Here is a 57,671-nt window from a genome sequence, read left to right on the forward strand (position 1 = left end):
TGGAGTTGAGCTGAAGATTGGTGGTGGGACTGTTCATCTCGCGGAGTTGAGCTGAACATTTGCGGTGACTTTGTTCATCTTGTTGGGTTGAGCTGGAGTTGTTTGACTGGTAACTCCATCTCGGGTCGGTTGAGCTGGAGTTGTTTGACTGGGAACTCCATCTGAGGGTTGCTGAGTTGGAGTTGTTTGACTGGGAACTCCATCTGAGTGGAGTTGAGCTGGAGTTGTTGCATGTAGAACTCCAGCTGCGGGTGGTTGAGTTGGAGTTGTTGGGCGCAGAACTCCATCTCGGGTCTGTTGAGTCGGAGTTGTTGTGTGAGCAACTCCATCTCGGGTTGGTTGAGTCGAAGTTGTTGTGTGCGGAACTCCATCTGAGGATGGTTGAGTTGGAGTTGTTTGACTGGGAACTCCATCTCGGATTGGTTGAGTCGGGGTTGTTGTGTGCAGAACTCCATCTCGGCGAGGCTGAACTGGAGTTGTTGGCCGCCGAACTCCGTCTCATGGCATTGAGCAGGAGTTGCTTGCTCCATAACTACGCCTACGGGTGCCAAGCTGGGGTTATCGTTACCATAACGTCACTTTCGTCGCCTGCACACGCATCCCAACCACAAAAAAAGCCGCACCACGAGTGCCACCCTCTTTTCCGTCTAGTCCGGGAATGAGGGGCACCGCAATGCAGCACTAAACTCATTTAACTTTATTCAGTATAATCGGGGTTGGTCCAGCCCCAGACATTGTCGACCGGTACGGAGAACATCAGTCCGACGCCCGGCTTGCTGAGGTCGCCAAGCTGGGTGTCGACCACGCCCACGGCCGCTTCCAGCACAGCCTCGTCTTCAATTACCGTGAAAATCACTTTGTTGTAAGGACGGTTGTTATCATGCATCACGCGCATCAGACCGCCGAAAATCGGTACGTCGCCCATGGTGAGAGCGGCGCCCATCCCTTGCGAGTCGATGATTGTCGCGCCGCGCACACCCACTTTGACAAAATCTTCCAAAATGGCATTCAGTTCTTCAGTTTCATTTAAAATTACAAATAGAGCTTTCATAAGTGTTAGCTTTTCACTCCTTTATATTTGTTCATGCCGTTAACTTCACCGGCTTGCGTAATTGAAATCTTTGCTAAAATCGGTCCCATCACTTCGAAAATTAATACCGAGAACAGGATGACCGTAATAATTTCAGCACTAAATTGCGGCAATTCGCGCGCAACAATCATTGTCAAACCAATGGAAATTCCACCTTGTGGCAAGAGTGCCAGTCCGAGCCATTTGACAATCGCTTCGGGAGCTTTGACCATTTTGGCCCCAACCGTTGCGCCTAAAATTTTGCCGCCGGCACGTGAGAAGACGTAGCACAACCCTAATACTCCGATGGAGGATAGGACGGACAAGTTCAGACTCGCTCCAGCAAAAGTGAAGAACATTAAATTGATCGGTGGGGCGAAATCATTGATTACATCGACCACGCGTTTCGAGCTCGAGTGGAAGTTCACTAAGACGGCACCGATCATCATATTGCACAGTAACGCCGATAAGCCTAAACGATTAGCCAGGCCAATCGATCCCATAATTGTCAGTAAAATCATACATAGAACCGTCTCTTTGTGCTTCACTCGTTTAACCCAATAGGTGAAAATAAAGCCGAGCACCAAACCAAAGGCAAGCGATGCGATAATTTCTAAGAGTGGGTCGAGAAACATCCACAATAAGTTCACCTGCTCAGAGCCAATCGATAATTTAGCTAAACTCATGGCAATGCCAAAGGTCATAATGCCAAATGCATCGTCTAACGCAGCCACTTGTAAAATCGTCCGAGTGAGTGGCCCGTCCGCACGATACTGGCGGATCACCATCACCGTTCCAGCAGGTGCTGTCGCTGCGGACATTGAGGCAATAATAATTGAGAAGACAAAGGATTGGTCAAGCAGGAAATACATCACACTAAAGACGACCGCTAAGACCCCAATCACTTCCATCAACGTAATAATAAAGATATTCTTTCCTAACTTTTTCAGTTCCGGCAAGTAGAATTCGCCCCCGATGGCCAGCGCAATAATTCCGAGCGCCATTTCGTTGACGAAGTTGATCACCGGCGTATGTGTCTCATTGACAACATGAAATAACGACGGACCTAACAAGATCCCAGCCAGTAAGTAGCCCGTCACGTTCGGTAAGTTCAATTTACGGGCGATAGCCGCCCCGAAAATACCGAACAACACAACTAATGCTAATTCAAGATAGATATTCAATAAATCAACTCCCCTCCATAAGTAATTCCCAACACTTGTCGAACAGGCGATGACTGTCGTCCAAACTTCACGTCCCGGACCATCTCACATAAAAATCACCCGCCAAAAATGACGGATGATTAACGACTCAGTAATTCAGTCCACTATTACAACTCAACTTCGACTTCGTATTCGCGAACTTTTTTCTTAAATAAATACTCACCGCCACGAATTGACGCTAAGCACTCCACGCGGTTACGTTGTGCTTCAAAAATAGACGGTGCATCGAGTACGATAAAGTTAGCAGGCTTGCCTTCATCCAGACCGTATTCGTCTTCGAGTTTCATTAATTTCGCACCGTTATATGTTACGAGGTCAAAGTTACGGGCAAAATCTTCCTCGCGCATTAATTGGCTAGAGTGAATGCCATTGTCCAAAATATTCATCATATTTCCGTTACCGGCTGGATACCATAAATCAACAATCGAATCTTGTCCAAAAGCAACGTTAATATCGTTATCGACAAATTCCTTCACACGCGTTAATCCACGACGTTTTGGATAAGTATCTTGACGCGCTTGGAGGAAGAGGTTCTCCGTCGGGCATGACACAAAGTTCAATCCTGATTGACGGAATAGACCGATCATACGGAACGCATAGGCATCGTTAGCCGAGCCGAACGAGCAAGTGTGTGAAGCTGTTGTAAGGTCTCCACGACCGACGCGCATGGCTTCCGCGTTCAATTGCTCTACGAAACGCGCTTGAGTATCATCCGTCTCATCACAGTGAACATCGATTAACTTATCGTATTTCACCGCAAGACGTACAATTTCTTTGACGGCTTTCTCGCCATCTTCACGGCACCATTCGTTGTGCGGGATACCGCCAACACAGTCTGCTCCTAGTTGTAAAGCCTCTTCAACTAAATCACGACCGGTTTTACCTTCTTCACAGAAAGAGTACATTCCATTTTGTGGGAAGGCTACGACTTGAATGGTCACTTTATCTTTTAACTCGTCACGCACTTCAAGCGCTGCACGAATACCTGTTAGCGCTGGGTCGGTACAGTCAGTTTGGGCCCGAATGTATTGAGTTCCGTAACCGACGACATCACGAATGGCAGCGTACATACGCTCTTTCATCTCTTCTTTCGTCGTGCCTTTCTTGAAGTCGTTCCAAATATCGATTGCTTCAAAAAGCGTTCCGGTCTCATTTTTCGCTTTATCGGTTTGACCGGTCATATAGTAGTCTAAGTGTAAGTGCGAATCGACATACGGCGGGATCACCACACGGCCACCGAGATCGATGACTTCATCTGCATCGCCTAAGTTTGTTCCGATGGCTTTAATCTTCCCATCTTCGACTAGAATTTCACTCGCTCCGTCGTGCTTATAAATGACTGCATTAATAAATTTTTTCATTCAATCTTCCCCCTAGCTAATTTCTGTTAAATCACCATCTCGGCGATTCATAATATAAATTGACAAGATAATTAAGAAAATACCTGCAACACCCACGATATTGATAGCTTCACTGAATAATATCACGCCCATTAAAGTAGCCACAATCACTTCGACCGAGCCAACGACGGGCGCTTTTGACGCATCAATATCCATCGATAACCCATTTAGAAAAAGTAGGTTGGCGAACGCTCCCGTGACGAATGCTTTCATCACTGCCCAAAATAAAAATGATGACTGGGTGAATAATGCACGATTTGCCGCTGTCCATGGCTGTGCAGTAAAACTTTGAATTAATGCGGAGAAAAATAACGTGTAAAATGCCATCGTCAACGCATTATCCGCACCTCCGGCAATTTTCGCCATCACAGTATTGGAAGCATATAAGAAAGCAGCGGTTAGGCCGAGTGCAATACCGATCGGTTGGAGATTTAAGTTGTTGAAATCCCCCAAAGTGACCATTAAGACGACCCCGATAATATTTAACGCCAGCGCAACATAATGTCTCGTGTGCAAATATTCTTTAAAAATAAAGCGTGACATCACTGCAACGAAGACAGGTGCTGTATACAAGAGCACCGCCCCGGTTGACATCCCAACCGTCGCAATCGTATTGTCGTACGCCATTTTAAAGCAACCTTTAGTTATCATCCCCATGATAACGGAATAAATGAGTCCTCGCTTAGAAATGCGAAAGCCTGCTGCCCCTTGCGAAAATAGAATTGCGAGTCCTAGCATCGGTACCGCAAAGAAGTGCTCTACAAATCCGGTCATAAAGGACGAAGCACCGAGGTTCGTTAAGTGGGTCACATAGACACCACCCGTCCCCCAACTGGCCGCCGCGAGAAACACACACAAGTAGCCCAAAAAGTGACGTTGTTGAAGATTTTTGCTCAATTCATTCCTCCTTTCAAATAAGAGTTATTTCGATTCTATTATAGCAGACAAAAGTCTGAATATCAAAAAAACTCTGAAGAAATAAGGCGGGTTCTCAGAAATTTCGTATAGAATACGAGAATGTATCGTTGGTTCTCGTACATTTTGGGAAAGGTTGCGAGAATGAAGTGAGTTATCTCGTATCTTTGCGCTGAAGTTGCGAGAACACGCATCACTATCTCGTAAAGTCTCGTCTCCAACATAACTTCCTGGCAAATATGCTATAATACTAGACGACATTAATGATTGTGAAAGGGGAAAAGGATGGATAAATTAGCTTTATTAGAATGGTTGGATCAAGAGGGGATTAGCTACGAGCTTGTGGAGCACCCGGTGGTGGAGACGATGGAAGCACTCAACCAAGTGGAACAACGTTACCCGGGGTATCAAGCGAAGAATTTATTTGTTCGAGATGATAAGAAGCAGCGCTACCTTTTGATTACTGTGATGGAAGACCAGACGGTTGATATGAAGAAATTGCGTCGTGAACTCGAGACGCGTCGACTTAGTTTTGCTTCAGCGGACGACCTCGCGCAGATATTGAAGTTAACGCCAGGCTCTGTGACGCCTTTTGGCCTGTTGAATGATCAGGAGCACCGCGTTGAATTTGTGCTCGACCAAGATTATCTGGCTGGGGAGCAGGTGCTTGGAATCCATCCAAACCACAATGATGCAACGGTCTGGATTAATACGAATGACTTGCTAACCTTGCTAGACCAACATGGGACCACCATCCATGTGTTAGATTTCGACGCAGTGAATTCGGCAGAATAATCACCTTACAAAATCTGAGTGAACCTGCCCGAATCGTCAAAAAAACAGCCCAGTTCAAACCCAGGCTGCTGAATAAAATTATTTTGCTTCAATCATCTTCGCAAACTGTTGCCACGGTGCTGCATTGATCGGGGGTTGCGAGGTGACTGAGATTGCTTCTTTAGTAGTAGGGTGAATGAGTGAGAGGCGTTGCGCCCAGAGCGCAATTTGCTGGCCGACTTGATTGACATCCGCGCCATATTTTTGGTCTCCGTAAAGCGGATGGCCTTGATGCGCCAGTTGAACCCGAATTTGGTGACTACGGCCGGTCGCTAACTCAACTTGTAAGAGCGCATAATCCGCATTTTGTTGCAATACATGATAAGATAACTTGGCCAATTTAGCTTGAGGATGGTCTGATGGGACAACATAAGACTGGTTTTTTGTACGGTCCTTGTATAAATAGTCCGTTAAAGTAGCATTGGCATGCATCACTTGTCCGTGAACCACCGCTAAATATTGGCGTTTAATTTGATGGCGGCGCAACTGGTCAGCCAAACGGCTGGCAGCTTTAGACGTTCGGGCAAAGACAATTGCTCCCCCAACCGGCCGGTCCAAGCGATGGACTAGACCTAAGTAGACATTACCTGGTTTTTGATATTTTTCTTTAATATAATTTTTAGCAGCCGTCAATAAGTCCAAGTCGCCCGAGCTGTCCGATTGGACGGGCATATTGACCGGCTTTTCAACAATTAGTAGATGATTATCTTCATAAAGTACATGCATAAGCTCACTCCTTGGGTCAATTATAGCATAGCAAATCGAGATAATCTCACAGAGGATGAAGGTGAGGTAGACAAGATGGAACAATATCCAACAGAACAACTAGAAGTAACGATTGACCATATTAATTATAAAGGCCAAGGCTATGCGCGCTATATCCATGCACCAGACCGTGGGAGTCAAGGGCGGCACCTACATTTGAACATTCCATTTACTGTTCCGGGTGATGTCGTTCAAGTGACTGTCGAGAATGCGAAAGGGCGTCACAAAGCCACCGTCCATTATGACAAAATTATTCACCCGAGCCCAATGCGTGACACGACCATTCCAATGGATGAAGCGATTTGTGCCGGTACGCCGCTCGTATATATGAAATACGCTGACCAACTTGAATATAAATTAAACATGGTCCAAAATGCACTCGCTGAAAATGATTTTGATCCTGCTTTGGTGAAGCCAGTCCTCGGCATGGACAACCCGAATCGTTACCGTAATAAAATGGAATTGACCTTCGGCTCGGAAGGCGAACTCGGTATGCATCAACAAGGCAATTACCGCCGAGTGATCGATATGAAAGATTCGTATATTGCGACCGAAGCGATGGTTGAAATTAAGCACATTGTCGGCCAGTGGCGTCAGGACTTTGACTTGCCTGGTTACGTCAAAGACACCCATACGGGATTATTGCGAAATCTATTGATGCGTCAGTCATTTACTACTGGTGAAATGATGGTGGTATTGTACGCTACGGAAGGTCCAGACGCCTACGCTGAAGCTGCGGACGAATTGACCCGCCGCTTGCTTGAAGCTCAACCTAAAATTCATAGCTTGCAATGGGTTGTCCACCAAGATATTGCAGACCGAATCCAGTCCGATGAAGTCCATATTTTGCACGGACGTGACTTTATTTATGATGAGTTGTCCGGCTTCAAGTACCGAATTTGGCCGAATACATTCTTCCAAGCCAATCCGGTCCAAGCAGAACAAATGGTAAAAATTGCGCTTGAGATGGCACAAGTAGATTCAAATTTGCGGGTTCTCGACTTGTATTGTGGCGTCGGCACCTTCAGCTTGCCACTCGCTCGAGCGGCTAAAGACCTCTGTGGTATCGAGATTGTGGATACGTCGATCCATTCCGCTCGTCGCAATGCGCAAGACAATGGGCTTACCAACACCCACTTTATCACGAGCGACGCGCGCAGTGCGTTGAAAACACTGAAGGACACATGGGGACAACCGGATCTGTGTTTGTTGAATCCACCAAGAAGTGGCGCTGGCGGTAAAGTGATGCGCAGTATCGGACGTTTTGGGACGGACAAAATTATCTATGTCTCTTGCAACCCGAATACCTTAGCAGAAGATATGCGCTGGTTGCGCGATTTCGGCTATCAACTCCAAGAAGTCCAGCCCGTAGACCAATTCCCACATACGCATCACGTGGAAGCTATAGCGTTGATACAAAAGATATAAATTTAGAAATCCTGCATTTTAAGCAGTTTTATAAGCATTTTGTCTTCGATAAAGATGAAGAAGGATATGTTAAAAAGACTCAAAAAAACTACATGAACGTAAGAGTAGTTTTGCAACTGGTATGAGGAAACACAAAAAATATAATTAACTCATTTTGTACTTTCTACAAGAGTAGCTTAAAAGGCTGCTCTTTTTTTATTAAAGGGAGTAAGAATTCGTTACATTCTTTTCAAAATATAAAGCATTCACAAGCCAACTTTACATATTCGCTTTTATAATATATAATAAAAGCATAAATGAGAGGAGGCGGACTATGAATACACTTAAAGAATATATACAAGAAAATTTAATAATCACCAACAAAGAAGCAGAAGAACTTGGATACACCAGGCATAATTTATCAGAATTAACAAAGTGCGGACAATTAGAAAGATTAAGACCGGGACTATATCAATTAAAAGGAAAAGTAATAGACGATTTTGTTTTAATATCATCAAATAGTAATCGAATTATATTTTCCTATCAAACAGCTCTATACCTCCATGACCTATCCGATAGGACCCCAAATGTATTTCATATATCTGTACCCCAAGGCTATAATGCGAGCCACATCAAAAAGAGATATGAGGATCTACAAGTTCACTATGTAAAAAAAGATTTATACGAAATAGGAAAGACAGAAATAAAATCACCGCAAGGCAATCCCATACCAGTTTATGATATTGAAAGAACGGTTTGCGATATCATAATTGACAGAGAAAAAATAGACAAGCAAATTTTCACAGAAGCAATAAAAAGATACTTTAAATCACAAAATAAAAACCTAAGACGATTAATAAAATACGGTAGATTATTTAAAATAGAAGATGAAATTAGAAAATATATGGAGGTATTATCGTGATTAATATCGAGAGTATAAAGGGCAAGATAAGAAGTTTAGCAGAGAAGGAAAATTTAAAATCGCAAGAAGTTCTGCAAATATATTTTTTTGAAAGATTTTTAGAAAGGCTATCTAAATCAAAGTACAAAAATAATTTTGTAATAAAGGGAGGATTCTTAATATCTTCTTTAATTGGAATTGAAAATAGAACAACCATGGATATGGACACAACCGTAAAAGGCATAGCCCTAAAAGAAGAAAAAATAAAAGAAATTGTAGAAAAAATTATTAATATCAGTGTTGACGATGGAATAAAATTTGAAATAAAGGACATTAGCTATATTAGAGAAGAGGATGAGTACGAGAACTTTAGAATTTCATTAATAGCAAATGTTGGAAAAACCAAAACCCCTATGAAACTAGACCTAACAACAGGAGATGCAATAACACCAAAAGAAATAGAATATACCTATCCCTGTATCTTTAGCAAAGAAGATATAAAAATAATGGCATATCCATTAGAAACAATTCTAGCAGAAAAATATGAAACCATAATCAGAAGAAATATAACAACAACACGAATGAGAGACTTTTACGACCTATACACCCTCTACAAATTAAAAAAAGATGAGATAGATTATAAAATTTTAAAAGAAGCAATAGAAAGAACTTCCGACAAAAGAGGAAGTCAGGAGATAATGAAAGACTATGAGGAAATAATCGAGGACATAAAAGAAGATTCATACCTAAGATCCTTGTGGGAAGTATATCTCAGTGAAAATAAATACATTGGAGATTTGACCTTTGATAAAGTGGTTGATGTAGTGACAACTTTATCAAATAGAATTAATGAGATGTAATTTAACGGACGCTGTATGGCAAATTGTAGACAAGAAAATATTTAGAATACTTAAAACAAGGAAATGCTGTAAAATCTTCGAAAAAGTAAAACAAGAAATGAGAAAGATAACAAACATATGGGAATGTTCGTATATTGTATTCTAAGTTATTAAAATTAAAAGAACAAGTAAAGAAAAGAGTCAAGATAAAGATGAAAAGACCATATTAGGATAAATAAAAACTTTAGAACAGATGAAAAAAACTAAGTAAAGTAAGAAATATTACAGCGAATGTACGAGAGATAAAATTCGGCAGTCTTTGGAAGTCAAGTCCACAATCCTGTGTAAAATACTATACAATGTTTTACCGGTCACTCATTGATCAAACTTAATATATTTTCTTGTAGAACTGAGCCATTCATCATGAAGGTCCATAAGGACAGCTCCAATTAATCGATTGGCGGACGCTCGGTTGGGAAAGATACGAATAATCTTTTCTCTTCTGCGGACTTCCTGGTTCAGTCGTTCAAGAAGGTTAGTGCTTTTTAGCCGATTGTGGCCATTTCCGATGACCGTGTATTGAAAGGCATCTTCGAAGCCATTATCCAATGTTTCGCATGCTTTTGTATATTTGGACTGGTCAATATATTCACCGACTAAGGCATTCTTAGCTGTTCGAGCGAGTTCAATATCCGTAAACTTAAAGATCGCTTTTACTGCTTCTCTAAACGGTTTTGAATTCTTTTTTGGAATGGAACTGAAGATATTTCTTAAAAAATGGACCTGACATCTCTGCCAACTTGCGTTGGTAAAGGACTTACGAATCGCAGACACTAGGCCTTTATGGGCATCAGAAATGATGAGTTCTGTCCCCTGTAGACCGCGTTCTTTTAAGTAGTCAAAGAAGATGGACCATGTGTCATCACTTTCTTCATTTTGGATCATGAAGCCAATGATTTCACGATCACCCCCTTCTGTTATCCCGATCGCAATATGGCAGCTTTTAGAAAGCACTCGATGGTCCTCACGGACTTTTATGTAGAGAACATCAGTCATCAGATAAGGATAATTCGTACCTGAGAGCGAACGGTTCTGCCATTCGTTGACCATCGGGTCTAACTGTTCAGTCAGGCTAGAAACAAAAGATTTCGATACCGATTTTCCACAGAGCTTTTCAACAATCTTTGAAACTTTACGTGTCGAAACGCCTGAAACATACATCTCAAGCATTGAAGCGAGCAGTGCCTTTTCATTTCGCTGATAACGCTCAAACACCGTCGGTGAAAATTCACCATCACGTGTTCTAGGCACTTTTAATTCGAGTGTGCCCACACGAGTCGTAAAGTCTCGCTCATAATAGCCATTTCTTTGACTCTGACGACTTTCTGAACGTTCATAGTCATCGGCTTGAATATATTCTGTTCGTTGATTTTCCATCAATTGGTTGAAAACAGTGGTCAAAATATTTTTAGACACATCATCTTTAACGGAATGTTCAATAATACTTTGAACCTCTTCGTTGTTCAGTGTAAAATGTACTTGGGTCATGTAACGTCCTCCTGGGTATGTTTTTAGTGGTTAAAAACATTGTACCGTAAAAGGGCTGTTACATGGCCTTTTAACTTTTACACAATTATATGGACTTTATCTCTTTGGACTACCTTTATTTTTTTGTTCATTTAAAGTGATATATCAAATGTTGAAAATAACCTATAGTTAATGTTATAATTAATCAGTATGCAATAACAAACATAAGTATATTTTAAATGTATATATGTACGAGATTAGCAATCAGAAAAATAATCTTGGAGGTTATATGGAATTAAGTTATAAAAGGTTATTTAAAAAACTTATCGATTTAGATATGCAACATAATGAGCTTATGGAGAAAGCCAATGTAAGTAGGAGTACATTTTATAAACTAAAGAATGGTGAGAATGTAACTACTGATGTTTTGCTCAGAATTTGTGATGCATTGGATTGCGACATATCAGACATTATGGAGTGTATTAAAAATGATTGAAATAATAAACGGAGATTGAAAATTGATAAAAAAAGTTAGGATTAAAAATTTTAAATGTTTTAAAGATTGGTTTGAATTAGATTTAAATGGTGGCATAAATATTTTGGTAGGAAATAATGAAGAGGGTAAATCAACTATACTTGAAGCTATACATTTAGCATTAACTGGTTTTTATAGAGGTAATTATATTAATCGTGAATTATCTCAATATTTATTCAATAGAGAAGTTGTAGATGAATATTTAACAAATATAAATTCCAACAGTCCTTGTGCATTGCCAGAAATTATAATAGAAATATATTTCTATGATTTAGACGATGCAAATTTGGAGGGTAGTGGTAACGACTTAGGATTAAAAGAGGAAATAGGTTTTACATTTAAAGTATTATTTGATAATTCGTATGAAGATGAATATAAACTATTTATGGAAAAAGGAGAATTAAGCAGTTTACCGATAGAATATTATAAAAGTGAATGGCTAGGCTTTAATAGAGAAAATATTACTACTAGAAGTATTCCTTCAAAATCATTTTTGATAGATAACTCTTCTTATAAATATAAGGATGGTTCAGATCAATATATTTCTAATATGATAAGAGGGACATTAGATAATGAAGATTTAATTTCCATATCAAAAGCTTTTAGAGAAACTAAAGATGATTTTAGTAAGAATGAAAGTGTTAAAAATATTAACGAAAAATTAAGTAGCTCCAAATCAAATTTGGGGAAAAAAGTTAGTTTGGGTGTTAATTTAGGAAGTAATTTCAACTGGGAATCAAGTATGATAACTGAATTTGATAGTATTCCATATTCAAATGCTGGTAGAGGACTACAATGCTTATTAAAAACTGAGCTTGCATTAAATAATATTAATACAAATAAAGATAAAATAATTTTAATTGAAGAACCAGAAAACCATTTATCATATTCTAACATGAACAATTTAATTGATATACTACAAGAAAATAGTAATAAGGAATCTAGCCAAATAATTATTTCAACTCATAGTAGTTTTGTTTTGAACAAATTAGGATTAGAAAATTTAATACTTTTATCAAACAAAAAAAGCTCCAAAATTACAAATTTAAGTAGTGATACAGAAAAATATTTTAAAGCTATTTCAGGATACGACACATTACGAGTATTATTATGTGATAAAGCTATATTAGTTGAAGGTCCTTCAGACGAACTAATTATACAAAGAGCATATAAAGATAAATATGGCAAATTACCAATTTTTAATGGTATTGATATAATTTCTGTCGGAACATCTTTTTTAAGATTTTTAGAATTGGGTGACAAATTAGACTTAAATCTCTATGTAGTTACAGATAATGACGGAGATGTAGAAGCTTTAATGAGAAAATACAAAGATTATGAATCTAATGAAAAGATAAAAATATACTATGACGAAAAGACTTATAGTGGAGATATGGATAAATTTAATTACAATACTTTAGAGCCATGCATTTTAAGAGCAAATGATTTAGATACTCTCAACAGTATATTTAAAACTAATAAAAAAGATACTGATTCCTTATTAAAATATATGAAGAAAAACAAAACTAATTGTGCAATCAGTATTTTTGAATCAGAATTTAAAATTAAATATCCAGATTATATTAATAGAGTAATTGAAGATGTTGAATAAATTATTCATAGCTGCTGCTGGAGCAGGGAAAACAACATTAATTGTGAATGACGCTTTAAAAAATAAAGATAAAAAGATTTTGATAACAACATATACAAATGCAAATTGTGATTCTATAAAAAAGAAAATAATTAAAATAAATGGAACCATTCCTAAAAATATTGAAATTTTAACATGGTTTTCATTTTTACTGAAACATGGATTAAGACCATATCAAGATATAATGTTTAGTCAGAGAATTAATGGAATAGTACCCGTAAACGGTAAGAGTTCTAAATATATAAAAAGAAATGATTCTAAATATTTTATTAATAAAGAAAATTTAATTTACACAGATAAAATATCTGATGCGATTATATTCATGGAAGAAAAAAATCCAGGTTATATTTTTACTAGGATTTCAAAAATATATAATTTAATATACATTGATGAAGTCCAAGATTTAGCAGGGTATGATTTAGATGTTTTAAAATATTTAATTGAGGTTGGTATAAATTTGATTATGGTAGGAGACTATAGACAAGCAACTTATAGTACTCATAATACATCAAAATATAAAAAATATAATAGTGGGAAAATAGTGAACTTTTTTAAGAATGAAAACTCACATTTAAATGTTGAAATTGACGACTCAACTTTAAATTGTTCGCATAGATCTAATCAGAAAATATGTGATTTTGCTTCAAAAATAGCTGATGATAATCTAATAATAAAATCAGCAAGTAAATTCAAAGATAACCATGAAGGTATATTTTTTATATCCAAAGAAGAAGTAGACTTATACCTTGAAATATATAAGCCTGTTCAACTTAGACACGATAAAAGAACAAAGGTTAATGAAAACTATAGGGTATATAATTTTGGTGACTCTAAAGGTTTACAATTTGAAAGGGTATTAATTTACCCTACAAGCCCCATATTAAAGTGGATAGAAAATCCCGAAAGTAAATTGGTTGATTTAAGCAGAGCGGGGTTTTATGTTGCAGTTACAAGAGCTAAACACAGTGTAGCTATTGTGTGTGATAAAAAATTTCTTAATAGAGATAGAATTAAATCCTACTTATTACCAGAAGATTTTTTTATAAGCTTTCGTAATAGTATCATATTACTTCTCGGCTTCCTTTCCATAATAATTTTCATAGTTTTTTCTATATTGAACAAGGTCAGAAAATTGTTCTTTATTCAAAGAATGATGTGAACCCCAAAAGTTGGAGTTTTATTTAAGCGGCTAATTGAGCGGTATGTTTTCGGTATTCAACTGGAGACATACCGTTCAATTTTTCTTTTATTCGCTGGTTATTATAATAGTTAATATATTTATTTATCTTTTGTTTTAATTGTTCATAAGTCATTAAAGGTTCACCATAATACATTTCTTGTTTTAAAATTCCAAAAAAGTTTTCCATCGGTGAGTTATCCAGACAATTTCCCTTTCGAGACATACTTTGAAAAATTTTGTTTTCCTTCAAAGTGTTAACCCACTGTCTGTGTTGATACTGCCAACCTTGATCGCTATGAATGGTGGTTCGATATACAGCGTCTCTTTCAATTATACGTATCGTTTCCTTTAAAGGTTTTATCACAAAATCTAAGGTCGGGTGAGCGCTGATATTCCAAGTAATGATCTCTGAATTAAACAAATCCATCATCGGGCTTAAATAAAGTTTCTTCCCATCGATTGTATTAAATTCTGTCACATCAGTAACAATTTTTTGAAGCGGATATTTCGCATTAAAACGACGTTTTAAACGATTTGGTGCGGTCTTACCAATCTTTCCTTTATAAGAATTATACCTACGTGATTTTCTCCAGAACTTCGTGCATTTTAAGCCTAATTTTTTCATTAATCGTTGAACTTTCTTATGATTAATTTTTTCATCCAATCGCTTCTTTAATTCAACAGTTATTCGTCGATAACCGTAAGTTTCCTGTGAATCGTTAAAAATAGTTAGAATTTCTTTTTCTAACACTTCATCCGGATTCGGCTGCTCTAAACGATTTTTGTGATAATGATAGCTACTTTCTGGTAACTCCAGAACAGTTAAGATGTCCTTTAGCTGAAATCCCTTTTCAAAAATTTCTATAGCGAATTGGGTTTGTTGGGATCTCGATGGTCTCTCAGACCCAATTCCTTTAGCTTTTTTAGGTATAAGTTTTCTATTTTTAAATAGTTTACTTCCTGACGTAAATGTTCAAGTTCCTCTTTTTCGCTAAGATTCATTTTTTGTGATTTTTTACTTAGTTTTGGCTTCTTATGCATGTTGGAAGGCCTCCCGATTGGATTATTTAACTGATTAGCCCCTCCTTCAAGATAAGCCCGCCGCCAGTTGGCGATAAGAGATGGATTGTTTAAACCAAATTTTTTGGCGGTTTCTCTGTAGGAAGCCCCAGTTTCTTGCTTATAGTGTAATACATTAAGTTTAAAATCTAAAGGATACTTTGTTTTTCCTTTGCGAGGTTTCAGGCTATTCTTCCCATAATTCTTATAGTTATTAACCCATTGTTTTGCCAGACTTTTATCAGAAATTTGATATTTATTCGCTAATGCTCTATAACCTAGTTTTCCTTCAAAATATTCTTCAACAACACGCATTTTAAATTCGTAACTATATTTTTTAGACATAAAATGACCCCCATAAAGTTAGTTTTTAACTCTAACTTTCGGGGGTCACCTCAGAATACTCTTGCATAAGGGTGTTTTTTTTCTTGCAATTTATCGAGTTTGGTTAATATTTCTTTTGTATTTGGTAGTTTTTTATAGTTTTCTAAGATCTCTTTAGCGGCTATTTTATAGACGGAAAGTTCACTATAATATTCTTCTGCAAATTGCTTATCTTCAGGATTTTTCTTATGATTTTTATAGATTTTACGATACTTATTTATAGTATTTATATTTTCCATATCTTGAGATAAACTCTTCATTTCAGTTTCAATTTTCTTTATTTTATCTAACAAGTCTTGTCTATCATCAGCAGATTTTTTGATCAGGTCATCGAGTTGAGTAATTGAATTAATTCCTTGTTCTCTAAGCTTAATTATCGAGTCAGCCATTGTTTTGATATTATGTTTTCTTGCCCAAACTTCATAGCCTTTAGAGGATTGAGCTTTTTCATTAGTAGATATATCAATAACATTTCCTACTCTTTTTTTAGTAGGATTCTCTTTATTTTTGATAGCTAAATCTATTCTTTCTTGGATTTTCTCATCAGTTTTTTCACTCTTAGTTATATAGTCTATTGCCAAATTTAGAGTTGATTTTATAGGATGTATCTTTGTAATTGCCATACTAATCAACAGAACCTTCCTTTGATTTATTTAGAAGTAGGGAATGGATCTGCCATATTTCTTTTGATAATTTTTCTATCTGTTTATTCATTGATTCAATTTCATTTTTGTAAATAATACCAGTTGTATTAGTTGCTTTTGCAATCTGGTTTATATTATTCGTAGCATTTGAAAGCAGCCATTGTATATTTCTAAATGGTTCTAAGTCTACAACATATATCTCTTTTTCTAATACACATTTCCTAAGAAAGTGGGACATAGTTTTGCAATTTGCAAGTTTCATTTTCTTTTCAAAAACTTCTTTTTCTTCATCTGTTAAATATATTTTTAGTTGATTATTTCTTTTTCTATTATCCATAGTATATCTCCTCGTATAATAAATGTAGTCTTAAATGAATGATTTTTAAGACTTTAAACTTGTTACCCCTTTCGGGGTATAATTGTTTGTAAAGATTGAGGTTGCCCAATTCCTCCTTGAAAATTATTTTTCCCTTTTAAGACTGGCACCTCATCTCTATAGACAGTATATGAATCAGCTGGATAGAACATTGTTTCTGTATCTCTTACGAGGCTATATCGTCCATAGAGTATGGGGAAAACCTCTTTCTAATTAAAGAAAGGTTGATGAATATGCAATACCTAGGTATAGACATCGGTAAGCGTGCTCATGAAGCAGCTTTACTTGATCAGGATGGAAATCATCTCGGAAAAACTGTGCGTTTTTCAAATAGTCATAAAGGTGCTGAAAAACTACTCGATTTAATGAATGAGCATGAGTGTTTACCTGATAATACTTTGATAGGTATGGAAGCCACAGGGCATTATTGGCTGTCTATACATACTTTTTTAAAAAAATTAGGTTTTGATATCATTGTATTTAATCCAATCCAATCGGATTCATTTAGAAACTTCTACATCAGAAAAACTAAAACTGACAAAGTAGATGCTGTTCTAATCGCTCAAGTCATCAGGATGGATGTGCCTAACACAAGTTATATTGCCTCGGAAGACACGATTAAATTAAAACAACTAACTCGATTTAGAGTATCCATGGTTGACCAAACTTCAGACATAAAGAGACAAATAATTTCTTGTCTTGATCAAGTATTCCCAGAATACGAAAGATTATTCTCAGATATGTTTGGTAAGACTTCTAGAAAACTATTGTTAGAATCACCGTTACCTGAAGACCTGTTGAACATTGAATCAACTCATCTTACTAAACTTCTAAAGGAAGCTAGTAAGGGGCGTTTCACCGAAGAGAAATCAATGCTTAAGGTTGATGAAATCAAAAATTTGGCATCTGATTCCTTTGGGATCCAAATAGCTTCTGATGTCTTTAAAATGCAGATTCAACTGTTAATCCAACAAATTGAGTTACTCGAATCTCAAATAAAAGATGTTGAAAGTAAAATCAATGAACTCTTAGAAAAAGATGATCATCACTTAACTACCATTTCAGGTATTGGCTCTATTACCGCTGCCACAATAATTGGTGAGATAGGCGACATTAAACGTTTCGAAAGACCAAATCAGTTGTTAGCTTTTGCGGGATTAGACGCATCTATACATCAGTCAGGTGATTTTACAGGTACTAATAATCGTATATCTAAACGTGGAAGTCCATATTTAAGACGAGCCATTTGGCAAGCTGCATTTGTCGCCTCAAACAAAGATCCTGCTTTATCTGAGTATTATCAATCTCTAAGAGCTAGAGGTAAGCATCATGGAACTGCGATAGGCGCAGTTTGTCGAAAACTTGTTAATATAATCTTTGCAGTTTGGACTAATGATAAACCTTACGAAGTAAGGCATCACTCAAATAAAGAACAAGAATAAGTCTAATTTAAAAATTTAAAAAATTAGGCTTATTTGTCATGCATAAATTTATTAGTATCACCACTTTCAAAGGTCGAAGCTCAACATAAAATATACTCTAAATTATGTTGACATTTTTATAGCTGGCTTATAATAAATTATTGGGGTCTTAGGGTTCTCCCTAACAAGGTAAAATTGATAAAAAAAGAAGCAGTCCATAAAGGTTCTGCTTCATCAATTTTTCGTAAGCGGGTACTCACTTACTGTGCTTGCTATTAAAGTTATAAGCGTTAAGCTTGTTATTTAATTACTACCATTATACCATAAAATTGAAATGTTTGTATCTAATAGAAAAGCTTAAAATATAGATGTACGGTTAATATGCTATAGTGTATTTTTAGTATAAAAACTAATTTTTGGGTATAATTTAATTGATTATTATGATGCATTAGGAGGTAGAGTTTTGGAATTAAATCATGAAGATATTATAGAAAATGTCCTTGAAGGATATATGTTTTCTGAAAAAAAGGTTACTGATGAATGTAAAATTTATACAATTGAAAATTCTACTGGCTGTGGCGAAATGCGTTGCTACAATTTATTTGAAGGTGTTCAATTATCTTATAATAACCTAAATATGGAGACAGCATATCAAAAAATAAATCCTAAAAGCGGGGTTTTAAAAATAGATCATTGTTTAGAGGGATGTTATGAGTTTAAACTTGAAAATAATGAACGTGCTCTGATAGGTAAAGGTGATCTAAGTGTAATAGAGATAGGTAAAGTTCCTTTTGAAGATTCATGCATACCAACAAAAAAATATGTCGGACTTTCAATATTTATTGATATTGAAAAGGCACAAAATTCTATTGATAAATACTTTCCGTATGCAAAAATTGATTTGTTAGAAATAAAAGATCGTTTGTGTAAAAATGGTGCAGCTTTAATTATTCATTCACGTCATGAGATAGACCATGTTATTAGTGAACTTTATAGAGTAGATTCTAGAATAAGACTTTCTTATTCAATTATAAAAACAATAGAGTTGTTATTATTTTTAAATTTAGTTGAAAGTTCAGATAATTTTAAGTTAACATCTTTTTCAGAACCAGTATATAAAGCAACTGTAGAATCATATAAGACGATTTTAAATAATCCTTTTGAAAGATATTCTATTTCTGATTTATCAAAAAAATATGCTATTTCAGAATCCAGTTTGAAGAGATGTTTTATATATATAACTGGAAGCTCAATAGGTAATTTTATTAGGGAAAATTGTTTAGAAGCCGCTGCTAAATTATTAATTCATAAACCCTTAATGTCAATAGGAGAAATTTCTGATTTGTCAGGATATTTGAATCCTAGTAAATTTTCTGAGTCATTCAAAAAACATTTTGGGCAAACTCCTCAAGAATATAGAAAAAAATCCATCTGACCTTTTTAGAGCAAATAAAGAGCTGTCAGGTTATAAAGAAAATATCCATCTTACTTTATAATGAAGTTGAGATGGATATTTTTTTTACAAATATTCTCTATACACATTCTATGTACATTTTATTAATTAACGGAGGTGTTTTATGAACAATAAAAAATGACTACAAAAGATGTAGTAACAGTAGCTATTATGATTGCTTTATTTTATGCAATATCTATTGTTATTGGAATGAGTATGGTTGCTGTTCCGGTTGTATATATTTATGGTACTGCTGGAATTGAAATGTTTATAGGAGCTATTTTCTACTTAGTAGCAGCTAACAGACTTAATAAACACGGGCTATTATTTATATGGATATTAATTTATGGTCTTATCACAGCAGCTATGGGTTATGTGTTTATGCTTCCATATTTTATTGGACTTGCTATTTTGTGTGAAATAGTAATGATAGGCAAAGACACTTATATAAATCCAATAAGAAATATGATTGGCTGGAGTGTTTATGGTGCTGGTATGTTCATGGGAATAGGAGTTCCATGTTGGATAGCTTGGGAATCTTATCAAAAGCAAGCTTTAGAGAGTGGCTTTGCAGATAAGGCATTAACATTGCAATATAATTTGGTATCTTCACCAAAACTACTATTATTAGGTGTAACAATAACCGTTATATTATCTGCTTTAGGTGTTTTGTTTGCACAAAAAATTCTTAAAAAGCACTTTAAAAAGGCGGGTATTTTAGAGTAAATGGAGATATATGGGAAATGAAAATAGAAAAAATAAGTGGAATAACTTGTCTTTTTTTAACTATAATTTCCTGCATGGTGTCAATATTTACAAAAAGTTACTATATGCATGCTCTGTTTGTAGGATGGCTTTGTATGCTTTTAGCATATTTTGGTTTTATCAAGCAGAGCATTATTTATTTTATGATATATAGTTTTACTACATTTTGGTTATTAAAAATGATACCTAGTGGTGTAGTTATAATTTCTCCAATGCTTTTGGGAATGTTGTATAAATTCATAGTTCCAATCATGGCAGGATTTTTAACTTTTAAGATACCATCAGGAAAATTAATTTCAATATTTCACAAATTAATGTTGCCACGAAATTTTGTACTTATATTAACGGTAATTATTCGATTTGTACCAACAATTGCTGGGGAATTTAGAACAATAAAAGAAGCTATGAAAGTAAGGGGATTTACAGGTAACTTTTTTCATGTTTTATCAAATCCTTTGAGGACTCTTGAATATGCTATAGTTCCTTTAATTTTTCGTTCTATAAAAGTAGGAGATGAATTATCAGCAGCAGCGATTGTTAGAGGAATTGAAAACCCAATAAAAAGGGATTCATATTATAGTAACAAGTTGTGTAAATTAGACATAATTATAATAACTGCAAGCTTTGTTTTATTTATATTATGTCTTATATGAGAGGTGCATCATTGAATAATAAACTGGAAATTAGGAAATTATCTTTTTCATATAATAGCAATAAAGATGAACAGTTGAAAGATATAAATTTAGACATTAAAGATGGTGAATGTTGTGTAATTATAGGGGAGTCGGGATGTGGCAAGTCTACTTTGACAAGGGCTATAAATGGATTAATTCCAAATTTTTACGAAGGAAATTTAGATGGAGAAGTATATATTGATAGCAAATCTATCAAAAATTTAAAATCATGGGAGATAGCAAAGTTAGTCGGTAATGTATTTCAAGATCCTAGAAGCCAATTTTTTGCCAATGAAGTTAATGGAGAAATTGCATTTGGACCGGAAAATTTGGGATATAAGCGTGATGAAATAATAAGAAGAGTGAATGAATCAAGTGAGAAAATGAATATTGATAAATTGTTAAATAATAGGATATACAATTTATCCTATGGAATTAGGCAAAAAGTAGCAATTTGTTCAGCGAGAGCTATCGAACCATCTATATATGTATTTGATGAACCATCTGCAAATCTTGATTTACAATCAATATATAAATTTTCAAAACTTGTAATGGACTTAAAAAATGAAGGAAAAACTATAGTAATTGTTGAGCATAGGTTATTTTATTTAAAAGGAATAGCTGATAGGTATTTATTGATACAAAATGGATCTTTAATAAATAGTTATAAAGCAGAAGAATTTGAAAAAATCAGTTCAAAAGACTTAAATGCATTGGGCTTACGCTCAATAAATCTTAATGATATTGTTGTAGATGACCACAAAGTTAAAGAAAAAGAAATTAGTAGTGACAATTCTTTTGATTTTGAGGTGAAAAATATTAGTAAAAAATATAAAAATAATTTCGTACTAAAAGATGTGTCACTTAAATTTGATAGCAATGAGACTATTGCTTTAGTAGGAATAAATGGAACAGGTAAAAGTACACTCGGTAAAATTTATTCTGGGATTCAAAATCAGACTGATGGAGAAATAAAGATAAATGGACTCAAAGCTAATAAAAAGATGAGGTTAAGCAAAGTGTGGTATATTCCTCAAGATTTAGACTCTCAATTATTTGGGGAAGATTTGATGGATGAATTATTAACTGGGTTAAAAAATAGAGAAGATTATATCACGAAAGCAGAGGAACTTTTAAAAAAAGTTGGATTATTTGATATAAGAGATAAGCATCCAGCAACTTTATCAGGTGGTCAAAAACAGAGATTGGTTCTATGCGTAGCTATGTTGAGAGAAACACCTTTTATTATATTGGATGAGCCGACATCAGGGCTTGATTTCAGGAGTATGGATAAGGTGGGGAGATTAATCAAAGAGGAACAAAAAAAAGGAACAAAATTTTTGATAATTTCTCATGATATTGAATTTATAGCAAAGACGTGTGATAGACTTGTAAAACTAGAGAATGGGATAATAACAGAAGATTTTTATATTGATAATATAGGACAGCTGTTAAGAGCTATGGAGGCTAAATAATTTAGGAGGTGCGTAATGGAAGTTTTAAAAAAGCATATAGGACAAATTTTATCATCAGTTATTATTGCAGTAGTTGGTGTTTTTTGTAGTGTTGTACCATATTTTGCTTTAGCTAAGATTACTCAAAATATAGCAATTAGTAATACAGATTTAGAATTCTATATAAGACCAATTTTGCTTATTTTAGGTGGGTTAATAGGAAGTGTTATTTTTCATGAGATTTCAACTTTAATTTCTCACAATTTAGCATTTCGCATAATAGAGGATGAGAGGAAGAAACTTGTAAGAAAAATTAATAGATTATCAATGGGAGAGATTGAAAAACGATCTAGTGGAGAATGGACTCAGTTTATGGTAGAAACTTTGAATAAAATTGAGCAACCGATAGCTCATGTTATTCCTGAAGTAATAGCTAATCTTATCATTCCAATCGCTTTAGTAGTTATTATTTTTATAATGGATTGGAGGATTGGAATTGCAAATCTTATTACATTACCACTAGGGGTGTTATTTTCAATTCTAATGATGGGTGGATATGAAGAAAAATCACGAAATTATCAAGAAGCCGCAAAAAACATGAATACAACAGCTGTTGAATATATTAGAGGTATTCAAGTTATAAAGGCATTCAATAAATCTGCATCATCATATGGAAAATTTGTAGATGCTGTAAATAGTAATAGAGACAGTATGCTAAATTGGTATTTAAGTGTTTGTTTCTATATGACAGCAGCAATGGAAGTTTTACCATCAACTTTATTATTTGTTTTACCAACTTCTTTATACTTGTATATGAATGGAAGTATTGAAGTAGGCAATCTAATAATGTGTGTTTTATTATCTTATGCCTGCTACAAACCTTTGATTAAAGCTATGAGTCATATAGATACTATGGCGAATGTAAGAGTTGTAATAGATGAAATAAAAAATGTTATGGAGTTACCAGAGTTAGAACGAGGTAATGGAGAGGAAAAAATAAGATCATACGATATTAATTTTGAAAATGTATGTTTTGCCTATAATGATAAGAAAAAAGTTTTTGATAACTTATCCTTTAGTGCAAAAGAAAATAAACTTACAGCTATTGTTGGTTATTCTGGCGGTGGAAAATCCACTATTGCTAAGCTAATTGCGGGATATTGGAACATTAATAAAGGGAAAATATCCGTAGGAAATGTAAATCTTAAAGATGTTTCTCTTGAAAAGAACATGGAACTTGTAACCTATGTATCACAAGAAAATTATCTATTTAGAAAAAGTATTATAGATAATATGAGAATGGCAAATCAAAATGCTAGTATTGAAGAAATAAAAGACGCTTGTAAAAAAGCTTCTTGTCATGACTTTATTATGAGTCTTCCTAATGGATATGAAACCATAATTGGAGAATCTGGGAGCAACTTGTCTGGAGGAGAGAGACAAAGACTTACAATAGCAAGAGCTTTGCTTAAAGATAGCCCAATAGTTTTATTAGACGAAGCTACAGCATATTCTGATCCAGATAATGAAGCTGAAATTCAAAAATCTATAGATGCATTAGTTGAAAATAAAACGGTTATTATGATTGCTCATAGGCTTTCTACAATAATAGGAGCCGATAAGATCATAGTATTAAACAATGGGGAAATTGAAGCAGAAGGAACTCATAAAGAACTTCTTGGAAAAAGTGAAACATATGCAAAAATGTGGAAATCACACATAAGTTTATCAAACGATAGGGGTGAGTAAATGAAAGAATTAATTCACAAGTTATATTGGGTAGCTGGAAAAGAATCTTCCAAAATTAGCAAGATGTTTTTCTTTGAAGTATTAAAAAGTATATTTGAAGGAATATCCCTTGGAGCTACAATGTTGCTTTTACTTAAAATATTTCAAAATATATTTGAAGGAAGAAATATTACACAAGAAGACATCTATGTCGTATTTGCAATAGCTCTACTAAGTGTAGTAGGGAAAATATTATCTAGTTATATGGCTGATAGAAATAAATACATCGCAACTTACAATATGGGAGCAGAAAATAGGCTATATATAGGTGATCAGCTAAAAAAAGTGAATATGGGATATTTTAGCAGTAATCGCCTTGGAAACATTTCAGGCGGATTAACCACAGTTATAGGTGAACTTGAAACCGTAGGAGTTAATATAATAGAAACTTTATTTGTGGGAGTAATTCAAACTATAATAATGGCGATATTTATGATTCCGTTTGATATAGTTACAGGTTCTATAATTTTAGGAACTTTATTCTTAGGAATGTTATGCAATGTTATCTTTCAAAAGAAATCAGATGAGTTGACTAAAAAATTACAAGCGTTAAAAATAAATCTAAACGCATCTACTTTAGAGTATGTCAAAGGTATTAGCGTCATTAAGTCGTTTGGAAAAAGTGGTGAAATGACCAAAGAATTGGACAGAGAGATTTATAAAAATAGAAGAGGCTTTATAAATGTTGAAAAAACTGTAGCACCTGCTGCTTTGATATTTCTAATTATATTTAAATTAGGGATTTGTCTTATTATATTTTCAGCTATTTATAGATTTTGTATAGGAGAAATTGATCACTATAAAGCTGTAATGCTTGTAGTGTCTAGTTTTATTGTTTTTTCTGGTTTTGAAATGGCTGGAAGTATGCAAAACGTTAGAGGAATAGCTATACAAAACTTGGATTCAATTGCTAAACTTAGGAATTTACCAACAATTTCAGAAGGCACAAGAACAAGCTTTGAAAAAGGAGATATAAATCTAAAGGACGTTGACTTCTCATATGACGAACAGAACTTATTTAACCGTTTAAATTTAGATATTCCAAAAGGTAAGACTACAGCAATTGTAGGTGGTTCTGGAAGTGGAAAAACAACACTTTGTAATTTGATAGCTAGATTTTGGGATGTAGATTCTGGAGAAATATTGATTGATGATAATAACATAAAAGATTTTAGGTATGACAATCTGTTATCTAATTTCACTTTTGTTTTTCAAGACGTCTATTTATTTGATGACACTATAAAAAACAACATTAAGTTCGGAAATCCAGAAGCTAGTGATGAGGAAGTTATTAATGTTGCTAAGCAAGCACAGTGTCATGAATTTATTATGAAGTTGTCAGATGGTTATGACACAGTTTTACAAGAGGGTGGTTCAAATTTATCTGGAGGAGAGCGTCAGAGAATATCTATAGCAAGAGCTATGCTAAAACCAAGCAGAATTGTTATTCTTGACGAAGCTACTTCAAGTGTAGATCCAGAAAATGAACAACAACTTATAACTGCTTTAAACAATTTATTAAAAGATAAAACTGTAATTGTGATTGCACATAAACTTGAAACTATTAAAAACGCTGATCAAATTGTTGTTATGGATAAAGGAAATATTGAAAGTATTGGTAAACATAAAGAGCTTATGGAAAAATCACACATATACAAGAGTTTTATTGAGAAAAGAGAAAAAGCTACTGGTTGGAAAATTGAATAAAATTTAATAGAGGATGATTTTATGAAACAAGATATGAAAGAACAATTATTAACAAAAAGACCCATAGATTTACTTTTTCAATTATCTGTCCCTGCTGTAATAGGAATGATAGTAATAGGTCTTTATCCACTAATGGATGGAATTTTTGCAGGAAATATTATAGGACAAACTGCAATGACAGCTTGTGGTGTAGCTATGCCACTTACCTTTTTTAATAGTGGAGTATCTACACTCATAGGTGTAGGTTCAGCATCAGTTTTATCAAGAGCTATAGGAAAGGGTGACCAAAAAACAGTTGATAAAATTATGGGGAATTTAATCTTTTGGGTTATCCTATTCTCATCAATTATTACAATAGGCGGAATTTTACTTGCACCACATTTTTTAGATATGGTTGGAGCAAGTGGAGAAATTAAAGAATATGGTATCAGATATTTACGAGTGATTTTCATTGGCTCTTTATTTGTAAACTTTACTCAATCAGCAAACATGGTTATGCGTGGAGAAGGATTAATGAAAAAAGCAATGCTCATTATGGGGCTAGGGGCTTTTTTAAACATAATTCTTGATCCAATTCTAATGAAATTAATGGGAAAATACGCAATAGAAGGGGCTGCACTTGCAACTATTACAGCACAATTTGTTCAAGCTATAATAACACTCCATTACTTCAAATATAAAAGTAAAGCAGTAAAAATAAATAAAATCAAACCTGATCAGGAAATAAAAAAAGAAATGTTTAGCGTAGGGTCATCTGCTATGATGATGCAAATTTTATTTATGATTCAACAAACAATGCTATATAAAATGTCATTTAAATATGGCGGAGATACAAATGCTATCTTGATGGCAGCAACACTTAGAATATATGCCTTTTCATTCATTCCACTTTGGGGAATGAGTCAAGGTTTACAACCTGTAGTTGGTACAAATTTTGGAGCGAAAAAATACGACAGAGTAAAAGAAGCTATGAAAGTATTTTCTATCGGAGGATTAGTTCTTGCATCAATATTTTGGATACCAGCGTTAGCATTCTCAAAGAATATACTTTCCTTATTTGGAGTAGAAGAAAGTATTATAACTCAGGGAATAGGAAACTTTAGACTATTTTATTCTATCTTTATCCTATATGGAGTAATGGTAATGACTATAACATTCTTCCAATCAATAGGAAACGCTAAAAAAGCCGGCATAATAGTAATGCTAAGACAGTTATTTTTATTCGTACCTGCCATGATTATTTTGCCAATGATATTTGGAGTTAAAGCAGTATGGTTTGCAGAACCCCTTGTAGATTTAATTATGATAATAGCTGGTGTAGTAATGATGTTTGGGGAATTAAATAGGATGGATAAAATTAGTTTAAAAGATTAAATAGGTGTGTTGTAAAATGAATTGCAACACTCAGTAATTTCTGAAATACAAAAAGATATGAAGATTCGTTATACTTAAATCACCACAAAATAAGCAAAGGAGAATCTTCATGTCCACAAATAATTATAACACAAATCAGAACCGATCATTTACTCATTTAGACTTTAAAGAAAGACAGCTAATAGAAAAATGGTTAAATGAAGATATTAGTAAAGCAGAGATAGGCAGACGCCTTGGACGTAACCGCTCCACAATCCATAGAGAAATTAATCGGGGCACTGTAGAACAGATCAAGCAGATTAATGGCTATAATAAGAAAGTCACTGTGTACTACTCAGATTCTGGTCAATCTGTTTATGAAAATAGACGTTTAAAGTGTGTCCGCAAAAAGATTGTTTCTTTCTCAAGCGCTTTCTTCTCTGCGCTGGAGGATGCCTTCACTAAAGGATTGTTTAAAGGTAAACAGCGGCTCTACAACATAAAGACATTTATAGCTCTTTATAGAAAAAAGCATCCTGTAGAGAATATACCAACGTTTAAAACCGTCTATTCATATATACGTCAAGGTCTTTTGTCTATCAAACCACATGACTTACCTGTCATGTATCGTCTGAAACCAAGAAAAAACCAGCATAGTAACCCTAAGGGTAAAAACAAAAGAATCCTAGGTACCAGTATCACCGATCGTCCAGAGGACGTCTTATCAAGAGAAACATTTGGACACTGGGAAGCTGATCTGGTTAAAGGGAAGAAAACGAAAAATGAACCGGCAATCATTACCTTGGTAGAGAGAAAAACACGCTATGCCATTACTAAGAAAATCAGCGACTATAAAAGTCAAACGGTTAAAAATGCCTTTGAAGAGATTCTAGCAGATAACCCTAACCTATTTGCTTCAATAACTTTTGATAATGGTTCTGAATTCTCCTTAATGTCTGAACTCAATACAGACGTATATTTTTGTCATGCCTACGCATCCTGGGAACGGGGCTCAAACGAAAACTTCAATAAACTGTTGAGGGAATTCATCCCTAAAGGAAAATCCATCCATCTTTTTTCAGAAATGGATATCGATCAAGCCACTCAGGCAATCAATAAAAGGATTAGAGAAGTGATAGGGCTACGTTCATCAGAAGAGTATTTTCAACAATGTCGTATTTAAATTTTTTCTTCTCCTAGGGGAAGAAGTAAAGAGATTTTAAGTTCATCGAATCATGTAACAGAAAGTGTTGCATTTAACTTTACAACTCAAGAAAAGATTAAATACAAACAACAATCGGAAAAGTTTCTTTCATTTTTAGAGGATTTATGCCTAATAGCATAAGTCCTTTTTTTATGTTCGGAATAATAATGAAACTCAAAAATACTATAGAAAAATAAAAAAACTGGTTACCAAAGATGGCAAATTTCACTTTATAAAGTGAGGGGTATTTTGTCATCTTTCTATAAAAATCAAAATACTTTGAAGTGTGAAAATTAGTGAAGTTGCTTAGGTGAGATTAGTATTTTTTAAATTTAATCCACTTATCAAGTTAAAAAAACCAACTTACATAGGAGGTTATTATGAACGTAATAAAAGTTTATAGCATGAGAGTTGCTATGTTATGTAGACTTTATGATCTTAAATTAATTAATGATAAGGAATATACAAAAATAAAAAATAGAATAGAAAATGATTATAAAAAGAGTGATAGAAAGTAGTTAATCTTGTGATATAATAACACTGTAGAAAGATACAAAATGGGAAGGAGGTAAAATGAATACTAAAGTAAAAGTAATAAAAGCTTCAAATACAGGAGCAAGAAATAGAAATGCACTAGATTTAGATTTAAAACGTGTTGCAGCATATTGTCGAGTAAGTACAGATAGTAAAGACCAACTTGAATCATATAAATCGCAAGTTGATTATTACACAAATCTAATAAAAAATAATAAGAACTGGACTCTGGCTGGTATATATGCAGATGAAGCAACAACAGGAACAACTGCAACTAAAAGAGCAGATTTCATGAGGCTAATAAGTGATTGTCAAAATGGAGATATAGACATGATAATAACAAAATCTATATCGAGATTTGCTAGAAATACATTAGATACCTTAAAGTATGTAAGACTCCTAAAAGAAAACAATGTTGGTGTAGTATTTGAAGAAGAAAATATAGATACTTTGACAATGGATGGAGAGCTATTACTAACAATATTAAGTTCAGTAGCTCAACAAGAAGTAGAAAATACCTCAGCCCATGTGAAAAAAGGACTAAAAATGAAAATGGAAAAGGGGGAGCTTATTGGTTTTCAAGGTTGCCTTGGATATGATTATGACCCTACAACAAAAAGTATCTCTATAAATGAAGAAGAAGCTAAAATTGTCAGATACATCTTTAAAAGATATTTAGAGAGCAATGGTGGCTCAGTCATTGGCAGGGAACTAGAAGAGCAAGGATATCTCACCCCTAGAGGTAAAACAAAATGGTCTGATACTACAGTGTTAGGAATAATTAAAAATGAAAAGTATATTGGAGATATACTAATGGGAAAAACATTCACAGTTGATCCCATAACAAAAAGAAGACTAGCAAACTTTGGTGAATCTGATAAATACCACATTGAAAATCATCACAAGCCAATTATATCAAAAGAAGATTTTGAAAAGGCACAAGAGATTAGACTCAGAAGAGCACAAAACAGAAATACTATTGCTAACAAGGATAGAAAAAGAGAAAAACTATCAAGGCAATATGCTTTTTCAAGTATGCTGGAATGTGGATTTTGTGGCGAAATACTTTCAAGAAGAACTTGGCACACAAGTTCAATTTACAAAAAAATTAACTGGCAATGTGTAAAATCAACAAAAAAAGGTAAAAAATATTGCCCTCATTCAAAAGGAATACAAGAAGCGGCAATAGAAAAAGCTTTTGTTGAAAGCTATAGGCAATTATGCCATGCAGATTCAACAGTAATAGATGACTTTTTAAAAATTGTAGAAGAAGAAATAAATGATAATACTTTAGTCAAAGATTTGAAAAAGATAGAAAACCAATTAAACAGAGTCAAGTCCACAATCCTGTGTAAAATACTATACAATGTTTTACCGGTCACTCATTGATCAAACTTAATATATTTTCTTGTAGAACTGAGCCATTCATCATGAAGGTCCATAAGGACAGCTCCAATTAATCGATTGGCGGACGATCGGTTGGGAAAGATACGAATAATCTTTTCTCTTCTGCGGACTTCCTGGTTCAGTCGTTCAAGAAGGTTAGTGCTTTTTAGCCGATTGTGGCCATTTCCGATGACCGTGTATTGAAAGGCATCTTCGAAGCCATTATCCAATGTTTCGCATGCTTTTGTATATTTGGACTGGTCAATATATTCACCGACTAAGGCATTCTTAGCTGTTCGAGCGAGTTCAATATCCGTAAACTTAAAGATCGCTTTTACTGCTTCTCTAAACGGTTTTGAATTCTTTTTTGGAATGGAACTGAAGATATTTCTTAAAAAATGGACCTGACATCTCTGCCAACTTGCGTTGGTAAAGGACTTACGAATCGCAGACACTAGGCCTTTATGGGCATCAGAAATGATGAGTTCTGTCCCCTGTAGACCGCGTTCTTTTAAGTAGTCAAAGAAGATGGACCATGTGTCATCACTTTCTTCATTTTGGATCATGAAGCCAATGATTTCACGATCACCCCCTTCTGTTATCCCGATCGCAATATGGCAGCTTTTAGAAAGCACTCGATGGTCCTCACGGACTTTTATGTAGAGAACATCAGTCATCAGATAAGGATAATTCGTACCTGAGAGCGAACGGTTCTGCCATTCGTTGACCATCGGGTCTAACTGTTCAGTCAGGCTAGAAACAAAAGATTTCGATACCGATTTTCCACAGAGCTTTTCAACAATCTTTGAAACTTTACGTGTCGAAACGCCTGAAACATACATCTCAAGCATTGAAGCGAGCAGTGCCTTTTCATTTCGCTGATAACGCTCAAACACCGTCGGTGAAAATTCACCATCACGTGTTCTAGGCACTTTTAATTCGAGTGTGCCCACACGAGTCGTAAAGTCTCGCTCATAATAGCCATTTCTTTGACTCTGACGACTTTCTGAACGTTCATAGTCATCGGCTTGAATATATTCTGTTCGTTGATTTTCCATCAATTGGTTGAAAACAGTGGTCAAAATATTTTTAGACACATCATCTTTAACGGAATGTTCAATAATACTTTGAACCTCTTCGTTGTTCAGTGTAAAATGTACTTGGGTCATGTAACGTCCTCCTGGGTATGTTTTTAGTGGTTAAAAACATTGTACCGTAAAAGGGCTGTTACATGGCCTTTTAACTTTTACACAATTATATGGACTTTATCTTAAACAGAATTATTAGTCAAGAAAGAAAGTTAGTTGATCTTCATTTAGAAGATAGTATAGACGAAGAAGTTTATGCTAAAAAATATAAAAAACTTACAAAACAAAAAGAAGAATTACTTGATGAAAAGAAAACACTAGAGCTAACTATCAAAGATGAAAACTCTATTAAAGAAAGACTAAAGCAATTTAAAAAGGTCTTAGAAAACAAAGAAATTATAGAGGAATTTAGTAGAACAGTATTTGAAAGAATAGTTGATAAAGTTGTGGTGGGCAGAATTGACAAAGACGGAACAGTCCATCCATATGACCTAACATTCTATTTCAAAACAGGAGTTAAAGATAGTCAAAATTCTAATAACTTTAAAGATAAAAGAAAAAATGCCAAAGACAATGACATTAATAAATTGTGCTCCTACAAGAATGACGAGGATAATAAATTATGTTCCCAAGCAAAAGACAACACATGTTGAATCAGTCGTTTTGATGACAAGGAGTGACTAACGACGTAGTCATCAATTACGAATGATTTATGCGATATTTCATAGCTCTTTGAGCGAAGCGGATTAGAGATATGACATGCGAAGCAAAGCGTAGAAGCTGTCGCAGAGTGAGGAACGAAGTGACGAAATGATGCGGTAGCAGCGAACCGCTGAGGCGTAGTATTGATTGAAAAAGAGGGGCTATAAATCGTATAACAGCAAGGTTCTTAAGAAGATGTGATTTCTTAGGAACCTTGCTTTTTTGGTTTTAGTAGAAAAAAGGGTGAAATCTGCTAAAATGAGGGTGTGCGTATGTGGGAACTGGTCAATAAAAGCAGGGTTTTAGTTGACTTTTCACTGCCTATAATAATAAGTAAGAGCTGTACAAAAATATAAACTTAAAAAGTTTATTTTGACAACACCCAATAAAGGATGACCAAATGAAACAAAGAATTGCATTATTAGTGTATCCGGAATTTAGTCTTCAAGAAGTGGGTAACTTGATGGCGCTCTTCAGGTGGTATTATGACTCCCCAACAGATATTATCTCAACGGACTTATCACCCGTTCGTTCTGAAGAGGGAGTCTTAGTTGTCCCAGATAAGACGACCTCAGGCTTCAAGGTTGAGGATTATGATTGTCTAATTTTACCTGGTATAAGTGACATTCGTCTTTCACTTGATAATCATAAGTTAATCCAATTTCTCAGTGAATTAAAGAATCATCCTGACTTCTTAATAGGGGCGATCTGTAGTGGACCTATCTTTTATCAATGGCTGGCTTATTAGATGATAAACCTTTTATCAATCAACTCTATGTAGAAATGAATGACCTTCTACCGTTTATTCAAGCTGAGAATATAGTTTACCAACCTGTTGTCGTTGCTGGGAATATTATTACAGCGATTGGACCAGCATATGCACAGTTTGCTATTGAAGTTGCTAGAGCTCTTGGATATGAGTGCCCAGATCAAGCTTATACATCCGTCATTGAAGATCCTAATGATGAATCCCTATACGAGTTTCATTTAGACCAAGAAGATCTGGCAGAATTTAAGAGAGTTTTTTCGAAATTTTTGCAAGATTAACTTTTGAACACAGTCTGATTGATGTGAAAAATGAAGGAAAATCGAGTTTGAATGCCTTATAAAATCGTATTAGTATGTGGAAAAAGCTTATAAAATGACTCTACGAATTACAAAGGGGGTTCTAACCTTGAAACAATTACCTATTCTACTTTATGAAACTGCAAAGGAAAATATCTACGTTGATGTCTATTTTAAAGATGAGACCTTCTGGATGAGTCAGAAGATGATGGCAGACTTATTTGAAGTTGGAGTACCTGCGATTTCAAAGCATCTTCAAAATATATACGCCGAAGAAGAGTTAGAGTTAAGTTCAACTGTTTCCAAAATGGAAATAGTTCGTTTGGAAGGCAGTCGACAAGTGAAAAGAGATGTTGACTTCTATAATCTGGATGCTATTATCGCCGTTGGTTACCGAGTTAATTCCAAGCAGGCAACTCGCTTTCGTCAGTGGACGACGAGAACCTTGAAAGAATATATTACTAAGGGCTTTGTTTTGAATGACGAATTTCTAAAGAATGGGCAAGCTTTTGGTCAAGATTATTTTGATGAATTACTGGAACGAATTCGTGAAATTCGAGCCAGTGAGCGAAGAGCCTATCAGAAGATAACAGATGTCTTTCAGCAGTGTTCCTATGACTACGACAAAAACTCTGACATTACCAGGCAATTCTATGCTTTTGTTCAGAATAAACTGCATTATGCGATTACAGGTTCGACGGCTGTAGAAATTATCTATAATAGAGCGGATGCAGACAAAAAATATATGGGACTCACGACTTGGAAAAATTCTCCTGATGGCAAAATTTTGAAAAGTGATACCCAAGTTGCTAAAAATTATTTATCTGAAGAGGAACTGCGAAAGTTGAATCGTCTAGTCACGATGTTTATTGATTATGCCGAATTGATGGCAGAGGATAATATTTTGATGAGCATGCGAGATTGGGCGGATCAAACTGATAACTTTTTGAAGCTGAATCGTAGAGAAGTTTTGGATTATAAAGGAACGATTAGTCGTGAACAAGCACTTGAAAAAACATCTCAAGAATATGAAAAATTTCGGATGATTCAAGATAGAAATTATTTATCGGACTTTGATAAGTTACAAGAAGAACTTAGCAAGTATGAGAGGAAGGAAAGTTGATAGGAATAGGGTTTGTAGAGATTTGTGATGCCCTGAGAAGGGGCTTTTTCTTTTGGAAGAAGAAAGAATGCTGAAGTTTGGGTATACGTATAGGGAAACTGGTCATCCGAACAAGGCGAAAAAATGAAAATGGGTTCAAACGTACAATTTAATAGGATGAAAAACCCTTAATATAGAGTAGTTTTACTGGAGAGTAGATGAGCTTTATCAAGTCTTTTAGTTGGTTTAGGGTAGATTTGAAAAAGAAATCTATGAGACCATCATGGCTTCAGAGAGTGAAGAAGAAAAGATCAACCTTTAGAAGCGTTACGTTTGTTTCATAACTTGGAAACAGATTGCTTTAGGCATGGGTTATAGTTTGCAGAACTGCTTCAAGATTCATAAACGAGCCTGAAGTCACTAGCTAGTGAAAAAAGCTCTTATCATAGCGATAGGAGCTTTATCTTTTATAGATGAGAATCAAGGTGTCGTTTGCTGTAAAGTATACGGCGGATTTCCATGACGGAATCAATCACCACATAGAAAATAGAGTAGTTTCCAACTCGGATGACATAATACGGATGTTTTCTCTTTTTTTGACTAGGGAAAGCCTGAAAGCTAAGAGGATAATTAGCTCGCTCCTCAATTGCTTTATGAACATTCTCTACTAGATTCATCGCTGCAGATGGATTGGACAGCGTTAAAGCAATATAATCGACAATTTGATTTAAATCTTCCTCAAAGCTAGGAAGAATACGAATTTGATAGTTAGCCATGCTGATTAATGCGCTCCATGACTCGCTCAATCACATCATCGAGGCCATACCTTGTCTCTGTGGAAGCTGCTAAGTGATCCGCTTCATCAAGTTTGCTTTCAATGTCTTGGGTCATAAATTCGTATTGATCGATGCTCATTAATACCATCGTGCCATAGCCATTTTTAGTTAGAAAGACAGGACGTCCAGATTCAATAACTTCTTCTTCGATTTCAGGAAACTTATTTCTTAGATCTGAAACAGGACGAATATGCATCATAAAACCTCCTCTTTTTAATTATCATAATTCTATCATCGAACTATCAACAAGACAAGTGTGTAGCCCCAGAAAAGTTGGAGCATAAATCTAACTTTTTTGGGGTGACACAAACTGTTAGCTCTCTATTTATAGAAGCATAAAATTTATTGAAAATAAGTTAGTTATTTAAGAAAACAAATCACTTCACTCACTTCTAATTGCTACATATAATTTCATATGTTAAAATCAAAAAACACGGTGCTTTTATTATTTTTTTGCCATAACTGCATCGTGAAAATTTATTTTATTTTAATAATGAAGGAGATTCTATATGAACTATTGGGTTTTAATAGGCGTACTGATAATTATCGTTGGCTTTGCTCTAAAGCTTGATGTTGTTGCAGTAGTGCTTATATCCGGATTGGTTACTGGTCTTATCGCTGGCATGCCAATCGTTGAAGTTTTAGATGTAATTGGAAAGGGATTTGTGAACAACAGATACATGTCACTTTTCTTCTTGAGTCTACCTCTAATTGCTATCATGGAAAGATATGGTCTTAAAGACAGGGCGGCGGAAGCTATTCAAAAGATGAAGTCTGCCAGCGCGGGTGGTGTTGTTGGGCTTTATATCTTAATTAGATGGGTAGCTGCCGCGCTTTCTCTTAGACTTGGTGGCCACGTTCAATTTGTTAGACCATTAATTTTACCTATGGCTGAGGGGGCTGCTAATAAAAAGGTTGAGCTTTCTGACAAGAGACTTGAGGAGTTAAAGGGTCTTGCTGGGGCTGCTGAAAACTACGGGAACTTTTTTGGGCAAAATATTTTCCCTGTAGCTTCTGGTGTACTTTTGATTCAAGGTACTCTTAACCAAGCAGGTTATGATGTTACTAATGGTGATATAGCAAAGAGTTCTATTTTAGCAGGGGTTTCTATGTTAATTCTAGCTCTAGTACAATGCTATTTATATGAGAGAAGACTAAGAAAGGACATGAAACATGTTTAAATTTATAGCTGATAACAGCATTATAATTGATGAAATCATCTATATTTTATGTGGATTGATTTGCATTATGACTGGTATTACTGGTCTAAGAAATAAAAAATCTAGAATGGGAACTTTTATGAGGTGACCCCCGAAAGTTAGAGTTAAAAACTAACTTTATGGGGGTCATTTTATGTCTAAAAAATATAGTTACGAATTTAAAATGCGTGTTGTTGAAGAATATTTTGAAGGAAAACTAGGTTATAGAGCATTAGCGAATAAATATCAAATTTCTGATAAAAGTCTGGCAAAACAATGGGTTAATAACTATAAGAATTATGGGAAGAATAGCCTGAAACCTCGCAAAGGAAAAACAAAGTATCCTTTAGATTTTAAACTTAATGTATTACACTATAAGCAAGAAACTGGGGCTTCCTACAGAGAAACCGCCAAAAAATTTGGTTTAAACAATCCATCTCTTATCGCCAACTGGCGGCGGGCTTATCTTGAAGGAGGGGCTAATCAGTTAAATAATCCAATCGGGAGGCCTTCCAACATGCATAAGAAGCCAAAACTAAGTAAAAAATCACAAAAAATGAATCTTAGCGAAAAAGAGGAACTTGAACATTTACGTCAGGAAGTAAACTATTTAAAAATAGAAAACTTATACCTAAAAAAGCTAAAGGAATTGGGTCTGAGAGACCATCGAGATCCCAACAAACCCAATTCGCTATAGAAATTTTTGAAAAGGGATTTCAGCTAAAGGACATCTTAACTGTTCTGGAGTTACCAGAAAGTAGCTATCATTATCACAAAAATCGTTTAGAGCAGCCGAATCCGGATGAAGTGTTAGAAAAAGAAATTCTAACTATTTTTAACGATTCACAGGAAACTTACGGTTATCGACGAATAACTGTTGAATTAAAGAAGCGATTGGATGAAAAAATTAATCATAAGAAAGTTCAACGATTAATGAAAAAATTAGGCTTAAAATGCACGAAGTTCTGGAGAAAATCACGTAGGTATAATTCTTATAAAGGAAAGATTGGTAAGACCGCACCAAATCGTTTAAAACGTCGTTTTAATGCGAAATATCCGCTTCAAAAAATTGTTACTGATGTGACAGAATTTAATACAATCGATGGGAAGAAACTTTATTTAAGCCCGATGATGGATTTGTTTAATTCAGAGATCATTACTTGGAATATCAGCGCTCACCCGACCTTAGATTTTGTGATAAAACCTTTAAAGGAAACGATACGTATAATTGAAAGAGACGCTGTATATCGAACCACCATTCATAGCGATCAAGGTTGGCAGTATCAACACAGACAGTGGGTTAACACTTTGAAGGAAAACAAAATTTTTCAAAGTATGTCTCGAAAGGGAAATTGTCTGGATAACTCACCGATGGAAAACTTTTTTGGAATTTTAAAACAAGAAATGTATTATGGTGAACCTTTAATGACTTATGAACAATTAAAACAAAAGATAAATAAATATATTAACTATTATAATAACCAGCGAATAAAAGAAAAATTGAACGGTATGTCTCCAGTTGAATACCGAAAACATACCGCTCAATTAGCCGCTTAAATAAAACTCCAACTTTTGGGGTTCACATCATTATCTTTTGGACTTTGCTTGGTATTTTATTCTGCACTGGAAAGCTTTTAGTTGACAAACTAGAATATGGTGGAGCAATCGTTGGTGGTCTTTTACTTGTGCTTGGAGTTTTAACTTTGACAAAGCAAGTTCAAGTTGGTGAATTTGAAGACCAAAGTGAGGAACAAAAATTAGAGTATGGTAAGAGAGTTGGCAATAAAATCTTTATTCCTGCTCTTGCTATTGGTATTATAGCTATGATTATGGCTCAAGCAAAGAGCTTGAAAATTCCTATCGGCACTGGGGACGAAGGGCCAATTTTCTTTGAGTTTTCAGCAGCACAAACTTTGGGTATATCATCTATAATAGCTATAATCATCGCCCTTGTTATTACAAAGGCTAAGTATCATGAAACTAAAGAAGATACTGCAAAGATGCTTATGACTATTGGTAGTTCATCACTATTACCACAACTTCTAGGTGCTCTTGGTACTGTTTTTGCAGCTGCGGGTGTTGGCGAAGTTATTGGTTCTGGTGTAACTGCTGTTGTGCCACCAGGAGCAAAGGTTCTAGGTGTGGTTGCATATTGTCTAGGGATGGTTCTATTTACAATGATCATGGGTAATGCATTTGCTGCATTTACTGTTATTACACTTGGTGTTGGTATTCCATTTGTAATTGCAAATGGCGCAAACCCAGCAGTAATTGGTGCTCTTGGTATGACTTGTGGATACTGTGGTACTCTTATGACACCTATGGCTGCAAACTTCAACATTGTTCCAGGGTCTATTCTTGAAACAGACAATGAATACACAATCATGAAGACTCAAGCACCAGTGGCATTAACTTTAATTGTTGTTCACATTATATTGATGTTAGTATTTGGATTTTAATTTAAAAGGAGTGATTTAATGAAAATTTTAGTAACTGGATTTGATCCATTTGGTGGCGAATCCATTAACCCTGCAATTGAATCTGTAAAGAAATTACCAGATGAAATTAAGGGAGCAGAAATAATTAAGTTAGAAATTCCTACTGTAATTGGAAAATCTGTTGATAAGATTAGAGCAAAGATAGAAGAAGTTAATCCCGATGTAGTACTATCCATTGGACAAGCAGGTGGAAGACCCGACATTACAGTTGAGAGAGTTGGAATAAACTGCGACGACTGCAGAATTAAAGACAACGAAGGTAACCAACCAATTGACGAAAAGGTAGCGGAAGACGGCCCAGCGGCATACTTCTCAACACTACCAATAAAGGCAATGGTTGAACATATTAAAGAAGGTAAAATTCCAGCATCAATTTCAAACACTGCAGGAACATTTATCTGTAACCACGTTCTATATGGAGTTGCCCACATTCAAGCAACAAAATATCCGAACATGAGGACTGGATTTATTCATATTCCATTCTTACCGGAACAAGTTACTGATAAGAAGAACATGCCATCAATGGCACTTGATACAATTGTAAAGGGACTAGAACTGGCAATTGAAGCAATTGTGGAAAATGATACAGATATAAAGGTTACTGGTGGAAAAACACATTAAAGTAAGAGGGAGGAAAGCATGAGCTTTCCTTCTTTTTTTGCCTTGCAGCATTGTTATGCAGGCAATGCCCTACGACCTTTTATTTCTAATCCACTTTAATTTTAGCTAGATTTGTGCGTTTAGGGAAAAATTCTCTGAGTAATCCATTGGAATTCTCGTTAGTCCCTCTCTGCCAGGCACTGTAAGCATCCGCAAAGTAAAAAGCGATCTCTTGTTGTTCGATGTCTGAATAACAAGCAAATTCTTTCCCACGGTCAGAGGTGAAGCTTTTGAGAGCTTCTTTCGGGAAAGATTGAATCAATTGATTTACAGTCGAAAGCATCGATTCCTTCGATCGATTCGGCATCTTTAAAGCGATATAGAAGCGACTCTTACGTTCAGCAAAAGTAGCGAGACATCCTTTACTTTTACCTCTGGAAGATACTACCGTATCAAGTTTCCAATGACCAAATTCCTGACGCTTTTTAACAGCGTTCGGACGCTCTTTAATCGATGTTCCGATATTAAATTTACCTCTTATCGAAAACAAATCACTCAAAGGTTAATTCTTGTGGGAGGATTATCACTGTGTTATTATGTAGTTAATATGAACTACAAGGAGGGATTTTATGGCATCTCCAATTTCAGTGAGATTAGATGATCAACTCAATGAATCGCTTGAGAAATACGTTCATGCAAAAGAAATTTCCAAAGCGGAATTTATTCGTACAGCGATTTTGGAAAAATTAGAGAATGACTTCGACGTGATGATGGCAGATCAAGCATATGAAGAGTGGACTAAAGCAGGGAAGAAAGTTAAGACTTTTGAAGAAATGATGGAACAATATGGCTAAATATCAAGTGGTATTTGCTTCCAGTTTTGAAAAAGAGTTTTCTAGGTTGGATAATGGCGTTCAAAAGCAAATACTGAAATGGATTGGTAAGCATTTAGTCAATGTAGATTTCCCGACTGCTCCTGGAAAGACACTGAAAGGTGATTTGAGAGATTATGTTCGGTTTAGGGTGGGTGACTACCGGATAATTTCACTGGTTGATGAAAATCTTTTCGTAATCACCAATATTCATGTAGGCCACCAAAGAGATAGTTATAAATAATAAACACTTCTAAACGACACGTTCAACATGCTCAAATTAATTTATGCTATATCACCGGAACGTGTTGAAGCCGTAGTATTGCTTTCGATGAACACAGCGTAGTTAAAATATAAGGAGGAGCAAATGAAGTTATTTGAAGCAGCTAAGATAAAGAATATGGAAGTAAAGAATCGATTTGTGATGCCACCGATGTGCATGTATCAAGTTGATAAGCAAGATGGTATCGCAAATTCTTTTCATAAAGCGCATTATATTTCAAGAGCGATTTCTCAGGTAGGTTTAGTTATTGTTGAATCTACCGGTGTGTTAGATAATGGTCGAATAACCGATTATGATTTAGGGTTATGGGATGATCGTCAAATAGATGGATTAAAAGAAATAGTTGGTGGCGTGAAACGAGAAGGTTCTAAGATTGCCGTTCAACTAAACCATGCCGGTAGAAAATCTGAGACTAAAGATTTAAGACATATTGGTCCTTCTAAGATTTCGTTCAATAACGATGAGTATACTTATGAAGAGGCGAGTATTGATGAAATCAACGAAGTGATTGATGCCTTCAAATCTGCTGCGATTCGAGCTGATCAAGCTGGTTTTGATGCAATTGAGATTCATGCAGCTCACGGTTATTTAATTAATCAATTTATCTCTCCCTTATCAAATCAAAGAAAAGATGAATATGGTAAAGATCGATTTTTATTACTAAAGAAAATTGTTGAAGCGATACAAGATGTTTGGCCGAAGGATAAGGCTTTATGGTTAAGAATATCTGCTACTGATTATATTGAAGGTGGTATTGAAGTTGCGGATTGGATTAATTTCTTAAATGAAAATAAAGATAGTTTTGATTTAGTTAGTGTGTCTGCTGGTGGATTAGCGAATACTAAGATCAATGCTTATCCTGGCTATATGCTAGATTTTGCTAGACAAATAAAAGAAGCAACGGGATTAATGACGATTGGTGTGGGCCTCATTACTTCATCGGATATGGCAACCTATGCTTTAGAAAATGATGATTGTGATTTTGTGGCTTTTGGCAGAGAATTACTAAGAAACCCAAATTTAGTGATGGACATCGCCAAAGAAAGAAAAGTTGAAGGGATTGTTCATCAAGCCTATAACAGAGCTTATCGATAATATTTAACTTTACCAGATTCTAACTATTATATATATTTTAAAAAAAGGGCTGTGGGATAAGCCCCAGCCCTAAAAAAACGAGGAACTTAAAAAATCCTCGTTTTTTGTATAATGTAGCGAACTTTAAAAGTTAGATAAAAATCTAAATCTTAGCAAACTGTGAATTATTCATGTGCTCGTTTTACTAATAATGCGTGATTAAACTGAAAGTCTAACTCTTCAATGTAAAATTTTAGAAGCCTATTATATTGATACGATGTTGCAATAACTCCAATTACATCAACATAATCCCGCACGTCATTTTCCAAAAATCTATAAAGATCTTTTCCTCTGCCCACGCTTCTGATAACTCAAGCAATTCTTCCAGGACTAAATCTTCTTCTGTAACGCTAACTTTTTTTATAACTAATCATTTATTTTTCCTTATCTCAAAAATAGATAGTTGCCATAAAACATGATAAAGGCCGCTGCAAGTATGAAGATATGCCAGATGGCGTGATTGTATGGAATTTTCTTTATTGAATAGAAAACTGCCCCAATGGTATAGAAAAGTCCTCCAAGTAGCAAATACCAAATATAGCTGATGCCTATATGCTTATAAATCGGATGCATAAGGACAAGTGATATCCAACCCATTGCCATATATATAATCATTGAAGCTTTACTTATCTTATCTTCTTTAGCGGTAGTGAAGGCGATTATGTTCATGCTTATTCCTACGATTGCCAAAATCCAAATTAAAACATATATAATCATGGCAAAGGTAGACCTTATGCCAATTAATATCGTTGGAGTATATGAACCTGCAATTGTTAAATAGATTACCCCGTGATCAATTGCCCTAAAGATCGTCCTTGCGGTGGGATGGGTCATAGCGTGATAGAGGCTTGATGATAAAAACATGGTCGCAATGGCAATAAAATAAATTAACCATGCTAAAAACCCAATGATATCTTTGTCACTGTATGCTTTAGCAACTACCGGCAGAAAAAATACCAGACTTAAAATAAATCCTAAAATGTGGGTTGCTATATTTAGCATTTCCTCAGACTTACTATACTTAACGATTCTCATTTTTTATCTTCCTTATGATTAAATTTATAAAATAAAAAGCTCAATCTGTCAATAATTCTTTAAAAGCTACTCAAAGGTGCTTTCAGATTGGAGACAAGCCCTGTTTAAGTTACTCTCAAAACGTTTCTATAAAAAATCGGATGACGCATAAATGCATCACCCGCAAAACTTTCGTTTTCAATTCGTATTGTTATTATAATGGGGCTCTTAGAGAATGTCAATAATCCCTTTGAAAAACTTATACGTCTGGTTCAAGGCTCGGGATGATCTATAAAGATGAGCATCTCTAATCATTCTTCCTTCGAAGTAGAGTGACCCCAAATAGTTGGACTAGAGAGATAGGCATAGTTTTATGATTGTCTCTCTTTTTGTTCGCTTAAGGTTATTCCTTAAGCAGCCAGTGTTTTTCGATATTCAACAGGACTTAACCAGCTTAACTTTTCCTTAATTCGCACCTCGTTATAGTAACGAATATAATCAATGCTTATCCTGGTTATATGCTAGATTTTGCTAGACAAATAAAAGAAGCAACAGGATTAATGACAATCGGTGTAGGTCTCATTACTTCATCGGATATGGCGACTTATGCTTTAGAAAATGATGATTGTGATTTTGTGGCTTTTGGAAGAGAATTACTAAGAAACCCAAATTTAGTGATGGACATCGCCAAAGAAAGAAAAGTTGAAGAGATTGTTCATCAAGCCTATAACAGAGCTTATCGATAATATGTAATTTTAATATATTCATATATTTTAAAAGGTGTGCAGCAATGGGGGCTTTAATAATAGACCATTTACAAACGAGAAAATATAAAATAATTCTTTCATTTAATCTCAGCTAGTTGTATAATGAATTTGTTCACAAAAAAGTCTCCTTAGCTTAGTGGTAGAGCATCTGACTCTTAATCAGAGGGTCGTAGGTTCGAGTCCTACAGGGGACATAAAGCTATAATACACTTGGTATTTTATGGAAATATCAAGTGTATTTTTGTTTGTCATGAGTCGTGTTATTGATTGGTAATGAGACTATAAAGTTGGGTAAGTTTTCAAAAATTGAACAGACTAATTCCCAGTTCATTATCTCGACTCTATCTTTTTCCTGAAAGCATTTTCTTTGCTTATCTAATCTTATCGTGATACAGTGAACATAGTCGAGTTGTTAAGGAGCATTGCTTGACGAACTCGACGAATATTAATAAAGGAAGTGCATCAGGGATGGCATTTGATTATAAAGATCATGGTAAAGAGCCTTATATCGTCAATATCGAAGATTATTCCATCGAGAATGAGAACTATCGGACGACGATTTGGACAGGTGATAAGTTACAAGTAACGGTAATGTCAATTGCGACAGGTGATGATATTGGTCTTGAGATCCATCATGGCATCGATCAATTTCTACGCATTGAATCAGGTAAAGGACTTTGCCAAATGGGCGATGCTGAAGATAATTTGACCTTTGAACAAGAAGTATCAGATGATGATGCAATCTTTGTTCCGGCGGATACTTGGCATAATGTCACCAACATTGGGGACCAACCATTGAAGTTATACACGGTCTATGCAGGTCCTGACCATGTGGCAGGCACTGTTCACCCGACGCACGAAGACGCTAAGAACGATCCTAACGAACATTAAGATTTTGAGAGTCTCAAGAGTAGCTAGCTGCTCTGGGGCTTTTTTTTGAGTTTCTTAGGCAGGGCGTGGTCTCGTCGAATAGCGTTAACAATTTACATCCATCTTGTTTTTTTGATAAAATAAAGAGGAAGAAAAAGCTCTTGGAGATGGGTCAATGATAGGCTATGAATAAAGGAGGAATTACGATGAAGTATTTGATGCAGGCATTTATTCGTGGGATTGGGCCATTGATTGTAATGACCGCAATTTCGCTCCTAATGAAAAATCAAGGCAAAGCGCCCCAAGAAGTGAAGGGTGTCTTCGTTGCAGGCTTGATTATGACAGTAGTTGCAGCAGCGTCTGTCCTCTATGAAATCGAAGGGTGGTCCTTCACTAAGCAACTGATTGTCCATCATCTTGCCATGTTGGTCACGGTCTATCCACTCCTCCTTGTATCCGGCTGGTTTAGAGTGAAGACCTGGTTAGACGCTCTCATTGTCCTAGGAATTTTTTATCTGGTGGGGCTTGCTATTATCGCAGGTTTTTACCTCTATAATACTTTTATTAAGCACTAAGATTCGAATATAAAGGAAGAAGACGCGATATATAGGCGAAACTATCGACATAGACAAGGCTGAGTGAGAACTTGGCCTTTTTGTAGGTTTGCATGAATAGATTGAATAAGGAGGTCTCATTATGCGACAGGTGTGGATTGATACGGATCCTGGACTGGATGATGCGGTGGCGATTGCCCTAGTAGCAGCCTCTTCCTCGTGGGAAATTGTGGCTCTATCAGCAGTCGGGGGAAATACATGCTTGCCGATTGTCAGTCAAAATTTGGTCAACATTGCCCACCGCTTGGATCTTAAGGCGCCAATCTTCAAGGGATTAGACCGGGAGAGCCGCTACATGATTTCAAGCCATTCTGGCTTGAAAAGCCAAGGCCAGTTGGGCACTAGTTCAGTAACTGATCGAAGTCGACCTGGCTTCTTCGACCAGGAAGAGTCACCGGTTGAAACGGGGTCACTTAATCAACTCATTCATCTTCTGAGAACGAGCCAAGGTCCAATAACCTTACTGACCTTGGGTCCTTTGACGAATGTGCAGTACATGATGGATCAGGCCCCCGACTTAATCGATAAGCTTGATCAAATCATAATGATGGGTGGCTGTCTGGGACCAGGTAATTACGGTGACCGGGTGGAATTTAATTTTGGTTTTGATCCTCAAGCAACCCGCAAAGTGATGTCACTCGAATGTGCCAAAACGATTATTCCTTTAGAGGTCGGTAAGCAAGTGTCCTTTGAGATGGATACGGTCAGGGAATGGCCAGTCTGGCAAGCAATTGGTCCCCTCGTCCAACCTTTCTTGCTTGACCTACATGGGGGACAACTGCCGCAAGTTATTAAGCTCTTTGACCTCATGGCAGCTGCTTATTTGATTCACCCTTCAGCTTTTGAACAAGTGGTGCTTAACTTGACAGTTGATGAACAAGCTGCGATTCTACAAGATAAGCAAGTAGGGTCCTCAGTTCACTGGACCCGAACAGTTAATGCTAAAGCTATTTTAGACTTGATGAGAAAGTGAGAGATTTTATGCAGTATTATTTATTTGATTTGGACGGCACCCTTGTGGATCCGGGAGTCGGTATTACTAGTGGTGTTCAATATGCCTTGAAGCACTTTGGTATCGAAGTGGAAGACCGTCGTCAGCTCTATCCCTTTATTGGGCCACCTTTACTGGACTCTTTTATGGATTTTTTCAATTTGAATGAGACGCAAGCCCACGAGGCGGTTGACTATTACCGTGAGTATTATGGGGTCACTGGTCTATTCGAAAATACGGTCTATCCAGGAATCAAGACGGTCTTAGACCAATTGAAGAGCCAGGGGAAGATGATCGCTTTAGCGACTTCTAAACCAGAAGTCTTCGCTGAACGGATTCTAGCACATTACCAATTAACCGATTACTTTGATTATATAGGGGGTGCGACCTTTGACGGGGTCCGCTCACACAAGCTGGATGTGATCCGTTATGTCTTGCAAGCATTGGGGAATCCAGCTTCGGACCAGGTCGTGATGGTGGGGGACCGTAAGTTTGACGTCTTATCTGGCAATCAGCTGAGTCTGACAACGGTTGGGGTTCTGTATGGCTATGGCAGTCAAGCAGAACTTCAAGCTGTGAAGGCTGATTATATAATTAAGCAACCTACCGAACTCTTGCAGATCTTCGATCAATAGGGAAAATAAATAGGAAATTCATAACAAACAAGTTTCTTGAAAAGCAGCGGCTGGGGATTGTGTGGCAGTAATTTGAAAGGGTGAAAGGTACAAATGTGGCAAGTATTTACTTGGGGGATAGTGGGAATTCTTATCTTAGCGGTGATCATTTATTTAGGTTTTTCCTATTATTTTGCGCGGATGCTCGCTTTTCCTAAGACGGTCACTTTAGACCAAGAACGCCAATATGAAGAAGACAAGCAGATGTGGCTTGACTTTGACCAATTACCACGTGAAAGCTACCAGGTCAAAGGATGGAAAGGGTATCCCTTGAAGGTCGAACGGATTCTAGCAGATCAACCTTCTAGGCGCTATGTGATTATTTCCCACGGATATACTTCTAACCGTCTAGGCGCAGCCAAATATGTCCCAGTCTATCGTGCGCTGGGCTATCATTGTATCATCTATGATGCTCGGGGACATGGAGAGAATCCTGTTACCGCCGTCTCTCTCGGTTACTTAGAGGGGAAGGACTTACTCGCCATTATTGAGGATTGTTATAAGCGTTATGGAGCTTCCATTGAACTCGGCTTACATGGGGAGTCGATGGGGTCAGCGACTTCCTTATCCGTTCTAGCCTACCAACCGAAGTTGGACTTTGTGGTAGCGGATTGTGGTTTTGCGGACTTACGCCAATTGATCTTGGAAGCGTATGGACGTTACTATTCGAAAATCATCCTACCAGGTATTAGCCTAGTAACCTGGATCTTGTATGGCTTTCGCTTAGGTGATACGCGACCCATCAAGGCGATGGCAGACAACCAGTGTCCAATTCTCTTCATTCATGGCAGTCGCGACACCTTGATCTTACCCCACCACAGTATCGCCATGGCAGATAGGACGCCAGCCTATACCCGTTATCAAGAAGTTCCAAATGCTGTTCATGCTGGTAGCCGTTTGATTTTGGGGCTCCCTGCTTATCAAGCTATCATCGCAGACTTCCTCCAGTCCATTGGGAAGTGATTGGCAGGGGGTTGGGTCGGTATAGGAAGGCTGCTTGAATCAAGTCGCTTCAAGGTAGTTCGGAGTAACTTTGTTCTGAGAATACGAGAATCGAGTGTCGGTTGTCGTAACTTTCGTCTGAGAATACGAGAATGGCGTGTTGGTTCTCGCAACTTTCGCTTGAGATTAGTAGAACGGCGTCCTGGTTCTCCTAACTTTCGCCCGAGATTAGTAGAACGGCGTTGCGGTTCTACTATTTTTCGTCCAAGATTAGTAGAACAAACTGTTCATTCTCATAAAGTTAGTTCCGTAACAGGAGAACTGCCTACAAAATCATCATTTTTGACAATATTCTGACCGTACAGTAAATCATTAAACTTTTCAAAATCCAGATTATCGTTCCATCAAAAAACACTCTCGGATTGAGAGTGTCGCTAGATTAGATATTCCCATTGTCTTGATGAGTTTAGAATCCGATGGATATACACAAAATGGTGATTGTCATCAACTGTATAGAAGATAAGATAACTTTTATAACGCGTATAGCGATACTCCTTGCTAGCTAAGTAGTCATCTCTAACGTATTGGAATTTTTGAGGCATAAATGCTAATTGCTCGAGCATTTTTTCAATACCATCAAGAAAATGCTCAGCTGTTCCCGGAGAAGTCAAATCCGTTTGAATATAGCGAACAATCTCTCTTAAATCATTTTGCGCTGATTCGGAAACTTCAATGCGATACTCATTCATTTGTCAACTCTTCTCTTAAATCGTTCATGACGTCTTTGAGTGGCTTGGTTCGACTGGTACTAACATCCTGCTCACTGGCTTTTAATAAAGAATAAAGTTCATGTTTTCCGATTAACCGTTCATAGGCTTGGATACTCATTACCGCCAAATCTCCACGACCATTTTTGGTAATAAACACGGGCGAATTGGTTTTATTACAAAAATTGGAAATACCATTATTTCTTTAGATATACAATGCAGACGATGTGAAAAACTACGAGAATGTGTGCTCCGTTCTCATAACCTCGGCATGAGATTAGTAAAACGGAGAAAGATTTTAAATATAAGAGTTAAGCTGAATCTATAGCTATGGAACATATTTCCACAACTCTAGAGAAATCGGACTATGTTTAACAGTATGCCATAGTTCTGCATCTCTTAATTTGGTATACTTTAGCCAGTTGGATAATAAATGAAAATATAAGAATTAAGTGCGCTAATAAGTAATATCGGTTTAAAAGTAGAAACTTATTAGTATTTAAGACTGAGAAAGGAAAGATTTTATGTCACGCGAAACAGAAGCTTTTTTTAGACAGTTACAAGTTTTTCTAGACCAACATGAGGATGAATTTGAGAACGTTGATGAGGCAATTAATTATTATGTGACTCAATTTAATGCTGGTTTGATTGATGAACCTGATGATGACGCGAGTAGAGCTTTGGATTTGTTAGAAATGGCATTAGATTATGAAGATGCTGACGAGCGCTTAGCATTATTAGAAGAGGCAAATCAGTTGGACCCTCACAACTTGGATATCTATTGTGCTTTATGCCTTGAGCGCTACGGTGAGATGGAAGCCATTCCGTACATCGAAGAAAAGACGGCTGAATACTTTAAAACCCATCGTCAATCAATTAAAGATTCTTCTTATGCGGGAATTGAGAATCGGCCTTATTTTCGTGCCCGTAAATTTTTGTTAGACTTCTATAAGCAAGAATATCTTTTAGGAAAGGCTGAGAATACAGCAAAAGAATTGTTACGTAATAATCCTAATGATAATTTGGGAGCCCGTTATAGTTTGATGGGGACTTATGTACTATCCTTCCAGCATAAAAAAGCTCGGAGTTTTTTCAAAAAAGAGCCCATGCATCAAGAAGACGATCAAATGTTGTTCTACATGGCAGTCAGTTTGATTCTCGATGAAGATATTCAATATGCTGAACGGATTATTAAGAAGTTATTAAAGATTAATCCGACAATCACTCGATTTTTCATCGAACAAGAATTTGACAGTTTTCTTGTCTATTCTTTTTTACCAGATGAATATTATCAACCCAATTCAGAAAGGTCACTTGCGATTGCTTTTGCTGAGGTGTTGAGTTTGTTTCAGCATTCCGAATATTTGTATTGGACTTTCCAAAAAATACTAAAGCAAACCAATCCGGAATATTTTGATCAATATTATGCGCAGCAAGTAAATTGGCTTAATTCCTACGCAGAAGCGTATGAATTGGCTGGAACTGGAATCTTTACTAATATTTCTAGCCAATATGTTCGTCCACTATTATTAGAAGGGCTGCGGACTTTAGAGGACTTCCAAGCTAAAGGTGAGCGCGAAGTCCTAGCGATTGATGGCATTGGAAAAGGTACAGTGAAGAAATTAAGAGAAAATGGTGTTACTTTTAAAGGGGAATAAAAGATTGCAGTGAGCTTGTTGATTGGTAGGTTAACGAGCTCTGTTATTTGATAGAAGAAAAACTATTACTTGTCTCGTATAGCTTTTCGTGATTCAAGAAGTATGTTTACGATACAGTCTGTTCTTTTAACAAAGCCAGGTCCATAGTTTTTTGCAAATTGTCAAAGCGTTTGGATTATCAGGAAAATGACGACTGGTTTATTTGGTGGTAGTTCGGACAAAATTTCATTGTAACTTAATAATATTTTTAAAGAAGAATTAGAGATGGAGCAACTACTGAGGAATTCTCGATAGTTCGAAAAGAAGGAATAATTACTGAGGAATTATCAGAAAAACTGCTTGATCTGTAGAAATTTTGGCGGAACTATCACAATAAGTTTCTAATGTAAAGAAAATCGGGGAAAATCATCAGAATAGAAACTGTTTGTGTAGAAACCTGAAAAGAGAAATGAGAACCTATGTCGGGTTCTCGTTTTTTGTCTGAGAATACGAGAATGGGCTGTCGGTTCTCGCAACTTCTGTCTGAGAATACGAGAATGGCGTGTTGGTTCTCGCAACTTCCGTCTGAGAATACGAGAATCGGGTGCTCGTTCTCGTAATCTCCGTGTACAACATCTATGAAGATGCCTCCCAACTGCTCCACGACCCGTGTTTCACCAAACTATTTCAGAAGATACACTTATTTGATAAAAAATTAACAAATAGTTGCAGAGAAAAGTTCTGCTTTGCCTTTGAATTTGGTATAATCGGAGTAGGTAGTGATGAATCGAGCAATAGAGCGAGCTGAACATCAACTAACACAAAAAAGTGCGATGCTTGCTGATTACTGTGGCTTGAATCCCTGTATAGGCGCAGCCCCTGCCTATAGGGACGGGACTTATTATTAAATTTTTGCAGCTACAGGTCACAGTTTACTTGAATCATCGCTACGACTACGAATGAGTATGGCTCCCACTTGGGAGCCATGCTGATTATTAAAGGAGAGTGGGCAAGCAACCAAATTTACACTGCTAACGCTGGACGAGCTATCCTCGCACAGCGCATCTAATATACGTATTTCAATAAAACTCATTAAGAGAAGGGAGAATATTAGTGGATAAATTTTTTAGTTTAATGCAACGACTCGGTCGGACATTTATGTTGCCGATCGCGTTACTGCCCGTTGCGGGCTTGTTCTTGGGAATCGGTGCCACCATAACAGGTGACGCATTTGTCGCGCAATATGGTCTTGAATCGATTCTAGGGGACGGAACGTTCTTAAACGGTGTCCTATCTATTTTAACGGATGTCGGAGGCATCATCTTCGGTAACTTGTCACTGCTTTTTGCGATTTCCGTAGCGATGGGATTTGCTAAAGAGCGTAAAGAAGTAGCAGGGCTCTCAGCTGTTGTCGGATTCTTAGTGATGTATCGCTCGTTAACGAGCTCGATCGCACACTTCGGGAATATCGAAGAATTGCGTGGGATTAACGGACTCGTAGGTTCAGTGCTCGGGATGGATGATACATTGAACATGGGAGTGTTCGGTGGGATTATTATCGGGCTGACTGTAGCTTACTTACATAACAAATACTACGACGTGCGCTTCACCGATGCGCTATCGTTCTTTGCTGGGACACATTTTGTTCCGATTATCTCGAGTGTAGCTGGATTGGTACTGGGCTTTATCTTAGCCTTTGTTTGGCCATACGTGGGAATGGGCATCGCTTGGCTCGGTGAGACGATTGCCGGATCTGGCGCCATCGGTTCGTTCTTCTACGGTTATGTCTACCGTGCTTTAATTCCATTTGGCTTACACCACGTCTTCTACTTACCGTTCTGGCAAACTGCGATGGGTGGTTCGATGGAAGTGGCCGGACAAGTGGTCAACGGAGCGCAAAATATTGTCTTTGCGCAATTGCAAGCAGGCGACGCAATCGCACCAGCTGCAGCGAAATATTTCTCATTTGCCTTCCCGATGATGTTATTCGGTTTCCCAGCAGCAGCGCTAGCAATGTACCATACAGCGCGCGAAGATCGTAAAGACGATGTGAAAGGGTTACTATTATCGTCATCACTGACCTCTTTTATTACTGGGATTACTGAACCGATCGAATTCTCAATCTTATTCGCATCACCGTTCCTATACTATGGAGTGAACGCGGTGCTTGCCGGTCTATCGGTTATTATTGTTCAATTCCTAAAAATTGGTGTTGGCTTCACCTTCTCAGCAGGGTTCTTGGACTTCTTCCTATACGGAATGTTACCAGGTAACGCACGCACCAATTGGATTATCTTATTAGTTTACTCAATCATCTGGGGAGCACTCTATTACGTTATCTTCCGCTGGGCGATTGTGAAATGGGACCTAAAAACACCAGGCCGTGAAGCGGACGACGAGGCAACTCGCCTACGTACTAAAGATGAGTACCGTGAAGCACATGGCATTGGCGAGGATGCGAAAACTGGCGCTAACCTTTCACCTGAAGAACAACGTTCTGCGCAAATCCTTGAAGGTCTCGGCGGATACAATAACTTAGAAGAATTCTCAAACTGTGCAACGCGTCTACGCGTAACGGTTAAAGAAGCTGATAAAGTGGATCAAGCTGTGCTACGCCGTACCGGTGCGGCTGGGGTAACCCAATCCGGCAAATCCGTTCAAGTTATCTACGGAACACAAGTCGGCGGTATTGCGACCGACTTAGAACACTATATTAAACGTCATCGTGATAGCTTGAGTCAATCTGTGAACTCAGAGCCAACCTCTGTAGCGACAGTAGCAACGGAAGCTGAAGTTGAAACACCAGCGCCAACTACAACGACTGAAGGCACTACTCAAACATCCGAACATACAACCCAAGACATCTTTTCGCCACTAACCGGTCAATTGATGAACTTGGCAGATACACCAGACCCAGCCTTTGCCAGTGGTGCGTTAGGTCAAGGTGTAGCCATTGAACCAACTGCGGAAGAAGTAGTGGCACCATTTGACGGAGAGGTTGTCATGATTTTCGGCACCAAACATGCCATCGGCTTAAAATCAGACGCTGGTGTGGAAGTGTTAATCCATATCGGATTGGATACCGTCAACCTCGCAGGTGAAGGCTTTGAGACCTTTGTTGAGCAAGGCGCTCGCGTTACTAAAGGTCAAAAACTGATCTCATTCGATGCGCAAAAGATTAAAGACGCAGGGTACTCAACCGTCACACCGGTTGTTATTACGAATGCCAATGAATTTAGTGAAGTCACACCGGTTCCTGCTCAATCGATTGCCACCGAAGACTTAATTATTACTGTAAAATAAAAACTCTCGCAGCGTCATTAACATACAATACCCCCAAATCCAGCATTGGATTTGGGGGGTTCTTTCATTTTATTTACGATTCAATTCATGTGGAAAGCGCAATTGCTTAACCAAACGGTTTACTTTGTCAATATGTTCATTCGTTGGTAATAAAGTATCTACCCCAATAAAGTAACGGGTTCTCATTTGCGGTAGTTCGTGGTCGGAAATCACAATATCCCAATCTCTTGTCGCAAACTCACTGCATTCAACGGGGTTACTTACCACATGGATATGGGCTTGATGCAGACTGGTTGATTGTAAGAAATGACGAAACTGTTGTCCAGCTGCCGAGTTCTCCAAGAAGATTAAAATATTGGGCTCCACTCGGTGTTTACTCAGTTGCATTACCAAATCCGGCCAATAGGATATCACATAAAATAAAATCGAACTCGTTTCGTTCATCTTTGTATCAGCACCGAAATGGCGTAAGAATTGATGCATGATATCTTTCACATCGTTGAAGAAGGCAGGATTTAGCTCGTCGAACACATCCAAGGAATTCCCTTCCGCATGTCGTTGGTTCATTGTAAAGATATTAGGTGGCATTACATAAACGGCCATCAAATTATAACCAATCACTGCCACTAAGTTCTTCTCTCGTAATGTTAAGTGTTGAATATTGTACTTCTGAGCAATATGATCCAATTGATTGTAGAAGTCAATCACTTGGTAGCCGAAAGCTTCATCTTGTTCCATTCTAAGATTCAAATGCGTTGCGTTAACTATGACTTGATTATTACAGATACCGACTAATAGTTGTTCAATCGTATCATTGGTTGGCTCTAAGCCGACTTCTTCTAAGACATGAATTAGGTCTGTGGGGTAATCTTGCGTATGCTCACTGAATCCCCAATAAGACTGATCAAGTTGCCATTGATCCGACTGGACTAAATGCCCTCGAAGGGTGCGGTCTAAATTACTGGCGATCTGATAGTAAAATGAACGATTATTCGAAAAAATTCCGACATAAGTGAAGCGTGACGCGATAGCCTGGAATATACGGTGAATCAGAGGCAAGCTGAACATTTGGAAAGGACATTCATCCACATGATAATACATCGTTAAGAAATTTGGGATCAATGCTCGTACATCTATCTCATTGCCCGTTAACGTTAGTGGGTTGGTATTGATTTCGACTTGTATTCCTTGTGAAGCGAAAAACTCATTCAACGTATTCAAATAACGATATCCCGTCGAACGGCTAATATAGTATTGGTCGAATAAGTGGGTTACGTCATCGAATCGCTGGAAAATAATATCATCGAATAGTTTAAAAGCAATCGAATCTCGCGCAAACATCCGAAAAACTTCATTGTAATTAGCAATTCGCTTGAACTGAATTGAGACGAGTTCTTGGATTATATTGATTTCAAGTTGATTCTTACATAAATCTAGAATCTCCTTAATATCTCGTCTTAAGACACGATCTGAAATGTCAAATTCCTTCTTCAAATCGGCAAAACTTACGAACACTTGTGGATGATTTAAGACGTAGTCAATTAATTCTAACTGTCTTATTTGTTTATGACTCATTAAATTGGCAAACATTGACTCACGTCCTTTCTAGGGTCTGTATAGATAAAAATAAACTACTTCAAATAACAAATCAAAATAATCTTACTTAATATTCATCAAACTATAGATTGTCTGGTCAATCAACTGCAAGTCTTTCTCAGTTGGGAAGCGATGAATCGAGCAGACTGGCTTATATTGCAAGGGTGGAATCGGGAAAGTCGTAATGATGACATCGTAAGGACTATTATCTAACGTGTAGGAATCAATCTCGCGCTCTCTATAGATATGGTAATGAACATAAGGGCGCTTATTCATATTCAGTACATCGACGATAAAAGCTGCGTGATGAATATCATCGTCACTAATCACGGCACAGTGGATATGTCTCAGCTGATTGGTATATAGGTATTTGATTAAGTTAGGCCAGTGGGTAATCAGGTCATATACTAACAAGTTATGCATCATCTCACTGGAATCGAGTTCCATGGCTTCAATATAGTCATGTAAGCTTTGTTGAGCCTCTGTGACAAAGTCACCAATGTAGTAATATGCTCTATCAATAAAGTTCGGTAAGTAAGGATACAAGATATTAAACGTCTCTGTCTCCCACTTAAATAAGTGAGCCGTATTATGCAAATAACCGGCCAATTCAGCGACATCCTCAATAGGAACATGGTACTTATCTGAGAGTTGATGGATAATTTGTGCTAAATATTCGGTAGATTGGCGTACGGATTCAATTGCAGTCTCATTAATTGTCTCTTTAATGCTTGGTAACTCGAAGGCTTCTTTCGCATAGGCGATAAACAATTGCTTAATATTATTCAAGGTCAATTCAAAACCGAGTTGTTGGGCGAGTTCTTGCATTCGATCAACTTGATCGGGCATCTTCAGAAATTCCTGGTATACGATATCGAAAGCATTTGTTTCGACAAAAATTCTATGACCTTGGCGCAAACGGACAATATTCACGCTGAGCGAGAATAATAAGAACCGAAGTGTCGGATAATTCAATTGAGCCCCTGCGATGGAATAAGAGGAGATAAGGAATTCTTTAAGTGCGTCGATATCAATTCTTTGAAAGGGCCACTCATTGTAACCCGATATCTCCGAATAGAATTGTGCAAAGAAGAACCGTATATCAACTTCCTTACCTTCAAAGGCCAAGTTAGGATACTTGATACTGATATGGTACTTATCTAGTTGCTCATTGAGCTTATTAACCAGTCGGTAGATAGTCGATTGACTCGTGAAAAGATCTCCTTCAGCCTGCTCGATTAAAGGCTCCTTATGACGGAAAATCCAATCTAATAACTTAAAGGCGGGTTCACTCTTTAATAGATAACGATAGATAGATCGGAGGTTTGCCCCATTAGCGTACTCCAAATAAACCCCCTGATGCGTCTTATAAATCATCAGAAAGTCGTAATCATTATTAATTTGTTGGATATCATGCATCAAGGTACGGCGTGATACAGCTAAGTCTTCGGCAAGTTGTCTTTCATCAATGGGATGGGTTAATAAATCGAGGTACTCGATTAAGTGCAATTTTCGAAGCGTTGTATCCGAGAGCATTTGGCGCAAGTGCGTCCCTCCTCAGTGATTGAATAAATCATTAGTTGGTTAAATGTGAGAAAAATTATTCATCAAATGGTGAATTGTATAATAATTATACCATATAGATACAAAGCAATGGACAAAAATAACATTTATCCATTGTAGCTTCAAAATGTTTAAAAATACCTTACAGGACAACGTTTTCAAACAGATGTTTCAAAAACATGTTTTAAAAACACAAAATTGAAATGAAATACGACTCATATCAAAAACGGTAGAAACGTTGATTTATAAGGGGAACTGATTGTTATAACACGAACTTTCCCAAAAAATGTCCGAAATTTGAAAAATATGAGACAAACGCGCTGCTGACTTGCTGTATCATGATTCCATCAAACTTATTTATAGGAGGTAATTGTTTTGGTAGGTAAGAACAATAAAAAGTTATTACGAGAAAAACAATCGAACAAAGTCTATAAGTACGCAATTAAGCGTCTAACGTTCGGCGTTGCATCTGTTGCAATCTCTGCCGGATTATTATTCGCAGGCGGTACGATTGCAAGTGCAGAAGAAGCATTAGCTGAAGGTGCAACAGCACAAGAATTCACAGCATCGGGAACAGAAACAGGTGAAGAAGGAGCAGAAGGAGCAGATATCAATCCTACTGGTGAACCTGTCACTGTTTTAACAGACGAATCTGATGTGGAAGAACCACAAGACGAAACGACTGCAGAGAACATGGGGGAAACTGTAGGACAATCTGAGGAAGATAAAGGCATTCAATTCACTGAAGCACAAAAAGCGCAACTTAGACACGCAGGCTTCACTGAAGAAGAAATTATCGCACTCGAAGTTGAAGCGCAAACAGAAGGTGTTACTGCTGTCGAGGCGTTCATTACACAAAAGATTGTTGAACGCAATCAGCCAATTCAAACACGTAGTGCAGAAACAGAACCAGAGCTTGAACTAAGCGAAGAAGAGGAAAAAGAAGCTGTCGGAGCAGCTGCTAACAACGAAACTTACAAGGCTTCAGCTAGCAAGACAAGAGTTAACTACACAAAAGGTACTGTAGGAGATGCAAAAGAAGCTATCGATAAAGATAACTTAGCAAAACTACCAGAAGGTACTAAGTTTGAATGGGTAGACAATAC

Annotated in this window: 56 protein-coding genes, 1 tRNA gene and 6 pseudogenes (1 of these 63 cut by a window edge); 41 read left to right on the forward strand and 22 right to left on the reverse strand. The window is 36.6% G+C overall.

The window, feature by feature from the left end:
• Positions 1-74: 74 nt before the first annotated feature.
• The 5 genes from HMPREF9707_RS06705 to HMPREF9707_RS06725 form a co-directional block, all read right to left on the reverse strand.
• Positions 75-551, reverse strand: a complete 477-nt coding sequence (locus tag HMPREF9707_RS06705) for a hypothetical protein (protein ID WP_156790269.1) — start codon at positions 549-551, stop codon at positions 75-77.
• 146 nt (positions 552-697) lie between these two features.
• Positions 698-1,051, reverse strand: coding sequence for a P-II family nitrogen regulator (locus HMPREF9707_RS06710; RefSeq protein ID WP_006701949.1), 354 nt, complete (start codon positions 1,049-1,051; stop codon positions 698-700).
• Between the two features lie 5 nt (positions 1,052-1,056).
• Positions 1,057-2,253 (reverse strand): cation:proton antiporter, encoded by a 1,197-nt coding sequence (locus HMPREF9707_RS06715; protein ID WP_006701950.1) that lies wholly within the window; start codon positions 2,251-2,253, stop codon positions 1,057-1,059.
• A gap of 146 nt (positions 2,254-2,399) precedes the next feature.
• Positions 2,400-3,653 (reverse strand): amidohydrolase family protein, encoded by a 1,254-nt coding sequence (locus HMPREF9707_RS06720; protein ID WP_006701951.1) that lies wholly within the window; start codon positions 3,651-3,653, stop codon positions 2,400-2,402.
• 12 nt (positions 3,654-3,665) lie between these two features.
• Positions 3,666-4,589: a DMT family transporter gene (locus tag HMPREF9707_RS06725; protein WP_006701952.1), complete on the reverse strand. Its 924-nt coding sequence runs from the start codon at positions 4,587-4,589 to the stop codon at positions 3,666-3,668.
• Positions 4,590-4,892: 303 nt separating this feature from the next.
• Between HMPREF9707_RS06725 and HMPREF9707_RS06730 the strand changes: the two genes are divergently transcribed.
• Positions 4,893-5,402 (forward strand): prolyl-tRNA synthetase associated domain-containing protein, encoded by a 510-nt coding sequence (locus HMPREF9707_RS06730; RefSeq protein WP_006701953.1) that lies wholly within the window; start codon positions 4,893-4,895, stop codon positions 5,400-5,402.
• 78 nt (positions 5,403-5,480) lie between these two features.
• On the opposite strand, the gene HMPREF9707_RS06735 is transcribed toward HMPREF9707_RS06730, so the two are convergent.
• Positions 5,481-6,167 carry an RluA family pseudouridine synthase gene (locus HMPREF9707_RS06735; RefSeq protein WP_006701954.1) on the reverse strand — a complete coding sequence of 229 codons (687 nt, stop codon included), beginning with the start codon at positions 6,165-6,167 and terminating at the stop codon, positions 5,481-5,483.
• A gap of 75 nt (positions 6,168-6,242) precedes the next feature.
• Between HMPREF9707_RS06735 and rlmD the strand changes: the two genes are divergently transcribed.
• The 3 genes from rlmD (at position 6,243) to HMPREF9707_RS06750 (ending at position 9,374) form a co-directional block, all read left to right on the forward strand.
• Positions 6,243-7,634, forward strand: a complete 1,392-nt coding sequence (gene rlmD, locus HMPREF9707_RS06740; RefSeq protein WP_006701955.1) for a 23S rRNA (uracil(1939)-C(5))-methyltransferase RlmD — start codon at positions 6,243-6,245, stop codon at positions 7,632-7,634.
• Positions 7,635-7,947: 313 nt separating this feature from the next.
• Entirely contained in the window at positions 7,948-8,535 is a 588-nt protein-coding gene (locus tag HMPREF9707_RS06745) for a type IV toxin-antitoxin system AbiEi family antitoxin domain-containing protein (RefSeq protein WP_006701956.1), read from the forward strand.
• On the forward strand, positions 8,532-9,374 hold the full coding sequence (locus HMPREF9707_RS06750; RefSeq protein ID WP_006701957.1) for a nucleotidyl transferase AbiEii/AbiGii toxin family protein: 843 nt from the start codon (positions 8,532-8,534) through the stop codon (positions 9,372-9,374). Before HMPREF9707_RS06745 ends, HMPREF9707_RS06750 begins: the two co-directional genes overlap by 4 nt.
• Positions 9,375-9,728: 354 nt before the next feature.
• On the opposite strand, the gene HMPREF9707_RS06755 is transcribed toward HMPREF9707_RS06750, so the two are convergent.
• On the reverse strand, positions 9,729-10,901 hold the full coding sequence (locus HMPREF9707_RS06755) for an IS256-like element IS1542 family transposase (RefSeq protein ID WP_006701406.1): 1,173 nt from the start codon (positions 10,899-10,901) through the stop codon (positions 9,729-9,731).
• Between the two features lie 268 nt (positions 10,902-11,169).
• Here HMPREF9707_RS06755 and HMPREF9707_RS06760 point away from each other — a divergent pair, with 268 nt between their 5' ends.
• From HMPREF9707_RS06760 to HMPREF9707_RS06770, 3 genes and pseudogenes are all read left to right on the forward strand, one after another.
• Complete coding sequence (locus HMPREF9707_RS06760; RefSeq protein ID WP_006701958.1) at positions 11,170-11,376, forward strand: helix-turn-helix domain-containing protein; 207 nt, start codon at positions 11,170-11,172, stop codon at positions 11,374-11,376.
• Between the two features lie 22 nt (positions 11,377-11,398).
• Entirely contained in the window at positions 11,399-13,027 is a 1,629-nt protein-coding gene (locus tag HMPREF9707_RS06765; RefSeq protein ID WP_006701959.1) for an ATP-dependent nuclease, read from the forward strand.
• Positions 13,017-14,033: pseudogene (locus HMPREF9707_RS06770) on the forward strand (UvrD-helicase domain-containing protein); the annotation flags it as partial. The gene HMPREF9707_RS06765 and the pseudogene HMPREF9707_RS06770, both read left to right, overlap by 11 nt.
• 99 nt (positions 14,034-14,132) lie before the next feature.
• Here the strand turns inward: HMPREF9707_RS06770 and HMPREF9707_RS09240 are convergent.
• From HMPREF9707_RS09240 to HMPREF9707_RS06790, 5 genes and pseudogenes are all read right to left on the reverse strand, one after another.
• Positions 14,133-14,219: pseudogene (locus tag HMPREF9707_RS09240) on the reverse strand (mobilization protein); the annotation flags it as partial.
• 28 nt (positions 14,220-14,247) lie between these two features.
• Positions 14,248-15,177, reverse strand: coding sequence for an IS3 family transposase (locus tag HMPREF9707_RS06775; protein ID WP_156790217.1), 930 nt, complete (start codon positions 15,175-15,177; stop codon positions 14,248-14,250).
• Entirely contained in the window at positions 15,108-15,650 is a 543-nt protein-coding gene (locus HMPREF9707_RS06780; protein ID WP_006700979.1) for a helix-turn-helix domain-containing protein, read from the reverse strand. Before HMPREF9707_RS06780 ends, HMPREF9707_RS06775 begins: the two co-directional genes overlap by 70 nt.
• Before the next feature lie 52 nt (positions 15,651-15,702).
• Positions 15,703-16,237, reverse strand: a pseudogene (locus HMPREF9707_RS09105) (mobilization protein); the annotation flags it as partial.
• A 76-nt stretch (positions 16,238-16,313) separates the two neighbouring features.
• Positions 16,314-16,670 carry a plasmid mobilization protein gene (locus HMPREF9707_RS06790; protein WP_006701962.1) on the reverse strand — a complete coding sequence of 119 codons (357 nt, stop codon included), beginning with the start codon at positions 16,668-16,670 and terminating at the stop codon, positions 16,314-16,316.
• 272 nt (positions 16,671-16,942) lie between these two features.
• On the opposite strand from HMPREF9707_RS06790, the gene HMPREF9707_RS06795 reads away from it, so the two are divergent.
• From HMPREF9707_RS06795 to HMPREF9707_RS06840, 11 genes and pseudogenes are all read left to right on the forward strand, one after another.
• The gene (locus HMPREF9707_RS06795) at positions 16,943-18,151 is read left to right on the forward strand and encodes an IS110 family RNA-guided transposase (protein ID WP_006701963.1); all 1,209 of its coding nucleotides are present in this window, start codon (positions 16,943-16,945) and stop codon (positions 18,149-18,151) included.
• A gap of 442 nt (positions 18,152-18,593) precedes the next feature.
• Complete coding sequence (locus tag HMPREF9707_RS06800) at positions 18,594-19,565, forward strand: helix-turn-helix domain-containing protein (protein WP_006701964.1); 972 nt, start codon at positions 18,594-18,596, stop codon at positions 19,563-19,565.
• A gap of 156 nt (positions 19,566-19,721) precedes the next feature.
• Entirely contained in the window at positions 19,722-20,309 is a 588-nt protein-coding gene (locus tag HMPREF9707_RS06805; protein ID WP_006701965.1) for an MptD family putative ECF transporter S component, read from the forward strand.
• A 17-nt stretch (positions 20,310-20,326) separates the two neighbouring features.
• Positions 20,327-21,001: an energy-coupling factor transporter transmembrane component T family protein gene (locus HMPREF9707_RS06810; RefSeq protein ID WP_006701966.1), complete on the forward strand. Its 675-nt coding sequence runs from the start codon at positions 20,327-20,329 to the stop codon at positions 20,999-21,001.
• Positions 21,002-21,012: 11 nt separating this feature from the next.
• Positions 21,013-22,497 (forward strand): ABC transporter ATP-binding protein, encoded by a 1,485-nt coding sequence (locus HMPREF9707_RS06815; RefSeq protein ID WP_462936787.1) that lies wholly within the window; start codon positions 21,013-21,015, stop codon positions 22,495-22,497.
• A gap of 15 nt (positions 22,498-22,512) precedes the next feature.
• Positions 22,513-24,225, forward strand: coding sequence for an ABC transporter ATP-binding protein (locus HMPREF9707_RS06820; RefSeq protein WP_006701968.1), 1,713 nt, complete (start codon positions 22,513-22,515; stop codon positions 24,223-24,225).
• Positions 24,226-25,971, forward strand: a complete 1,746-nt coding sequence (locus HMPREF9707_RS06825) for an ABC transporter ATP-binding protein (protein ID WP_006701969.1) — start codon at positions 24,226-24,228, stop codon at positions 25,969-25,971.
• A gap of 21 nt (positions 25,972-25,992) precedes the next feature.
• Positions 25,993-27,345, forward strand: a complete 1,353-nt coding sequence (locus HMPREF9707_RS06830; RefSeq protein WP_006701970.1) for an MATE family efflux transporter — start codon at positions 25,993-25,995, stop codon at positions 27,343-27,345.
• A 109-nt stretch (positions 27,346-27,454) separates the two neighbouring features.
• Entirely contained in the window at positions 27,455-28,507 is a 1,053-nt protein-coding gene (locus HMPREF9707_RS06835; RefSeq protein WP_006701261.1) for an IS30 family transposase, read from the forward strand.
• A 401-nt stretch (positions 28,508-28,908) separates the two neighbouring features.
• Positions 28,909-29,046, forward strand: a complete 138-nt coding sequence (locus tag HMPREF9707_RS09110; protein WP_006701971.1) for a hypothetical protein — start codon at positions 28,909-28,911, stop codon at positions 29,044-29,046.
• 55 nt (positions 29,047-29,101) lie between these two features.
• A pseudogene (locus HMPREF9707_RS06840) lies at positions 29,102-30,397 on the forward strand (recombinase family protein); the annotation flags it as partial.
• Between the two features lie 47 nt (positions 30,398-30,444).
• Here the strand turns inward: HMPREF9707_RS06840 and HMPREF9707_RS06845 are convergent.
• Positions 30,445-31,617 carry an IS256-like element IS1542 family transposase gene (locus HMPREF9707_RS06845; protein WP_006701235.1) on the reverse strand — a complete coding sequence of 391 codons (1,173 nt, stop codon included), beginning with the start codon at positions 31,615-31,617 and terminating at the stop codon, positions 30,445-30,447.
• 89 nt (positions 31,618-31,706) lie between these two features.
• Here HMPREF9707_RS06845 and HMPREF9707_RS06850 point away from each other — a divergent pair, with 89 nt between their 5' ends.
• From HMPREF9707_RS06850 to HMPREF9707_RS06860, 4 genes are all read left to right on the forward strand, one after another.
• Positions 31,707-32,189, forward strand: coding sequence for a hypothetical protein (locus tag HMPREF9707_RS06850; RefSeq protein WP_006701973.1), 483 nt, complete (start codon positions 31,707-31,709; stop codon positions 32,187-32,189).
• Positions 32,190-32,638: 449 nt separating this feature from the next.
• Complete coding sequence (locus HMPREF9707_RS09115) at positions 32,639-32,986, forward strand: DJ-1/PfpI family protein (RefSeq protein WP_006701974.1); 348 nt, start codon at positions 32,639-32,641, stop codon at positions 32,984-32,986.
• A complete protein-coding gene (locus tag HMPREF9707_RS09120; RefSeq protein WP_006701975.1) occupies positions 32,971-33,285 on the forward strand; it encodes a type 1 glutamine amidotransferase family protein in 315 nt (104 codons plus the stop codon). Before HMPREF9707_RS09115 ends, HMPREF9707_RS09120 begins: the two co-directional genes overlap by 16 nt.
• Before the next feature lie 94 nt (positions 33,286-33,379).
• Complete coding sequence (locus HMPREF9707_RS06860) at positions 33,380-34,426, forward strand: virulence RhuM family protein (protein WP_051007510.1); 1,047 nt, start codon at positions 33,380-33,382, stop codon at positions 34,424-34,426.
• 446 nt (positions 34,427-34,872) lie between these two features.
• Here the strand turns inward: HMPREF9707_RS06860 and HMPREF9707_RS06865 are convergent, their stop codons facing one another.
• On the reverse strand, positions 34,873-35,187 hold the full coding sequence (locus HMPREF9707_RS06865; protein ID WP_198003502.1) for a type II toxin-antitoxin system RelE/ParE family toxin: 315 nt from the start codon (positions 35,185-35,187) through the stop codon (positions 34,873-34,875).
• Complete coding sequence (locus tag HMPREF9707_RS06870; protein WP_198003491.1) at positions 35,174-35,440, reverse strand: type II toxin-antitoxin system Phd/YefM family antitoxin; 267 nt, start codon at positions 35,438-35,440, stop codon at positions 35,174-35,176. The genes HMPREF9707_RS06865 and HMPREF9707_RS06870 overlap by 14 nt, the downstream gene beginning before the upstream one ends.
• A 310-nt stretch (positions 35,441-35,750) precedes the next feature.
• On the opposite strand from HMPREF9707_RS06870, the gene HMPREF9707_RS06875 reads away from it, so the two are divergent.
• From HMPREF9707_RS06875 to pcp, 5 genes are all read left to right on the forward strand, one after another.
• Positions 35,751-36,422 carry a DUF969 domain-containing protein gene (locus HMPREF9707_RS06875; RefSeq protein ID WP_006701979.1) on the forward strand — a complete coding sequence of 224 codons (672 nt, stop codon included), beginning with the start codon at positions 35,751-35,753 and terminating at the stop codon, positions 36,420-36,422.
• A gap of 172 nt (positions 36,423-36,594) precedes the next feature.
• A complete protein-coding gene (locus HMPREF9707_RS06880) occupies positions 36,595-37,137 on the forward strand; it encodes a helix-turn-helix domain-containing protein (RefSeq protein ID WP_006700979.1) in 543 nt (180 codons plus the stop codon).
• Complete coding sequence (locus tag HMPREF9707_RS06885) at positions 37,089-37,997, forward strand: IS3 family transposase (RefSeq protein WP_232217660.1); 909 nt, start codon at positions 37,089-37,091, stop codon at positions 37,995-37,997. The genes HMPREF9707_RS06880 and HMPREF9707_RS06885 overlap by 49 nt, the downstream gene beginning before the upstream one ends.
• A 32-nt stretch (positions 37,998-38,029) precedes the next feature.
• Positions 38,030-38,899 (forward strand): 5-oxoproline transporter, DUF979 family subunit, encoded by an 870-nt coding sequence (locus tag HMPREF9707_RS06890; RefSeq protein WP_269556270.1) that lies wholly within the window; start codon positions 38,030-38,032, stop codon positions 38,897-38,899.
• Positions 38,900-38,917: 18 nt separating this feature from the next.
• Positions 38,918-39,559 (forward strand): pyroglutamyl-peptidase I, encoded by a 642-nt coding sequence (pcp, locus tag HMPREF9707_RS06895; RefSeq protein ID WP_006701982.1) that lies wholly within the window; start codon positions 38,918-38,920, stop codon positions 39,557-39,559.
• A 97-nt stretch (positions 39,560-39,656) separates the two neighbouring features.
• Here pcp and HMPREF9707_RS06900 read toward each other — a convergent pair.
• Positions 39,657-40,076, reverse strand: a pseudogene (locus HMPREF9707_RS06900) (IS30 family transposase); the annotation flags it as partial.
• 91 nt (positions 40,077-40,167) lie between these two features.
• Between HMPREF9707_RS06900 and relB the strand changes: the two are divergent.
• From relB to HMPREF9707_RS06915, 3 genes are all read left to right on the forward strand, one after another.
• Positions 40,168-40,392 (forward strand): type II toxin-antitoxin system RelB family antitoxin, encoded by a 225-nt coding sequence (relB, locus tag HMPREF9707_RS06905; protein WP_006701983.1) that lies wholly within the window; start codon positions 40,168-40,170, stop codon positions 40,390-40,392.
• Positions 40,385-40,654, forward strand: a complete 270-nt coding sequence (locus HMPREF9707_RS06910) for a type II toxin-antitoxin system RelE family toxin (protein WP_006701984.1) — start codon at positions 40,385-40,387, stop codon at positions 40,652-40,654. The genes relB and HMPREF9707_RS06910 overlap by 8 nt, the downstream gene beginning before the upstream one ends.
• 123 nt (positions 40,655-40,777) lie before the next feature.
• Positions 40,778-41,788 (forward strand): oxidoreductase, encoded by a 1,011-nt coding sequence (locus tag HMPREF9707_RS06915; RefSeq protein ID WP_006701985.1) that lies wholly within the window; start codon positions 40,778-40,780, stop codon positions 41,786-41,788.
• A 423-nt stretch (positions 41,789-42,211) separates the two neighbouring features.
• Here the strand turns inward: HMPREF9707_RS06915 and trhA are convergent, their stop codons facing one another.
• Together trhA and HMPREF9707_RS08815 are read right to left on the reverse strand one after the other, a co-directional pair.
• A complete protein-coding gene (gene trhA / locus HMPREF9707_RS06920) occupies positions 42,212-42,862 on the reverse strand; it encodes a PAQR family membrane homeostasis protein TrhA (protein ID WP_006701986.1) in 651 nt (216 codons plus the stop codon).
• Between the two features lie 389 nt (positions 42,863-43,251).
• Positions 43,252-43,353: pseudogene (locus HMPREF9707_RS08815) on the reverse strand (IS3 family transposase); the annotation flags it as partial.
• Between the two features lie 6 nt (positions 43,354-43,359).
• Between HMPREF9707_RS08815 and HMPREF9707_RS06925 the strand changes: the two are divergent.
• The 7 genes from HMPREF9707_RS06925 to HMPREF9707_RS06955 all read left to right on the forward strand — a co-directional run bounded on the left by HMPREF9707_RS06925 (position 43,360) and on the right by HMPREF9707_RS06955 (position 47,720).
• Positions 43,360-43,587 carry an oxidoreductase gene (locus HMPREF9707_RS06925; protein WP_006701987.1) on the forward strand — a complete coding sequence of 76 codons (228 nt, stop codon included), beginning with the start codon at positions 43,360-43,362 and terminating at the stop codon, positions 43,585-43,587.
• A gap of 143 nt (positions 43,588-43,730) precedes the next feature.
• Positions 43,731-43,802, forward strand: a tRNA-Lys gene (locus tag HMPREF9707_RS06930).
• Positions 43,803-44,076: 274 nt separating this feature from the next.
• Positions 44,077-44,499: a cupin domain-containing protein gene (locus tag HMPREF9707_RS06935; protein WP_040443438.1), complete on the forward strand. Its 423-nt coding sequence runs from the start codon at positions 44,077-44,079 to the stop codon at positions 44,497-44,499.
• Positions 44,500-44,684: 185 nt separating this feature from the next.
• Positions 44,685-45,053, forward strand: coding sequence for a DUF3021 family protein (locus HMPREF9707_RS06940; protein WP_006701989.1), 369 nt, complete (start codon positions 44,685-44,687; stop codon positions 45,051-45,053).
• A gap of 121 nt (positions 45,054-45,174) precedes the next feature.
• Positions 45,175-46,065 carry a nucleoside hydrolase gene (locus tag HMPREF9707_RS06945; protein WP_006701990.1) on the forward strand — a complete coding sequence of 297 codons (891 nt, stop codon included), beginning with the start codon at positions 45,175-45,177 and terminating at the stop codon, positions 46,063-46,065.
• An 8-nt stretch (positions 46,066-46,073) separates the two neighbouring features.
• Entirely contained in the window at positions 46,074-46,718 is a 645-nt protein-coding gene (locus HMPREF9707_RS06950; RefSeq protein ID WP_006701991.1) for an HAD family hydrolase, read from the forward strand.
• Positions 46,719-46,811: 93 nt separating this feature from the next.
• Positions 46,812-47,720, forward strand: a complete 909-nt coding sequence (locus tag HMPREF9707_RS06955; protein WP_006701992.1) for an alpha/beta hydrolase — start codon at positions 46,812-46,814, stop codon at positions 47,718-47,720.
• Positions 47,721-48,133: 413 nt separating this feature from the next.
• On the opposite strand, the gene HMPREF9707_RS06960 is transcribed toward HMPREF9707_RS06955, so the two are convergent.
• The gene (locus HMPREF9707_RS06960; RefSeq protein ID WP_006701993.1) at positions 48,134-48,448 is read right to left on the reverse strand and encodes a type II toxin-antitoxin system RelE/ParE family toxin; all 315 of its coding nucleotides are present in this window, start codon (positions 48,446-48,448) and stop codon (positions 48,134-48,136) included.
• Positions 48,441-48,659 carry a type II toxin-antitoxin system prevent-host-death family antitoxin gene (locus HMPREF9707_RS09245; protein WP_051007511.1) on the reverse strand — a complete coding sequence of 73 codons (219 nt, stop codon included), beginning with the start codon at positions 48,657-48,659 and terminating at the stop codon, positions 48,441-48,443. Before HMPREF9707_RS09245 ends, HMPREF9707_RS06960 begins: the two co-directional genes overlap by 8 nt.
• Before the next feature lie 331 nt (positions 48,660-48,990).
• On the opposite strand from HMPREF9707_RS09245, the gene HMPREF9707_RS06970 reads away from it, so the two are divergent.
• The 3 genes from HMPREF9707_RS06970 (at position 48,991) to HMPREF9707_RS06975 (ending at position 53,406) form a co-directional block, all read left to right on the forward strand.
• Entirely contained in the window at positions 48,991-50,124 is a 1,134-nt protein-coding gene (locus tag HMPREF9707_RS06970; protein WP_006701995.1) for a hypothetical protein, read from the forward strand.
• Positions 50,125-50,885: 761 nt separating this feature from the next.
• Positions 50,886-51,011, forward strand: a complete 126-nt coding sequence (locus HMPREF9707_RS09270) for a hypothetical protein (RefSeq protein ID WP_269556267.1) — start codon at positions 50,886-50,888, stop codon at positions 51,009-51,011.
• A 205-nt stretch (positions 51,012-51,216) separates the two neighbouring features.
• A complete protein-coding gene (locus HMPREF9707_RS06975; RefSeq protein ID WP_006701996.1) occupies positions 51,217-53,406 on the forward strand; it encodes a PTS transporter subunit IIABC in 2,190 nt (729 codons plus the stop codon).
• 69 nt (positions 53,407-53,475) lie between these two features.
• Here the strand turns inward: HMPREF9707_RS06975 and HMPREF9707_RS06980 are convergent, their stop codons facing one another.
• Both HMPREF9707_RS06980 and HMPREF9707_RS06985 read right to left on the reverse strand, forming a co-directional pair.
• Positions 53,476-54,996: a helix-turn-helix domain-containing protein gene (locus HMPREF9707_RS06980; protein ID WP_006701997.1), complete on the reverse strand. Its 1,521-nt coding sequence runs from the start codon at positions 54,994-54,996 to the stop codon at positions 53,476-53,478.
• Positions 54,997-55,065: 69 nt separating this feature from the next.
• Entirely contained in the window at positions 55,066-56,538 is a 1,473-nt protein-coding gene (locus HMPREF9707_RS06985) for a M protein trans-acting positive regulator PRD domain-containing protein (RefSeq protein ID WP_232217680.1), read from the reverse strand.
• 402 nt (positions 56,539-56,940) lie between these two features.
• Here HMPREF9707_RS06985 and HMPREF9707_RS09125 point away from each other — a divergent pair.
• On the forward strand, positions 56,941-57,671 hold part of the coding region annotated (locus HMPREF9707_RS09125) for a Rib/alpha-like domain-containing protein (protein ID WP_006701999.1) (this coding region is incomplete at its 3' end). 2,416 nt of the annotated region lie beyond the right edge of the window; 731 of 3,147 annotated nt are visible.

The sequence above is a fragment of the Falseniella ignava CCUG 37419 genome, from assembly GCF_000301055.1.
GTDB lineage: Bacteria > Bacillota > Bacilli > Lactobacillales > Aerococcaceae > Falseniella > Falseniella ignava.

What these genes read in the sequence shown, in the direction of transcription:
- HMPREF9707_RS06710 (WP_006701949.1), bottom strand. Translation starts at nt 1,051, where the DNA reads ATGAAAGCTCTATTTGTAATTTTAAATGAAACTGAAGAACTGAATGCC.
- HMPREF9707_RS06720 (WP_006701951.1), bottom strand. Translation starts at nt 3,653, where the DNA reads ATGAAAAAATTTATTAATGCAGTCATTTATAAGCACGACGGAGCGAGT.
- HMPREF9707_RS06730 (WP_006701953.1), top strand. Translation starts at nt 4,893, where the DNA reads ATGGATAAATTAGCTTTATTAGAATGGTTGGATCAAGAGGGGATTAGC.
- HMPREF9707_RS06735 (WP_006701954.1), bottom strand. Translation starts at nt 6,167, where the DNA reads ATGCATGTACTTTATGAAGATAATCATCTACTAATTGTTGAAAAGCCG.
- rlmD (WP_006701955.1), top strand. Translation starts at nt 6,243, where the DNA reads ATGGAACAATATCCAACAGAACAACTAGAAGTAACGATTGACCATATT.
- HMPREF9707_RS06745 (WP_006701956.1), top strand. Translation starts at nt 7,948, where the DNA reads ATGAATACACTTAAAGAATATATACAAGAAAATTTAATAATCACCAAC.
- HMPREF9707_RS06755 (WP_006701406.1), bottom strand. Translation starts at nt 10,901, where the DNA reads ATGACCCAAGTACATTTTACACTGAACAACGAAGAGGTTCAAAGTATT.
- HMPREF9707_RS06760 (WP_006701958.1), top strand. Translation starts at nt 11,170, where the DNA reads ATGGAATTAAGTTATAAAAGGTTATTTAAAAAACTTATCGATTTAGAT.
- HMPREF9707_RS06780 (WP_006700979.1), bottom strand. Translation starts at nt 15,650, where the DNA reads ATGTCTAAAAAATATAGTTACGAATTTAAAATGCGTGTTGTTGAAGAA.
- HMPREF9707_RS06790 (WP_006701962.1), bottom strand. Translation starts at nt 16,670, where the DNA reads ATGGATAATAGAAAAAGAAATAATCAACTAAAAATATATTTAACAGAT.
- HMPREF9707_RS06795 (WP_006701963.1), top strand. Translation starts at nt 16,943, where the DNA reads ATGCAATACCTAGGTATAGACATCGGTAAGCGTGCTCATGAAGCAGCT.
- HMPREF9707_RS06805 (WP_006701965.1), top strand. Translation starts at nt 19,722, where the DNA reads ATGACTACAAAAGATGTAGTAACAGTAGCTATTATGATTGCTTTATTT.
- HMPREF9707_RS06810 (WP_006701966.1), top strand. Translation starts at nt 20,327, where the DNA reads ATGAAAATAGAAAAAATAAGTGGAATAACTTGTCTTTTTTTAACTATA.
- HMPREF9707_RS06820 (WP_006701968.1), top strand. Translation starts at nt 22,513, where the DNA reads ATGGAAGTTTTAAAAAAGCATATAGGACAAATTTTATCATCAGTTATT.
- HMPREF9707_RS06825 (WP_006701969.1), top strand. Translation starts at nt 24,226, where the DNA reads ATGAAAGAATTAATTCACAAGTTATATTGGGTAGCTGGAAAAGAATCT.
- HMPREF9707_RS06830 (WP_006701970.1), top strand. Translation starts at nt 25,993, where the DNA reads ATGAAACAAGATATGAAAGAACAATTATTAACAAAAAGACCCATAGAT.
- HMPREF9707_RS06835 (WP_006701261.1), top strand. Translation starts at nt 27,455, where the DNA reads ATGTCCACAAATAATTATAACACAAATCAGAACCGATCATTTACTCAT.
- HMPREF9707_RS09110 (WP_006701971.1), top strand. Translation starts at nt 28,909, where the DNA reads ATGAACGTAATAAAAGTTTATAGCATGAGAGTTGCTATGTTATGTAGA.
- HMPREF9707_RS06845 (WP_006701235.1), bottom strand. Translation starts at nt 31,617, where the DNA reads ATGACCCAAGTACATTTTACACTGAACAACGAAGAGGTTCAAAGTATT.
- HMPREF9707_RS06850 (WP_006701973.1), top strand. Translation starts at nt 31,707, where the DNA reads ATGGACTTTATCTTAAACAGAATTATTAGTCAAGAAAGAAAGTTAGTT.
- HMPREF9707_RS09115 (WP_006701974.1), top strand. Translation starts at nt 32,639, where the DNA reads ATGAAACAAAGAATTGCATTATTAGTGTATCCGGAATTTAGTCTTCAA.
- HMPREF9707_RS09120 (WP_006701975.1), top strand. Translation starts at nt 32,971, where the DNA reads ATGGCTGGCTTATTAGATGATAAACCTTTTATCAATCAACTCTATGTA.
- HMPREF9707_RS06860 (WP_051007510.1), top strand. Translation starts at nt 33,380, where the DNA reads ATGACTCTACGAATTACAAAGGGGGTTCTAACCTTGAAACAATTACCT.
- HMPREF9707_RS06870 (WP_198003491.1), bottom strand. Translation starts at nt 35,440, where the DNA reads ATGATGCATATTCGTCCTGTTTCAGATCTAAGAAATAAGTTTCCTGAA.
- HMPREF9707_RS06875 (WP_006701979.1), top strand. Translation starts at nt 35,751, where the DNA reads ATGAACTATTGGGTTTTAATAGGCGTACTGATAATTATCGTTGGCTTT.
- HMPREF9707_RS06880 (WP_006700979.1), top strand. Translation starts at nt 36,595, where the DNA reads ATGTCTAAAAAATATAGTTACGAATTTAAAATGCGTGTTGTTGAAGAA.
- pcp (WP_006701982.1), top strand. Translation starts at nt 38,918, where the DNA reads ATGAAAATTTTAGTAACTGGATTTGATCCATTTGGTGGCGAATCCATT.
- relB (WP_006701983.1), top strand. Translation starts at nt 40,168, where the DNA reads ATGGCATCTCCAATTTCAGTGAGATTAGATGATCAACTCAATGAATCG.
- HMPREF9707_RS06910 (WP_006701984.1), top strand. Translation starts at nt 40,385, where the DNA reads ATGGCTAAATATCAAGTGGTATTTGCTTCCAGTTTTGAAAAAGAGTTT.
- HMPREF9707_RS06915 (WP_006701985.1), top strand. Translation starts at nt 40,778, where the DNA reads ATGAAGTTATTTGAAGCAGCTAAGATAAAGAATATGGAAGTAAAGAAT.
- trhA (WP_006701986.1), bottom strand. Translation starts at nt 42,862, where the DNA reads ATGAGAATCGTTAAGTATAGTAAGTCTGAGGAAATGCTAAATATAGCA.
- HMPREF9707_RS06925 (WP_006701987.1), top strand. Translation starts at nt 43,360, where the DNA reads ATGCTAGATTTTGCTAGACAAATAAAAGAAGCAACAGGATTAATGACA.
- HMPREF9707_RS06935 (WP_040443438.1), top strand. Translation starts at nt 44,077, where the DNA reads ATGGCATTTGATTATAAAGATCATGGTAAAGAGCCTTATATCGTCAAT.
- HMPREF9707_RS06940 (WP_006701989.1), top strand. Translation starts at nt 44,685, where the DNA reads ATGAAGTATTTGATGCAGGCATTTATTCGTGGGATTGGGCCATTGATT.
- HMPREF9707_RS06945 (WP_006701990.1), top strand. Translation starts at nt 45,175, where the DNA reads ATGCGACAGGTGTGGATTGATACGGATCCTGGACTGGATGATGCGGTG.
- HMPREF9707_RS06950 (WP_006701991.1), top strand. Translation starts at nt 46,074, where the DNA reads ATGCAGTATTATTTATTTGATTTGGACGGCACCCTTGTGGATCCGGGA.
- HMPREF9707_RS06955 (WP_006701992.1), top strand. Translation starts at nt 46,812, where the DNA reads ATGTGGCAAGTATTTACTTGGGGGATAGTGGGAATTCTTATCTTAGCG.
- HMPREF9707_RS06960 (WP_006701993.1), bottom strand. Translation starts at nt 48,448, where the DNA reads ATGAATGAGTATCGCATTGAAGTTTCCGAATCAGCGCAAAATGATTTA.
- HMPREF9707_RS06970 (WP_006701995.1), top strand. Translation starts at nt 48,991, where the DNA reads ATGTCACGCGAAACAGAAGCTTTTTTTAGACAGTTACAAGTTTTTCTA.
- HMPREF9707_RS09270 (WP_269556267.1), top strand. Translation starts at nt 50,886, where the DNA reads ATGAATCGAGCAATAGAGCGAGCTGAACATCAACTAACACAAAAAAGT.
- HMPREF9707_RS06980 (WP_006701997.1), bottom strand. Translation starts at nt 54,996, where the DNA reads ATGTTTGCCAATTTAATGAGTCATAAACAAATAAGACAGTTAGAATTA.
- HMPREF9707_RS06985 (WP_232217680.1), bottom strand. Translation starts at nt 56,538, where the DNA reads ATGCTCTCGGATACAACGCTTCGAAAATTGCACTTAATCGAGTACCTC.